The sequence below is a fragment of the Pseudooceanicola atlanticus genome (assembly GCF_000768315.1).
GTDB classification, from domain to species: Bacteria; Pseudomonadota; Alphaproteobacteria; order Rhodobacterales; family Rhodobacteraceae; genus Pseudooceanicola; species Pseudooceanicola atlanticus.
The window spans coordinates 1-56685 of record NZ_AQQX01000015.1; the positions used below are offsets into that span (position 1 = coordinate 1).

The window sequence follows — 56685 nt, forward strand, 5'->3', positions numbered from 1 at the left end:
TCCGGAATAACAGTCGGGCTGTGCCCGCCGGTTTTTCCGGCAGAGATTTGGCGCGCCAAATCTGGCCGCCCTTGACCCTGTCCGTCAGCCCCGTTGGCGGAGGTCCTGCGCCGCCCCTCGCTTCCGTCCGAACACATGCGTGTTCGGCCAGAGCCTCGGGCGCGGGCATGACAAGAGGCGGCCGGTGTGCCGATTCAGGGGGGCGGTTTTCCTGGGCCCTTCGGGCCGGGTCTCGCACCTTCGGTGCTCGGGCCGAGACACGGAATTCAAGGTCGCCTGGGGGCAATCTACAATAATATTGTATTGACCGCAACATATAGTTTCGTATGATGAGGGCGACCTTGAATGAAGGTGGCAGGAAATAGGGGGGCTTTCTTCGTATGAGCCGGACCAGGAGACTGACACAGACGGAGCGGGCGGAGATTATCCGTGAGGCCGGAGAAGGTGTGGGGACGTCTGAGCTCGCGGAGCGGTTCGGGGTCACGCCGCGGGCCATCCAGTACACGTTGAAGGCGGACGAAGATCGCCAGAAGGATGCGGCCGTGGCCACGGCCGCCGTGACCGTGAAACTGACCCCCGAAGAGCTTAGTGCGCTGGATGAGGTCCTGGCCGCGGCGGGGATCGAGACCCGCACGGAGGGGGTCCGGCGGCTGATCCAGGCGGCGGGGGGAACCTTCGTTCCGGACGCGCAGCTGGCGGCTGAGATGGCACGTTACCGGGCCTCCCTGCACGAGGTCGGTAACGGCGTCGTACAGGTCGCCAAGCAGATGATGAAAGCCAGCCGGGCGGGGCAGGGGGAAGGCTCCGCACCGAACGCAGAGTTGTCCGAATTGCGCCTCGCGCAGATGCGTGGTCTGGCGCGGTTCATCCTTGATTCCGCTGACGAGATCGATCTGCTGCTGCGCCGTCGTCGGGATGCCATGCAGCTCGCCGCCACTGCCGCTCTGAGGGAGTTTGCCCATGCGGCTGAATGATGCCGTCCATGACGTCACCGGTGAAATCTTCCGGGACGGTTGGAGCCGCATTCGGGGCTCGATGCAGGGGCTGCAGGCGTCCCGGCAGAGGCAGCTCGTGCGGGCCGCCGCCGGTCACCGTGCAGCGGTCTTCAAGGCGATCCGGGGCGGGGGCACGCATACCAAATCGCAGCTGATGAACCAGCTCGATTACCTGACGACGAAGTCCTCGCATCTCGTGGACAGCAGCGGCTTCCTGGACGGGAAGACGAAGCTCGAGGCATCCGAGATCAAGGACCTGACGGAGCGGTTCGCCAAGCGCTGGAGCGCGGGGTTCAAGCCCAAGCTCGGGCAGACGACGCATATGCTCATGTCCTACCCGATCGGCACCCGGGGCGAGGACGTGCGCGACATCACCGCCAATGTCGCGGAGCGGTTCTTTCAGTCCGACGAGGGGCATTTCGACTACATCATCGCAGTGCATGAGGATCGCGATCATCCCCACGCGCATATAGTATTGAACCGCCGGTCCCAGGAGGGCGAGTTCTTCTTCCTGGGTCGCGATCACAGGTTCAACTATGACGACTTCCGCCTCGCCATGGTCGAGGAGGCCGAGAAATTCGGCGTGCGTCTGGAGGCCACGCGGCGGCTCGACCGAGGTGTCGTGCACTACCCGCCGCGCACCCGCGAGGTCTATGCGGCCAAGGTTGAGGGGCGGGCCGCGGAACCACGGCCACGGGTCGGGGCAGACTTGGATCGCGCTCTCGAAGAGATCGCCAATACACGGATCATCTATCACTCGCTCGCAGCCGAGGCCTCCGCGGACAACCGCGAAGATATCGCCGATGCCCTGTTCCGGTCCGGAGAACTGCTGGCGAAGGGCGGCAAACTCACATCGGAAGGAGGGGTCTACATGGCTGAGGAGCAATCGTTCGACGACCTGAGGACCCGCTATGCCGATCAGGTCGCGCGCGTGCAGGGCATGATTGATGCGAAGCCGGAGGCCGAACGGCCGAGGCTCGAGCGCAGCCTCAACGAGATCCAGTCGCGGCTCGCGCATATGCAGCCCTTGGGTCTGCGCTCCGTGACACTGACCGAGAAGCCGTCCGACGGCGGGATCTATTCCGAGACCAATATCGATGCGGCCCGGCTCGACCGGTTGCGCGACCCCGAGGTGCGGGCGCATGTCGACACCGCGCTGCGCGGAACCGGGATCAGTTCGTCCGTGGTGGTCGCGCGGATGGAGACGGGCGCGCAGAACGCGGCGCTCGAGCGGCAATGGATCGCTGACGATCTGGCGCGGGTGGCCGAGAGGGACGGTCTCAACCTCGAGCGCCGCGCGGATCTGGAGACGGCGCGCGAGACCCTCAACCGGGCCCATGTCCAGCTCGGCGTCGCGCTGGAGCGGGCAGGGGTCTTGCGTGAGGACGGTGTCGTGGAAGATCGCACCGTGACGGAGAGGGTCCATTATCATCGGGACGCCACTGAGGACATGGAGCGCGCCATCCGCCAGGACATGCGTTCGGAAGGTCTGACCGAAGACCAGATCGAGGCGCGGGAGTCGGAGATCGTCTCCCGCGCGGAGCGGCGTATCGAAGAAGAGCAACGCAGCTACCTCGATGCGCATCCGGAACTCCTCGCGCGCCCCGGTGACGTGATCGACCGGTCCGTACCCTACCGGGAGCACATCACCGACGAGGATCGGGCCCGCGAGATCACCCGCGAAGTCGACCGGATCATGGAGGGTCGCGACGCGCGGACCCCCGTTGCGGAGGCCGTCACGGACGCGTTCCGCGCGCGCTATCCCGACATGCCGTCGCATCTTGCCCGCGGGCTTGGCGCGACCTATGCGGCCGTCACCGAACTGCGTGACACCGAGGCCATCGCCCAGGTTCGCCGCGAAAACGAATTGCAGGAGGTGGCGCTCGACCTGCGCGACGGGCGGCTTTCGGACGTGCGCGAGGGGGACGCTGTCGAGGGCGCGCCGATTGCCGATCCGGACATCCGGCGGGTCGTCGACCATGAACGGGCCGGCAATCTGCATGGGCCGTTCCAGGATGACGGTCAGCGACTGGCCTATCGCGCCGCGGTCGAGCGCGAGCTGGACGCGGCGCAGATCGACCGGCTGCGGGACGGTGATGTCGACGTGCTGAAGACCCAGATCGAAGACCGTCTCGACCGGCTCTACGCCGCCAAGACCTACCTGCAGACGGATCCGGCCACCGCCAACAGCGAGGCGACCCGCGCCGTGGTCGAGGAGATCGCCGACCGCGAGTTCGAAATCCACCGCGCCGATCTTGTCGATGGTGAGACCGAGCGCGGGGAGACCCACTGATGGGAGGGATGGGGAAAGGCCGCCTCGCCCTCGGCGTGGTGCTGGTCACACTCGTCGCCATCGCGATCGGCTACGTCATCGCCTCGGCTGTCGTGACGTTCCGGGACCTGGGTTTCCAGGCCGAGATCGATTTCTTCTACATCGCGCAGAACTACCGGGCGATCGGTGCCGCCCGCCCCGATGATTTTCGCCTGATCAACCTGATCATGGGCGGGGCCGGGCTGGCGGGCCTCATGATGAGCCTGGCGATGTCGGGCTCGGCCCTCACCCGCTTCGGCTACACCCATTGGCAGACCCGCCGCGAGATGAAGCGGAACGGCTTCTTCGGCGCGCCCGGCACAGGTTTCGTGATCGGCAAGTTGGGCAAGCCCGGTTCCCGCGCGCCCTTTCTCTGCTCCCGGACCTTCCCACACGCGCTCATCGTGGCACCGACCGGGCGCGGCAAGACCACCGGCTTCGTCATCCCGAACCTGCTGACCTGGCAGGGATCGGCGGTCGTGCTGGACGTGAAGGGCGAATGCTTCGAGGCCTCGGCCCGCCACCGGGCGGCACAGGGCGACGAGGTGTTCCGGTTCGCGCCCACGGATTGGGAGGACCGGCGCACCCATCGCTACAATCCGCTCCTGCGCATCTACGAGTTCAAAGACCCGGCCCGCCAGCAGATGGAGCTGCAGCTCCTGGCCACGCTCTTCCTTCAGAACGACAACGACCGCGTGCAGGGCCTCCTGAAGGGCGGGATCGATCTCTTCGTCGCGGCCGGGCTACTCGCGTTCCAACGCCGCAGGCCGACGCTCGGGGAGATCTACCGCATCGCCGCCTCGGGCGGGCAGAAGCAGAAGGAGTATCTCGCGCGCGCCCATGAGGTCCAGAACGCCGCGGCGCGGCTGATATTCACGCGGCTGGCCTCGACCAACAACGACACGCTGACCTCCTATGTCTCGCTCCTGATGACCTCGGGCCTCGATCAGTGGCAGAACCCGGCGATCGACGATGCGACGGCGGTATCGGATTTTGACTTCCGGACGATCCGCAAGACACCCTTCAGCGTCTATCTCGTCGTGCAGCCCCTCATGGTGAAACCGCTGGCGCCGTTGATCCGACTGTTCTTCTCTGATCTTCTCTCCGCCCTGCAGGACAAGGAACCGGGCGCCGACGAGCCCTGGCCGGTCATGATCATGCTCGACGAGTTCAACCGGCTCGGAAAGATGCCGATCGTGGCCGAGAGCATCGAAGTGCTGCGCGCCTATCGCGGGCATCTCGCGGTGGTCACCCAGACCATCCCGGCCATCGACGAGATCTACGGCGAGAACACGCGGCGGGCGCTGCAGGGCAATGCAGGCATCAAGCTCTACCTCACGCCCTCGGACGAAAAGACCGTCGAGGAGCTGAGCAAGGCCGTGGGCAAGACCACCAAAACCGTGGTCACACGTTCCCGCGCGGTCGGCAAGAACCCGTTCGAGGGCCGCAGCCAGTCCGAGCGGACGGAGGAGGTCGCGCTCCTGCCGGAAGATGAGGCGCGACGTCTGCCGCTTGATGAGATCGTGGTGGTCGTGGACGCGCAGATGCCGGTCCGGGCGAAGCGGGTCGTTTACTACGAGGATCCGTTTTTCAAAGGCATCCACGCGGCGCAGGAGGGGGATCTGCCGTTTCCGAAGGGGCCGGTCCCTCCGATGGGAGAATTGCCCCTGAGTGTCCGGGCGATGCCTTCGGCTCCGCGTGGGTCAGGTCTCTCGGAACGCGATTTCGAGGCCAGGATGGGGCTTACGGAAACCGGAGGGAATGCACCCATTGAGCCCGGTCCGGCTCAAGCGCCTCGGCGCGGTCGTGCCGCAGTCCTTGCGGACGATCAGCGGCAGTTGGAGATGGAGTTCGGGAGGCAGGCAGATCTGGAGGTGGAGGCTGCGACAGAAGACGATGTCGTCCGGGTACAGGACGCCGTAAGTGATCTCGAGCGGTTGGAGGCGGAGATGTCCGGTTCGGAAGCAAAAGTCAGCGAGGCGGGCGAGAAATTCGGGCTTGGCTAAGCCGCCATGCGGGCGACACGAAAGCATGCCGCGATGGCGCCTTGTGCCCGCGCCCCGGAATCGACCATTGTCACGGGTGAAGAAAACCAGGATCGTCGCGCTCTGGTCGAGGGGCTCGCTCAATCGTCGCAGGGTCGATCTCACGCATCGTCAACTGGGCGTTCACCCTGCGGGCCGCGGGGCCCGCACGAAACCACTTCGCGGCGGAAGCCAGGTTAAAGCGCGGACGACGCTGCCCCTTCGCCGGCTTTGAGGCCTCCATCAGAACCTCGATCATTTCATCGATGCGGTAGAGGCCACCGGCAACGGGGAGGGGCATCTTGCGCTGCTGGAGCGCCTGTCGCTTCACCTCGAGCTTCTCGGCGACATCCGCGAGAGACACCAGGTCGGGACGGACCTCGCGCAGGACAGTGCCCTGCGGCAACGCCTTGATCAGCGCCCGCGCCGCTTCAAGGATCGCGCTCTCGGCCTCATCCCCTTCAAGTTCCAGTTCTACACCCAGGAGACCGGTGTGACCGGTGCCCACGAGCGCATCTTCAAAACCCGCCTCGAAGACCGCGTCAGAGAGCGCAAACGCATCGTGCTCTCCGTCGGGGAGCGCAAAGACCAGTTCGAATTCGAATTCTTCAGCCATCGGCATTACCTTCGTCGTTCTTCTGAAGCTTCACGCAGGCCAGAGCCTTCTGTCGGATCCTTTTCGCGAACTGCTGTGGATTCTTCGGGGTCGACCAGACAGACATCTGACAAAACTCGCCACAGCGGCAATCCTTATCGTTGGCCGGGCATCGGAGGATCCTCCACGCGTGCCCCTTGCCCTCAATAAGGTCCCATCCCAGCTCTTCGAGCTCCTGGATGACGGCCTCGATTTCCTTTGATGTGTGCTTCTTCCTTGGCACCTTAGATACTCCACTCTCTTAAATTGTCAAGTGACAAGTTAAAAATTCAACGAGAACATCGCGGCAATTTACTGCCCGCTACCGGCAATTTCCCAAAGGAAGCTTGCCGTCGAATGCTTTGATGTAAGAAGGGGATACAGGATAGACGTCCCAGACAGCAACACCGGCGCCGATGCCGTTCCACTTCACCCGGACATGGCATGATGGTGCCAAGGTAAATCCGTTCAGGCAGTTTGCCGCGAGCTCTGCTGAAGGCAAAGGTATAGGCTCGCAAAGAACATGTTCCCGCTGGTGAAGCCTTTGACGGTCAATGCTACCTTCGGCCCAGCCTGCTTAGGCGGGCCAACTGTGCCAGCATTCGCGCGCCTGAACTGCCCGAACCAGTGTCAGGGTTCGTCGGAACGGTTTGGCTAACACCCGGCCTCTGCGGCATTGTCTGCACCCCGAAGAACTGCCGCGCACGCAGCGCAGCATATTCAGCGCCAGTCGCTCCTCCAATGAGATACCGATTATAAGCCTGCTGACTGCCGCCAAGCGCCCGACCGAACCCGTATGTACCGCCAAGGCCTGCTGATAGTGCTGGCATCATGATGTTCCCCGAGATCGCGCGGACAATGAACGGCGTCGCGATGATGAACCCCTTGGCCATGAGCACCATCATGAAAAATGGGATGAGGGCCCCGATGTTGGACGCGCCCTCAGGGTCGCCGAGCTCGCCGATCAATGCCGAACTGACGCCGGTGATTGTCGCGAAAACGCCTGCAACGACGATCGGATAGAGCGCGAAGGAGATCAGCGCCGAGAGCCAGCGCGCGAAATAGTCCTTGGTCACCTCGAAGAGGGTGAGGAAGATCATCACCGGCGCGATGCCTATCAGGAGTGCGATCATCAGCCGGGATGCCACGAGAATGAATGCGGCGAGCCCGCCCAGGATCGAGAGCAGGAGTACGCCAAGAACGTCAAGCAACGCCCCGGCCATCCAGTTCAGTTCAGAACCGGCCGCATTCAGGTATTCACCCAGTTCGGCGATCAGCCGGTCGAATTCCTCGGCGAAGGTCCCCGACGGTCCGGGCGTGCCGCCGCCGACCGAGGCGACAAGCGATCCGGCGATGCTGTCGATGCCGTTTAGGACAGCGGAGGAGAAGGCGTTAAATTGCACCCAATTTGTCGCGAAGACCCCTATGAGGCCGACTTTCACCGCGAGCCAGAACGCAGTGCGTCCATCCATGGAGCGGTACTGGTAGATCATGTTGACGCAGACCAGAATGACCACAAGCGTCGTTCCGAGAACCAGCATCGTGCCGACTGTCGCCGCCACCGCGCCGAACTGCGTCTCTGCGGCAGAATCCAGGTAGCCCTGGGAGGTCTCGACGAAGTAGGTGACGACGCTCATAATCTGCTACCAGTTGCCCTCGGCTTCGCAGATTGCCATCGCGTCAGGTCTCAACGCGTTGGCGCGCCGGTTGTAAGTGTCCGAGGCCTCCAGCATTTCCCATCGTTCGGCTGTGTTGAAACGCTCCCGAAACTCCGTTTCCGCCGCTTCCCAGGACGGGAAGCGTGTGTCGCAGGTGCAGGATCCGGTTTCGACGATACGTTCAAGGTTCTGAGCACGGTAAATGTCTTGCACCAGGACACGTCTGTAAGCCTCTCGCACGGTGATGTTCTGCATCCACTCAGGCTCAGCGGGCCGATCGATGCAGACATCCGACGTGCTGTCGAGAGAGGGGACGAAGTCGCGTTCGGCGGCAGCCGGAAACCCCACAACGGTGATCGAGATGCAAAGCAAGGCGTTTCTCATTTCGCGCCAGCTCCTTCGGCAATCTCGCGCTTCAGAAACGCGGTGTGGCCAAGATGCGCGAACTCTGACGAGCTGACCGATACGACTTCCCAGCCTTCTTTCCCACGTGCGTTCAGATCGTCCTGCATCGCGATCAGGCTGGTTTTCTTGTCCATCGGATAGGTGATGATCTGGTATTCAAACCGCTTCATGGGTCATGCCTCCGCTGAGATCGGTTCCGGGGAGATAGAATTCGGTGATGCCGCGTTGGCCGTCCTCGCGGCCCGCCTGGATGATCACGTCGATCGAGCTTTCGATGTATTGGACCATGTCCTGGTAGGTCATCGGGATCTCGGTCTTGAGCGCGGCGATGGCGAGACGCTGGACGGCGAGCTGCGGGGTTTCGGCATGGAGGGTTGTCATCGAACCGCCATGGCCGGTATTGATCGCCTCGAGGAAGGTCATGGCCTCCTTGCCGCGCACCTCTCCGAGGATGATCCGGTCGGGCCTCATGCGCAGCGTCGCGGTTAGAAGCACGTCGGCGGATTGGAACTCCGCATCGCGGTTGGCGATCAGGGTCACCGCGTTCGGCTGAGCGGGGAGAAGCTCTGCGGCTTCCTCGATGGTGACGATCCGTTCCTCATCGGGAACGTAGGAGAGGATTTTTCGAGCCGCGACTGTCTTACCGGTCGAGGTGCCGCCGGAGACGATCATGTTGAGCTTGTTCTCGACGCAGAAGCGGATGGCCGCGTAGATGTCACCGGCGGCAACGACCTCGCGCAGCGCGCGGTTTTTCTCCTGGCGCAGTTCCTCGAGCTTGCGCTCTTCGCCATAGAGGAAACGAAGCTCGATATGGTCCAGCGGTAGGCTCGAGAAGAACCGGAGCGAGATCGACATGCCCGAGAGCACCGCGGGCGGGGTTACGACTTGGGCACGGATGGGGCGGCCCCGATAGGTGATCGAGACCGAGACGATGGGCTTGTCCTTGCTCATAGTCGTGTTGGCTGAGGAGGCGATCTGGTTGCCGAGATCGCGCACCTCCGTGACCGTCAGACGCTGATCCAGTGCCCGCATGAAGTGATCCCCCTGGAACTCACCCCAGCAAGAGCCATCCGGGTTGATGCATATCTCGATCACGTCATCGCGGGCGGCGTCCTTCAGCTTATCGAGCGAGGTCTGGAGGTAGGAGAGCGTCATCTCAGAAAATCTCCAGATCCCGGTCGACCATGACGGTGACGCGTGCGCCCTGGTCGACGTAGATGACGGGACCGATGGAGAGATATTCACCGATCACACTGTCGGTGGCGTTGGCCAGGTCGTCGCCCACATCTTCAAGTACGTCCGCGGTGGTCTCATCCTCGACCTGGGCGGCGGCCACACTCGGGGCGGCGGAGATAATCGAAATCAGTGCGGCAGAGCCGAAACGCTCGTCGAAGCGCGTGTCCACGAAACCGGTGACGCCCGAGCGCCCGAGTTCGTCGCCGCCGAAGGAACTGATCTGAACGGTCTGGTTGTTGGGCAGGATGATCCGGTCCCAGGCGATGGTGACCCGGCGCTGCGCGATCTCGATGCCGGAACGAAAGCGTCCGATGAGGCGCGAGCCGCGCGGGATCAGGAGCCGTGAGCCGTCATAGCTGAAGACGTCTTCTGAGATGATGGCACGGGTCTGCCCAGGGAGCGAGCTGTCGAGTGCGGTCTCCATCACGGCCTGGATCATCGTGCCCTGGATGACGGTGTTCGAGGGATTTGCGATGACTTCGGCTTGTGTGATGGCGCTCGGCAACGCGCCGTTCAGCACGAAGTCTGTCACCTCGCCGAAGGTGCGCTCGGTAAGTTCTGTCTCGCCCGCATTGGCGCCGCCCGTTCCGCCGAAGGCGATGACGGGGGAGGAAATCCGCCGTTCCTGGAAGGCACGCTCCTCCTCGGCCCGGCGTTGCAGTTCGGCCAGCCGTCGCGCCTCTTCCTCGCGCCGCAGCCGCTCTTCTTCGCGGGCGCGCAACTCTTCGTCGGTGGGTCCGAGCGGGGCGGGCGTCGGCTTGTTGGCCTCCAACCGCGCGAGGTCCAGGTCCATACGCAGCTGTTGCAGCTCTCGATCTCGTGCGGCGAGTTCGGCCTGGAATTGTTCCTGAGCATTCTCGGAGGCGTCCTGTAGGTCGGCGATCCGTGCGGTCAGCGCATCGATCGCCTCGGCGGCCGCGCTGTCCGCCCCGGCGTCGGAGTCCGGCGCATCGCGCAGTTCTTCGATCTGGGCCTGGAGCGCGGCGATCTGCGCCAGAAGTTCGGCGTTGGGTTCTGGTTCGACGAGAACGATCTCGGGTTCCGGGGCGGGCGGTGGCACGAAGAGTTCGATCTCTCCGAACCCGTCACCCTCGGTTTGGAACTCGTCCGGGGTGGCCGTCGGCAGGGCGACCTCTTCCCCAGGGCCCGAGAATAGCAAGAGGACCAAGCCGCCCGCAAGGATGAGCCCTGCGAGGAGGAGGGCGAGGAGCGGCGAGCGGCGTTTCGGAGCGGGTCCGAGGCGCGGGTTGCCCCGTTCAAGCGCAGCGAGGCGCTGTTCGAGATCCGGGTTGTTGTCACTCATGAGGCGGCCTCCGCGGGCGGCGTCGCCTCGATACAGACCACGTCCTCGCCCAGACGCAGCACCCATTGGCGCCCCACGCCCGAGACACGGATCACACCGTCTTCGACCGGGCCTGTGTTCACCGTGCGCTCGCGCCCGTTCGTGTACCGGAAGATCGCCGGGACGGGTGCGTTCCGCGGGAAGGCGAAATAGGTGAAGGTGCCGTCGTCCCAGACCCGGGTCGGCGTGAACTCCGTCCGTGCGCTGGCCGCGTAATTGGTGTTCGGTGCGGCGCGCGCGATGGCGTTGGAAGGGCGGCGATTGTCCTCGGGGTAGCGAAACTGCACGACATAGAAGGTCGGGCTCGAGACCTCGTTCACATTAAAATAATAGCTCCGTCTGTTGGTGTAGACGGTCACGTTGGTATGGACGCCGCGGGCAACGGGTTTAATAGCAAAGGCCCGCCCGCCGGGCACACCGTCGATCTCGAAGCCTTCCGTGTCGCCGGCGATGATTGAGCGGATGCTCTCGCCTGTCCCGAACTCGATGGTCGTGACATGGGTCAGGGAAACGTTCAGCCTGTAGACCTGGCCTTCCTGGTAGGATGCGACCCGGACGCGGTGGTCGTTGGGTCCCCCGCGCGGGATCGCCTCGGCTGACGCGTAGGACGCAAACAGTGAGACCATCAAAAAGGTCGCGAGGAACGCCTTGGCGTGTCCGGCGTGTTTCGCATTGCAAAAAGCCTGGCGCCTCTCGCGCTTTTGGGACGCTGGCAAGGCGTTCCCTGATTTCTTGTTCCGGAAGCGCACTTACTGGTTCTCCAATCTGTCCGAGCGGATCGCGTATTCGACGACCGTGAAGCCAAACGGGTTGGTCCAGACCTGGTCGATGGAGCGGCTCTCTTCGGGGCGGAACTCGAAGAGGAGCGTCGCGGTGAAGAGGCCCGCTTGGACCCCCTGGATCGAGGTCAGGCGCTTGCGAAGCCGCACCGTGGCCCGGTTGTTGCCGATCAGGTTGATGCTGAGAATCTCGACATCGAGCCGTGCATTTGGCCCGTAGACTGACGGCGGATACTCTGCATTGGCCGAGTTCCAGATCTGGCGCAGTGAGGCCCCTGCTGCACGGTCCGAACGGCGCAACACGCTGCGGATGCGCACGTCATTGTCGAGCTGGTTGTAGACCTCGCGGTCCGTCACGTAGCGGAAGACCTCCGCCTCGATAATGGCGCGGTTCTCGGTGACGGTGGTGGCCCCGACGGTGGCTTCGGGGAGGGCGAAGCCGGTGGCGGGATCGTAAGGCACAACAACTGGGGGCGGATCGACATCGAGGATGGCCACGGCGGCCGCGCTGAGGCAGCCCAGGATGCCAAAGCCGAGGCCGATGAGCCCCAGGCGCTGCCAGAGCCGTTCCCGTCTCAGTGCGCCGTAGACCAGTTCCTCCTCGATGATGGCGGTTTCTTCGTCCAACAATCAGTCCTCAATCCGCGCTCAGTTCCGGAAGCGTGAACTCCATGAAGCGTTGTTCTTCGGCGATGGTGGCGGCATCGATCACGCCGCCGGTGCCATCTCCTACGGTCTGGATCGCTTCGAGCTGCCACATGGCGACGAGCGCGATGGCGAGCTCTGCCGTCACCCGCGTGTTGAGATCGACGCTCTCCTTGAGCTCATCCATGTCGTCGATGAGCCCGACGAGCCGGTCGACACGTTCGAGCGACTGCCCGGCATCCTCATAGCTGTTCTGGGCCGCGGCCGAGACCAGCGCGCCGGTCGTGGCCTGTGTCGCCACGCGCACGGCCCCGGGATTGCCGCTGCGGGCCATTTCCGAGAGCGTGTCCTCGTCGAAGCCGAGATCGGCCAGCACCCGGTCCATCTGGGTTTCGATCCCGACGGCGCCGGATCCGGTGAGCCCGGAAAAATCCCCCGTCTTGATGGCTTGAATCGTGGCGATGATGTCGCCGAACTCCTGGTCCAGGAGACCGTTTAGTTCGTCTTCCATCTGTGTCCGGATGATCTCGGGCAACTCTGCGAGACGCGTTAACGCCTCATACGTTCGTTGTAGCTCGGCGAGCTGCTCCGTGAGCGTGGCAAGCTGTTCGCGGAGCTGCACGAGTTGCTCGTTTTGCAGGATCTCGTCCTCGATCATCTGCCGGAGCTGCTGGATGTTTTGGGCGATGTTCTGGGTGTCCACGACCGGCACGCCCTGGGCCAGGGCGGGGGCACTGGTCACGAAAGGCGAGCAAAGCGCCAAGACGCTGGCCAGGGTCAACGCGCGAAATGGTGCTGAAATGAACATTCTGCGGGCCATCAATCCAGATCCTCCAATGTGAACTCCATGAATTCGTTCTCGACCATGCGGGCCGCGGCCTGGGCCAATTGGGCCGCACTGAGCGGTTGGGTCCGTGCGGCTTTCAGGCGAATGCGCGCGGCCATCAGCCGGACCAGTTCGGCGCGGGCATAGGTGTTGAGCGCCATGCTCTCCTGGATGTCCTGGGTCGCGCCGATCATGGTGACGATGTCCTGGACGCGCAGGGCGGCCTGCCGGATGGCGGCGGGGGAATTGCTGCCGTAGAAGGCGGCGCCGAACCCGCTGAACGAGAGATTGGCGTTGGTGAGAAGCGCGGGGTCGATCGTGCCGAGCGCTTCGATGCCGCCGATCCGCGCGAGGTAGAGATTGTAGCGTTCGGGGATGACCCTGATGTAGTGCTGGGTCTCCTTGAAGGGCGGTACACCGCCATATTCGAACACACGGCCAGGCCCGGCGTTATAGGCCGCGAGCGCGTTGACGACGTTGCCGTCGAAGGTGGTGAGCTGGGCCGCGAGGTAGCGCGCGCCGCCCTCGACCTGCAGGTAGGGGCTGTCATAATATTCCGGGTTGATCCCGAGATCGCTTGCGGTGCCCGGCATGATTTGGGTGAGGCCGAAAGCGCCCACGGGCGAGCGTGCGCCGATGGAGAAGCGGCTCTCCTGCCAGATGAGCGCCTGCAGGAGGGCGCGCCATTGCACGACGGAAAGACCGGCCCGCCCGACCCCGGGCCGCCCGTGGGTCTCCTGGGCGACCCGGATGATCAGCTGCTCGATGTTTTCTGCCGCATCCCCGAACATACCCGCGCCGCCGGGGTTGGGATCGACATCGCCGGAGCCGTAGACCGCCGCTGCGGATCGGTCCGGATCGCCGCCGCCGCCCTCGAGGTCTGCGACCATACCCGGCAGCCCCTGGCCGCCGAAGCTCGTCTGCGCGTCGAGGATGGCGCGCAGCGTGGCGAGCTGTTCCCGTTCGATCTCGGTCAGCAACTCTTCGACGGTGAGTTTCTCACGCTGGACGGCGAGGTCAGCGTCCCGGTCGCCCGTCTCGACGATATCGCGGGCCGTCAGCCCGGAATCGTTGGTGGGAACGCCCTGGCCGAGCGCGGCTGCCGGCAGGAGAGCCGCAAGGAGGATATGTGCGACCCTAGGCCTCAACGCTGTCGTCCGGGTTTCCGATGGGTGTGAAAATGCAATCCGGCTCGGCGCGGTCGAGCGAGGCGCGGAAAGCGAAACAGTTGGCCTTGGGTTCGCGATATTCGGCGCAGGAAGAGAGAACGCCGAGCGCGGCGAGGAGGATAAGGGGTCGGATCATGATAGCCTCCAGAAATCAGGACGGTCGCGGTAGTCGGGGCCGACGAGGGCCTCGCCCTTTTCCATGCCGCCGAGGATGGTGAGGAGGGGGCCGAGGGCGGAGAGGTCGGCATCGACCACCACCGAGCCACCGTCGTCACGGATGAGCGCGAGGCGGCTGTCGCTGCCGGTGTTCAGGAGCACGTCGAGTTCCTTCTCGAAGAGGTTCAGCATCGCGTAATCCGAGGCGTGCGCCCGGATGTTGGGGAGCAGGATCTGGGTTGGCACCGCCTCGACGATGGTCTTGCCGGTCCGCGTGCGTTCGAGCTGGCTCGCATATTGCGTCATCATCACCGCGACCGTGTTCTGTTTCCGGGCGGTCACCAGCCAGTTCGAGAGCCGTTCGGCAAAGTATGGGTTGTCGAGCGCCTTCCATGCCTCGTCGATCACGATGATGGTGGGACGCCGGTCCTCGATCTCTCGCTCAATCCGGCGGAAAAGATAGGAGAGCACCGCCATGCGCTCCTTCTCGCTTTCGCTGTCGAGAATGCCGGTCAGGTCGAACCCCACGACGTCGCCATCAAGCGAGAAAGTGTCCTCCAGGCTTTGGCCGAAAATCCAGCCGTATCGCCCATCCTCGGTCCATTCGAGAAGCCGCTGGTGAAGATCGCCATTGTCGTCGGTCGAGACAAAGAGCGAGGCGAAGTCCTTCCAGTTCCGCAAGGCCGGGTTGGTGGCTGTGGAGTTCTGGCGGACCACCTCCTTGATGCGGTTCGTTTGCGCCGGGGTCAGGGGCTTGTCGGAGCGGTAGAGCAAGGAGGCGAGCCAATCCGAAAGCCAGGCCGTGCCGCGCTCATCGATCTCGGTCCAGAGCGGGTTGAGGCCGGTCGCCTGTCCCGCCTTGATCGAGGCGTAGCGCCCGCCATTGGCGCGGACGGCCATTTCCATCCCGAGCCGGTAGTCGAAAACGAAGATGCGCGCGCCGACCCGCCGGGCTTGCGTCATGAGGAAGGCCGAGAGGACGGACTTGCCGGAACCGGGGCGGCCTAGAATGAGGGTGTGGCCGCTGGTGGGCTCCGTCTCGGGGCTGCCCTGCTCGTGGTAGGAGAACCGGTAGGCGCTCTGCTCCGGGGTCGGGAAGAGTGTAATCTCCTGGCCCCAGGGAAGCTGGTGTTTTTCCTTGCCGAGTTGCGTCCGGTGAAGTGCTGCGAAGTCCGCAAAGTTGCGGTTGGTGACGGCACTGGCGCGGACCCGTTTTGGCTGGTTGCCCGGATGCTGGCTGAAGTAGTGAGATTTCGCGGCCATCCGCTCGCCGATCATCTTCACGCCCTCGGCGGCCGCGGCGTTCACGATCTCGGCTCCGAGGGACTGCAACTCGTCAAGACTGTCACTGAAGACCGTCACGACCATGTGGTGCTCACCGAAGCTTTGGCGTTTGGCCTCAAGATCGTCGTGCGCGATGTCGAGCGCCTCGAGGAGCGAAAGAGCGGCATCCTGAGAGGCCTGCATTTGACGCTTCTGGCGTTTGATCCGGCCCGCCATCAGGTTTGAATTGATCGGCGTGAAGGAATGCGTGACGATCATGTCGACCGGCAGGTTCAGCATGTCGAACATCGTGCAGGTCGTTCCTTCGGCATATTCGCCGATGGTGAAGCTCTTGCCGAAGCGATGGCCGACAACGCCATTGGAAAGCTCGAAGTGATCTTCGAGAAACGTCACGCGAGTGTTGGCAATGTTGTAAGCCAGAAACCCGTAGCGGTTGGCGGGGTAAAGCGGCAACTCGCGGCCCGTGTTGAGCGCGCCGAGGAATCCAACCAACTCGCCAGAAGCTGCTGAAAGGATGCGGGGCTTGAGTTCCGCCAGGCCGGAGGTGAAGACCCCGACCGCCTCGTTGAGGCGCCTGATCCGTTTCGCGGTCTCCGCCTTAAAGCGTTCCGGTGCGGAACGGTTCACGAAACCAAGAAAACTACTGGGCGTCGGGCGGTGGATGATTGTGAGTGTGAGGGTCTTGTCCCGGAGACCTGCCGAGGCCAGCTTTGCGCGCCAGGCATCATCCACGGCGTGAGCGAAGCCGTCCCCCTTGACCGGGAGCAGGTCCGGCGTGATCGACTTCGAGACCTTGTGCACGTAGTAGCTGAACTCGGGGCCCAGCTGCGCGATGATCCGGGCAAAGAGCGCCGTCACCTTGTCGAGATAGGCGTCGTCCGTGGTGTAGCTGTTCACCCCGCTCAGGCGGATGCATTGGAAGAGTTCGTTGACCCGGGTGCGGACTGTCTGATCATCGACGAGGCTGACATAGGGCAGCATGTGCGCGAGGCGTTTCTCGCGGGCATACCAGGCCGGCATGAGGGTGCGTTCATCGACGGTCTCGTCCAGGGCTTCACTATGGCGCATAGCTATCGCCCCCGTGGATGGACCGGTTCCGCGTCGGCGGCGTCTCCTGCACCGCCGTCATCATCACGTCGATGAAACGCGGATCCCAGTCAGCCGCTTTCCAGAGAACCGGATAGAGCACCGCCGTGATGCCCAGGACAACCAGGTGCTGCACCCAGACGAAGAGCAGCACAGAGCCGAAGAGCCAGACCATGGCATACATGATCGGCAGGCCGAGGAGCTTGGGCGGGCGTACGAGGCCCAGAAAGAGCGGCGATCGTTCGGCCACGTTCGCCTCCTCTCACGACCCGAAGACGGCGGCAACGATGGTCGGCGCGGCCGCAACACCCGCGATGCCCACCAGCACCCAGAGGGCTTGGCGCAGATCGATGATGTTGAAGAACCAGCTGAGGAACACGCCGAGGACCGCGAGGGTGGCGATGACGACTCCAAGCGGTCCGGTCAGCGCGTCCACGATGCCCTGAAGCAAGCTCTGAATCGGTGAGAGGTCGATGCTCTGGGCCAGGGCCGGTTCTGCCGCAACGATGAGGAGAGCGGCAAGGGTGATCAGGGATTTCGTCAATGGCTTCATGGGGACGCTCCTTCCAGCCGGTTGAAGACGGCCAGCACCCGCTGGACGTGGTTTTGGGTTTCTCGAAACGGTGGAATGCCGGAATGCTCGCGCACGGCGTCGGGTCCGGCATTGTAGGCGGCGAGCGCGAGTCGCGCGTCGCCAAACTCGGCCAACATCAGGGCGAGGTAACGCGCGGAGCCGTCGAGGTTCTGTTTCCAATCATGGGGGTCGACGGCAAGAGCGCGGGCTGTATCGGGCATCAACTGCCCGAGCCCGACCGCCCCGACATGGGAGACGGCGTGCGGATTGTACGCACTCTCGATCTCGATATTGGCGCGATAGAGGTGGAGCCAGTCCGTGACGGTGATATCGGCTGCACGGAGCCCAGGGTGGCTCGCATAGCGCAGTCCGGTCTCCTCGATCGCGGCGAGGATATCCGGGCGTGGTGTGAGCGCGCGAGGGATCATCGCCGCGACGCGCACCCCTTCACGTCGCTCAGTGCGGCGCTCCTCGCCCAAGATGCGCAAACCGTCCGAAGCCGAGCCAACGCCAACCCCGTCATTGTAGTTGCGCGCGAACCGCTCCTGGGCGCGCGACGGCGAAAGAGAACCGTCCCCCGCCATCACCAGGACCATGTCTGCCGATGCCGGGAGGCCCAGGTAGGAAAGGAAAAGGGCGCTAAGCCCGGCTGGCAGCCATCTCTTCGCTGGAGAGTTTGTGAACCGTCCGCTTGCCCTCTTCCAGAGGCACGTCGGCGTGCGAGAAACCGATCCCTTGCAGGAAGGAGATGACCCCGGTGACGGTCTTGATCTCGCGGATCTTGATGTCGTTGCGCGAGGTTCGGGTCCGGGCCGTGACCAGAAGTTTCTCGATCCCATCGTCGCTGACAGCGCGCATGATCCAGACCCCATGCCAGTTGGGGCCTTTCTTGAAGGCGTCTTCCTTGCAGACAACTTCGACGCGATAGCCGCTGGCGACCAGATCGCGGAATCTGGGTTCGGTGACCACATTCGGGGCTTCTTTTTCTAGGTCCATCACCCGGATCACGTTCTCCAATAGGGCGAATGACCAGGCTTCAGGTGTTGAAGTCCAGGCATACGATGATATAGTATTGGCTCACAAGATAAACTTTTGATGCGACAAGCGGATTGTTGCTCAATTGACGAATAGACGGTTCCCATGCATTTGATCAAGAAAATAAGGGGCTTGGACGCCTTCAGGTTGTGCGTGTCGATCATGGCACAAGCTATACTTCTGGTCGCGTGCCTGGCAGGCGAAGTCTCCGCCGCGTCCTGTTTGCCGCCGCCCAGGCCGTTCGTGCCAAGCGATTCTCAAGCCGCGCGGGACTATGTCGATCTCATCCGCAGCGACTTTGAGATCTACATGCGGGACATCCAGAGCTACTTTCGGTGCCTTGAGGTTGAGCGCGCGCGGGCGTTCGAAGAGGCGCGCGAGGTGAGCCAGGACTACGGACGCTTCCTGGAATTGATGGACGAGTGAATTGGCCGCGACCTTTTCGAAGGGCCGCCGTCTTGTGAAATCTGGCCGTATCGGCGGCGTGCAGTTCGGAGTCTCTATCATCATGTAAACGCCCACTATCCACTTTTTAGATAATCTATAAAGTAGATTAGCCCTGTCACAAGAGGTTTGTGACACGTGGCGAAAACGATCAGGAGTTCGGGACATGAGGCACTTCGCGACGCTTTGATTGCGGCGCGGAAGGCGGCTGGCTTAACGCAGGCCGAACTCGCTTTACGTCTCAGATGCCACCAGTCCTTCGTCGCTCGTCTGGAGAGCGGAGAGCGTAGGGTCGACGTAGTTGAGTTGATCGTACTCGCGCGTGCTCTGCAGATCGATGCGGTTACGCTACTGGCAGCGGCCGAGGCGGCGACGGAACTCGATCACCGGATTTAAGACGAGGCGAAGGGCTGTCGCCTCGGATGGTATGACGAAATCAAGCCTCGGTGGGACCGAAGGGCAATGATAACAGCGGATTGTTATGGGACGCTGCGATCCACGGTCTCTAATGCAGGTTTGGTGCAGAGGACAACGTCTTAGTAGTTCACCTGCTCGAACCCGTAATTGCCCTCATAGTCTCGCCAGTCGACGAACACCGAGCGGTGATAGATGGAGGGGCAATGATCGCCCCAACGTTCCAAGCCGACATGCGCCTCGGGCAACGCGGCGACGGACGAACGAGACCAGTAAAAATCGCCCTGGATTCCATAGGAACCGAGAAGGACTGTTTCGAAACGGCTGCAATCGCTGTCGCGGGATTCGTGTTGGCGCGCATACCGAACATCGAAGACACGGATCGAGCGGATGAAGTTGAACTCCGGTCCACTGATGTCGATGTCGGCTCGGTCCTGGATCAGATGTAACGCAAACCCGTCAGGGTGAGGTAGTGGCTCGACGCCTTTCGACCGCACGACGGCAGGCAAGAGGGCGCCAGCTTTTTCGGGGTCAGATTCCGCGAGGTTCTGGGGCAGGGTAGAAGCGTTGGAGAAGAGGATGTCAATGACACGCCGAGTGCGACCGGGGTCGTCTACAGGTTCGAAGGAGGCCCCCATGGGGCAACGCCAGATCTGGAGGGGAGGCTCGACAGGCCATGGCGTGATCCGTCGTATGAACTCTGCACGTGCCCGCGAACAGGGCTCTGATGCCGGCCAGCCGCCGGAGAGGCAGAGCAGGATGGCGCAATCGATCGGGTAGGTCTGCGCCGACGCGCTGTTTCCACCTCCGCTCAGCGAGGCCGTTCCCGCGACGACAGCGAGAAAAAAATAACGAAGGAAATTGCGCATATCCAAGAGCTCGATTGACTGTGATGCAGAATCTGAGGATTACGATAATATACTATCGTCGAGCGGTCAAATTCGAATTTTTGTAACTGTCTTGGAGCGCCTTGATGCTAAAGCAGATCGGCTGAGCCCCTGAGCGACAGCTCCTCCAAAAGGTCAGTAACCTCATCGGTGGTGACAGTCTTTGCATTCGCAATCGTGTTCCGGCTTAACGGGGGATCGATATGGTGTGCCGTACGTTTGGGATCGAGCCAGAGGATGGACAGTTCTGACGTATTCCAGCGATAGACCCAACCAACGGTTCGATCACTGCGACCGTCAACAAGCCGCGCGACCGGAACCGCTTCTTCCTTTTCGATGCTCACCGGTTCGTGTCCGCCTTTTCTGCTTCGGTTCTTCAGTCCTATTCGGCTGGGACGTTCCCGTGATCTGATCTCGGTTGAACTTATTCCTGGCTCGTTAAAAAGGGGCGACACCGACCGCGTCGGTGCCGCCAGAGGTTCGCCCACAGGGAGGTGGTAGAGGGCGAAACCTATTGAAAATAGGGGAATTTCATGTTGCGCATAATCCTTCTTATGTTAATTTCCAGACTCCGCCATCTTGTACCACCCGCGACTCAGACAACAGCTTCTCCAGATGCGCCGCAACGTTTCGTCCTGCGGCCATTGCGATATGTGGGTCGGTTTTCTGGTAGACGGAAGCGGCGATATTCTGGACCGAATCCGGGGTGTTTGAGAGGTGGGCGAGGATCTCCGCCTCGCGACGCATGCGGTTGGAAAGCAACCGTTTGACGTAAGGTTGCGGATCCCGGAGTATAGGTCCGTGCCCCGGAAAGTAGATCCTATCGTCGCGCTCAATCAGCCGCTGTAGCTGCGCGCAGTAGTCGTGCATGTTTCCGTCAGGGGGGCTGACGATCGAACTGTTCCAACTCATAACGTGGTCGCCCGTGAAGAGCACTCCGTCAGGTCTCGCGAAACAAAGGTGGTCGCTCGCGTGACCAGGTGTGTGCAGGACGGTAAGACCGGCAATGACCTGTCCGTCCTCCAGAAACCGGTCAGGTCGAAATGCATCGTCAGGGAATGCCCGTGAGGCATAAACAGGTGCGTCTGTCCGTGCTCGCAGGGCTGGGACGACTCCAAAATGATCAGAATGGTGGTGTGTGAGCAGAATCCCGGATGGTTTGGCCCCCAAATTTTCGATGATTGCCCCGAAATGTGTACTGTCTTCTGCTGGGCCGGGGTCGATTATGAACCGACCATCAGGCGTATCAATGATGTAGCTATTTGTCCCGTGGTAGGTCATCTTTCCGGGATTGTTCGCGACGATCCTCAGAATTCCAGGGGCCAATTCGACTCCCTTCGCGCGGCAAGGCTCCGGCTCTGAGAAAAATATGCTGCTTCTTTTCATTGTGTGCGACCAGGTATTGATTGCGAACAATTTGGTTCGCAAAGTTTTGCGCATTGCTCTCGCATGGCGCCGGAAACCTCAGGCTGGCGTCCGGTGCCTGTCAAATCCGGCATCGGACTATTTCAACTTACATTGGACCAGGCCCGTATGAGACTGAAACAGTCTGATACAGTCTTGGGCTGGCAGTCACACAGCGCGGCGATTATGGTAAGCAGTATACAGAACTACAGCAATTGTCGCCTTCGTCAGATCCCCGAGAAGGAACGGGTAAAGACCGGCGTTCAGCAACTTTTCGCCATAGCCGACAAAGCCACCCAACCAGAGCAGCCCTGCGCAATACATGACTATCGAACCCAAAAAGACCGCGACAGATGCTCTGAACGCAGGCCGAAGTCCTTGCAGTGCTTGAACAATCCACCCGGCGGCGGCCGCCGCAAGTGCGAAGCCTACCAAGTATCCGCCTGTGGGACCCGCAATATACGCCGGTCCGGCCAGAGCCGGAGGCGTGCCTGCGAAGACCGGCAGGCCAAGCAGACCTTCAAAAAGGTATGTCACAACAACAAGACTACTGCGCACCGGCCCCAGGAAAAGGCCCAGACCCAAGACAACCAGGGTTTGTGTAGACATGGGAACCGGGTAGAACGGCACCACGATTTTGGCGGATAGTGTCAGAAGAATTGTGCCGACGAGAATTATCGAGATCTCTTGGGTAAGTTTTGCGAGTGTTTGGCTTTGAGTGGTTTCCAGATTCATCTTTTTCGTCCTTGTTTCTGTAGATTGTTAATTTTTTGGATAGTAAGCTCACATGCGCTTGGCGACTTCTTCCAACATGACTTCGCTCGCCCCGCCGCCGATGGCCTGCACACGGGCATCGCGTGACATGCGTTCCACCGGTGTTTCGCGCATATAACCCATACCGCCGTGAAACTGGACGCAGTCATAAAGCACGCTGTTCACCAGTTCGCCGCAATAGGCTTTGACCATCGAGACCTCTTTCACGCAGTCACCGCCCGCGGCATCCAGACCGGCGGCGTGATAGACCAGCTGACGTCCTGCAGCGATCCGCGTCTGACAGTCGGCCAGCCGTTGGCGCACGGCCTGCTTGTCCCACAGAACGCCGCCAAAGGCCCTGCGCTGCTTGACATAATCCACGGTCATGTCCAGCGCGGTTTGCGCTTCGGCACAGGCCATCGCACCCAGCACAATGCGTTCGTTCTGGAAGTTCTTCATTACCGAATAGAAACCGCGGTTGACCTCGCCCAAGACGTTTTCGGCCGGGATACGGACATCTTCGAAGATCAGTTCGGCAGTGTCCGAGCACAGCCAGCCGGTCTTGTTCAACGCCCGTCCGACCGAAAAGCCCGGCGTGCCTTTTTCGACCGCAAATATGGTGATCCCGCGCGACCCCTTGGCATCCGGATCGGTCTTGGCACCGACAAAGTAGAGATCGCCATGCACGCCGTTGGTGATGAACATCTTGGTGCCGTTCAGCACCCAATCCGACCCGTCCCGCACCGCGCGGGAGCGCATGCCCGCCACGTCCGAGCCCGCGCCCGGTTCGGTCACAGCAACGGCGGTGATCATTTCGCCCGAGACGATCGACGGCATCCAGCGCGCCTTCTGTTCGGGCGTGCCGGCGTTTTCCAGATGCGGCGAGGCCATGTCGGTGTGGACCAGAACCGTGGCCGAGAACCCGCCGAAAGTGGATCGCCCGACCTCTTCGGCCAAAACCACGCTGGACATCACGTCCAGCCCCGCGCCGCCATACTGTTCGTCATAGCGCATCCCCAGCACGCCGAGATCACCCATCCGGCGCAGCACGTCGCGGGGTACCTTGCCCTGCTCCTCCCAAGGCTCGGCCTTGGCGGTCACCTCGGCTTCAATGAACCGGCGCAACTGGTTGCGGATCATCTCGAGGTCTTCGTTGAACGGGCCGGTGACCTGAGTAATGCTGTCTTGTCTGGTCATGTGTTTTCCTCTGGATCGAGTTTGATAAGTGGGGCGTGCCCGGCGACCGTATCGCCGGGTGCACAATAGATTTCAGTCACCACGCCCGCGACCGGCGCGGGCAGGCTTTGCAACAGCTTCATGGCCTCAAGCACCACCAGCGTGTCTCCGGCTTTGACGCGATCGCCGAGTGCGACGCGCACCTCGGCCACGGCGCCGGGCATGGGTGCGGACAACAGGTCAGCGACGCCAGACCCGCCGGTGGCACGTTGCAGATGCTGGTCTTCCAGCGTACGCAGGTCTGTCGCGGTCATTCCAGCAGGGGTTTGCAGGTGCACTCGCCAGTGACTCGGCGCGCGCACGACGTAAGCGATGCGCGAAAACGGAACCCCGTCGATGCGTCCGCTCAGACGGCATCCTGTTAAAGCGGCACTCTCGACCGTGATGGTCTGGCCGTCCGGTTGAATGGCAGTCAACCCCGACCCGGAGCCGTACATGCGGATCGGTTCGTCTTTGGTTGTGTCCCAATAGAAGGCCGCGCCGGACTGTCGCGCAGGGGCTGTGAGTCGCCATGACCCTAGGCTTTCCCAGGGCGACGCGCCCGCCGGCACGAGACGCAGATGCAGCGCCATCGCGGCAAAGGCCATGTCCCGGTGATCAGCGGACGATTCAGTCCAGCCGCCTGGAAACATCTCGGGCAGGTACGAGGTATGGTGACGGAACGCCGCAAAATCCGGGTGTGCCAGTAACGCGCGTTGATAGGCCAGGTTCAGGCCGACGCCGCCGACGGCAAAAGCATCGATCGCGGTGATCGCCCGGCGGATCGCCCCGGTCCGATCCGGCGCGTGGACGATCAGCTTGGCAATCATGGAATCGTAGTGGTGGCCGACGACCGAACCGCACTCTACCCCAGTGTCCAGCCGCACATCCGCAGGCGGCGCCCAAAGGGTGATCTCGCCCGTTTCGGGGTGAAAATTCTCGGCCGGGTTTTCGGCGGCGATGCGGATTTCAATGGCGTGCCCGTCAAACTGCACATCGCCTTGCGTCAGCGCCAGCGGCTCGCCCCGCGCGATGCGCAACTGCCATTCGACCAGATCGATGCCGGTGATCGCCTCGGTCACGGGGTGTTCCACCTGCAACCGGGTATTCATTTCCAGAAAGTAGTATTCACCGCGCCCGGGGTCATAGAGGTATTCCACCGTCCCGGCGGAGCGATAGCCGATCGCCTGCGCCAACCGCACCGCTGCCGCACGCATTCGGTCGCGCACAGCCTCGGGAAGATCGGCGGCGGGGGCTTCTTCGATCAGCTTTTGGTGGTTGCGTTGCAGCGAACAATCGCGGTCGCCCAGATGCAGCACGGTGCCGTGAGTGTCGCCCAGAACCTGCACTTCGACGTGGCGGGCACGGGGCGCATAGCGTTCGAGGAACACCGCCGGATCGCCGAAGGCGCTCTGCGCTTCGGCCCGGGCAGATGCAATCGCTTCGGGTGCGTCGCCCAGATCGGAGACAAGCCGCATCCCGCGTCCGCCGCCGCCGGCGCTGGCCTTGACCAGAAAGGGGGTGCCAAGCGCCTCGGCCTCTTGCAGCAGGCGCGCGTCGGACTGATCCTCGCCGCGATAGCCGGGCAGGACGGGCACGCCTGCGGCTTCGGCGGCAGCCTTGGCCTCGATCTTGGAGCCCATCCGCGCGATAGCGTCGGGTTCCGGCCCGATGAACACAAGGCCCGCCGCCTCGACCGCCGCCGCGAAACCGGCATTCTCAGACAGAAAACCATATCCCGGGTGCACCGCACCCGCGCCCGTCGCCCGCGCGGCCTCAAGGATGGCCTCGACGTTCAAATAACTGTCTGACGGGGCGGCCCCACCGATGCAGACGGCATGATCGGCCTCGGCCACGAAGGGCGCGTCGCGGTCCGCGTCCGAAAACACCGCTACGCTTTCCAGCCCCAGTTTGCGGCACCCGCGCTGGATGCGCCGGGCAATCTCGCCCCGGTTGGCGATCAGAACGCGGGTGAAGCTCATTTCACCCGCCATGACGGAACGCCCTTGTTGATGAAGCTGTTGATGCCTTCGATACCTTCCTCCGTCTCCCACGCATCGGCCAGCCGGTCGGCGGTGTAGATCATGTTGGTCTCCAGATCGTGGGACGCGACATAGGCGATCAGCGCCTTGGTATCGGCCACGGCACCCGGCGCGGCCTGAAGGTGATCATGCACCACCCGGTTCACCGTGGCGTCCAAGTCGCCCGGCGCGACAACTTCGGTCAACAGACCGATCCGCTCGGCGCGGGCGGTGTCGAACAACGCCCCCGACAGCATGGTCTCACGCGAATGCACCTTGCCGATGCGGGCCACCACGTAAGGCGATATATTCGCGGGCAGAAGGCCCAGCTTGACCTCGGTCAGACCGAAGCGCGCGCCTTCGGCGCCGATGGTGTAGTCGCAGACGGAAATCATGCCGACACCGCCACCGTAAGCCGGGCCGTTGATCCTCCCGATCAAGGGTTTGGGCAGCGTGTCAAGACGGCGCAACAGCCGCGCCAGCGTGGCGCTTTGTGCGACCCTTTCACTACGGGTTTTCTCGACATTAGAGGCGAACCAGTTGAAGTCGCCGCCCGCGCAGAAGCTCTTGCCCGCGCCGGTCAGGACCACAATACGCACATCGTCATCTGCAGCCAGCTTTTCGGCGGCATCGTATAGCTCTGCGATCAATTCGCCATTCAGCGCATTGTGTTTGTCGGGGCGGTTGAGCGTCAGCGTGGCGACGCCACGCGCATCGGTTTCGATAAGGATCGTGTTGTAGGTATTGGTCAACTTGAAGCCTCACATTCTGAATACAGGCGTATGGCGACCGGCTTCGGGCACCGATGTCACGATGGCCAGACACAGGCCAAGGATATCGCGGGTTTGCGCGGGTTCGATCAGCCCGTCATCCCAAAGCCGCGAGGTGGCATAATAGGGATCGGACTGTTCACCGTACTGGGCCCGAACCTGCTCCTCGATCAGCTTCATGTCGGCCTCCATCTTGCCCGGGTCGCCCCCTTTCTGGCGGCGCAGTTCCAGCATCACATTTGTGGCGATGTCGGCAGACATGGTGGCCAGTTCCGCCGTGGGCCAGGCAAAGAGAAAATTCGGGGCGAAACCACGTCCGCACATGCCGTAGTTGCCTGCCCCGTATGAGCCGCCCAAGAGGACCGACAGGCGCGGCACCTTGGCAACCGACATGGCATAGACCAGCTTGGCGCTGTCTTTGGCAATGCCGCCGCGCTCGGCTTCGGTGCCGACCATGAAGCCCGAGATGTTGTGGAGGAACAAAAGCGGGATGTTGCGTTGATCGCACATCGACACGAATTGCGCGCCCTTGAGCGAACTGTCGGACACAAGCGCCCCATTATTTGCGAGAATGCCCACTCGATAGCCGTGAATCCGCGCGGTGCCGCAGACCAGCGTCTCACCCCATCCGGGCTTGAATTCGCGGAATTCGCCGGCGTCGATCATGCGCAGCAGAACCTCGCGCATGTCATAGGGCTGTTTGCGATCGGCGCTGATGACGCCAAGCAGTTCCTCTGGGTTGCGCGCCGGCGGCGCGCAGGTTGCATCGGGACCCATCGGGCGCGACAGGCCCAGTTCGGATACGATGTCGCGCATCAGAGCAAGCGCATGATACTCGTCCTCGGCCAGATGGTCAGACACACCGGAGACGCGCGAATGCATCTCGGCCCCCCCCAATGTTTCTCCATCAACCTCTTCGTTGATCGCCACCTTGACGATCGAGGGGCCGCCCAGATGGATGCGTGCGTTGCCGCGTACCATGATGACTTCGTCCGACAGGGCCGGGATATAGGCCCCACCGGCCGTGCAGCCTCCAAAGACCGCCGAGATCTGCGGCAGGCCGCTCGCGGACATGTTGGTTTGACGATAAAAGGAATTGCCGAAATGGCGGGCATCGGGGAAAACCCGGTCCTGCTCTGGCAGATAGGCACCGCCGCAATCCACCAGATAGAGGCAGGGCAGCCGGTTCTCGGCTGCGATTTCCTGGGCGCGGATGTGTTTCTGCACGGTTTCGTGATAGAAGGACCCACCCTTCACTGTCGCATCGTTGGCGATCACAACGCAGGGCAGCCCGTGGACGATCCCGATACCGGTCACGATCCCCGCACCGGGCACCTCGCCCCCGTATTGACCGTAGGCGGCAAGCGACGACAGCTCAAGAAACGCAGTGCCCGGATCCACCAGCAGGTCGATCCGTTCGCGGACCAACAGCTTGCCGCGCTTGCGATGCCGCGCGACCATATCGGGGCGGCCGCCAGCCGTTGCTTCGGCGATCCGCGCACGCAGCGTTTCGACGCGCTCGCTTTGTGCGGCGTGGTTGCGGGTGTAGGTCTCTGATGCGGTCAGCACCGCTGTTTCAAGACGTGCCATGAAGTCAGGTATCCTGTCTTTGGAGTATCCCGTTGAGGAACACATCGGCATAGGTGCGTGACAACGCATCGGCGCTACCGCGGTCCGGGTCGAACCAATCGAGCGTGGCGTTCAATGTACCGATCAGCATCAGGCGCAGGCGACGGATATCGACGTCTTGCTTCAGCGTGCCATCTTTCTTAAGCTGGGACAGAAGACTGTCCCACTCTGCCTCATAGGCCCTGCGCGTGGGCAAGTTGGCATCCCGGACGGATTGCGGCACCTGCCCGAAAATACGCACATTCGCCGATGTATAATCGCTCACATCAATAAGCGCGCGCAGATGCGCCCGGATCGCGGCGCGCAGTACCGTTTCGCCGTCGGCATCGGCCCGCAGGTCGGTGACGGCGTCTCTCATGCTCTCGTGAACGACTCGAATCCCTGCATCAAGAACGGCCGCGACGATCTCGTCCTTGGAACCGAAATGATAATATATGCTACCCGCCTTGATCCCGGCAGCCTCGGCAATTTTTCGGAGCGAAACGGACCCGTAGCGTTGTTCGCGGAAAAGCCGCGCGGCAATGTCCAGCACCCCATCCCGTCCAACCGCGCTGCGCGATGTCTCGTTGACTTTGATTGCCGTGTTTTGTGCCATATACTTTCGTATCGCCCCAACACCTAACTAACGCCTGTTAGGTTAATAACGCAAATGAGTAAATCGTCGTGATCGTGCCAGACTAGAGTTTGCGGAAAATTCCGCATTGGCGACCGCCAAGAGGCCGCCCAGACATTAATGTGCTTGCCCGGACCCCGTCATCGGGTCCGGGCAAATGCCTTAGATCACGAAACCGCCACCGCAGATGACGTGCTGGCCTGAAATGAAGTTCGATTCCGGCGCACAGAACAGATAGACGGCACCGGCAGCTTCTTCCGGAGTGCCGACCCGGCCCAGCGGGATCATGCGCTCCATCTGGGACAGGAGATCGGGATTCACGCCGACCTTGATCTCTTTTTCCTCGACCTTGATCGTGCTGTCGCCATCCGCGCTGCCTTCGGTCAAGCGGGTGCGAATCGGGCCGAAGGCGACGGCGTTGACGTTGACCTTATAGCGGCCCCATTCCTTGGCCATCGTCCGGGTGACCCCTAGGATACCGGCCTTTGCGGCGGAATAGTTGATCTGGCCAGCATTGCCGCCGGTCCCTGCGATGGACGAGATGTTGACCACCTTGCGGAACACCTCTTGCCCGGCGGCGGCCTCTTCCTTGGCCTTGGCGCTGATCACCGGCTGGGCAGCGCGCAGGATCTTGAAAGGTGCCGTCAGGTGGACGTCGATGATCGCCTGCCACTGTTCGTCGGACATCTTCTGAACGACGCTATCCCAAGTGTAGCCTGCGTTGTTCACGATGATGTCTAACCCGCCAAAGCTGTCCACGCCGGTCTTGATGAACCGTTCGGCAAAACCGTCTTCGGTGACGCTGCCGGCACAGACCACGGCCTCAGCTCCCATTGCGCGCACCGCCTCGGCGGTTTCATTGGCCGGATCCGCATCCAGATCGTTGATCACCAGCCGGGCCCCTTCCGAGGCCAGTTTGAGAGCGATTTCGCGGCCAATGCCCCGGCCCGAGCCCGAGACCAGCGCCACGCGCCCGTCGAGTTTTCCAGTCATATTGATTCCTCCCGAAAGGCGCTATCAGGCTTTTTCATAAAGCGTGGTGACGCAGGCCCCGCCGAGGCCCAGATTGTGCTGAAGCGCCAGACGTGCGCCATCAACCTGGCGCGCATCTGCCTGGCCGCGAAGCTGCTGAACGAGCTCGGTACATTGCGCTAGGCCGGTCGCCCCAAGCGGATGGCCTTTGGACAAAAGACCGCCCGACGGGTTGGTCACGTATTTTCCGCCGTAGGTGTTGTCGCCATCATCAACGAATTTCGCCGCTTCGCCGCGACCGCAAAGGCCAAGCGCCTCATAGGTGATAAGCTCGTTGTGGGCGAAACAGTCGTGCAGTTCGACCACATCCACGTCCTCGGGCCCGATGCCCGCGTCCTCGTAAACCTGATCGGCGGCGCGCTTGGCCATCGAAAAGCCGACCACTTCGCGCATGTCATGGGCTTCGAAAGTTTCCGGGCCGTCCGTCGTCATGGCCTGCGCCGCGATCCGAACCGAAATGTCCAGTCCGTGCTTGTCGGCGAATTTCTTGGAACAAATGATCGCGGCGGCCGCGCCACAGGTTGGCGGACAGGCCATGAGCTTGGTCATGACGCCGGGCCAGACGACCTGGGCGGCCATGACGTCTTCCGCCGTCACCTCCTGCCGGAACAGGGCAACCGGATTCTTCGCAGCATGTCGGCTGGCCTTGGCGCGGATTTTTGCGAAGGTTTCCAGGGGGGTGCCGAACTCGTCCATATGCGCCTTGCCCGCACCGCCGAAGTACCGCAGCGCCAGCGGGATCTCGGCACTGCCAACCAGTTCGTCGGTTTCACTGTCGAATGCCGCAAACGGGCTGACCCGGTCATGGAACATCGCACCGATTGCGCCGGGCTGCATCTGTTCGAACCCAAGTGCCAGAGCACATTCGACCGCGCCGCTTTCAACTGCCTGCCTGGCCAGGAACAGGGCGGACGATCCGGTCGAGCAGTTGTTGTTCACATTCAGAACCGGGATGCCTGTCATTCCGACATGGTACAGGGCGCGCTGACCGCAGGTGCTGTCGCCATAGACATAGCCAACATAGGCCTGTTGGACTTTATCATAATCCAACCCCGCGTCTGCCAGAGCGGACCGGGTCGCAGCGGTCGCCATCACATCGTAGCTTTCGGATTTTCCCGGCTTCTGGAACGGGACCATCCCAACGCCTGCAACATAGGCTTTGTCTGTCATTTCTCTCTCTCCCAAGTTCGGTCAGGCCACCCTAATCGGTCCGCCAGCCTATTTTCTACCATTTGTTAGATTTTAAATCCCAACCTTGGGAAGTGTCAATATCGCCAAGCTGTGACGTAGGGAGCTTGCGCTATTTTCTAACTTGTGTTTGTTTTCGGGCCACACGCCCTGATCGGCGGCACAATTGAGGGATTCTGGTCCCGGCGCAACCGCTGACAAGCGTTTAGCACTCAGCTTACGAAAGGTGGTCGGAATGGCATACTGTTATGAGTTCAAGGGTTTTATACCCGTCGTGCCCGAGGATACATATGTCCACCCCCAGGCCGTTCTGATCGGAAATGTCATCTTGGGTCATGGATGCTACATCGGCCCCGGAGCAAGCTTGCGGGGCGATTTCGGCAGGATCGTGATCGGGGATGGAGCCAATGTTCAGGACAATTGCATCATCCATTCCTTTCCCGGCCGCGACGCCGTGGTGGAAAGCGACGGCCACATCGGCCATGGCGCGATCCTGCACGGTTGCACAGTGGGCCGGAACGCTCTGGTCGGAATGAATTCCGTCATTATGGATGGTGTAGAGCTTGGGGCGGAATCGATTGTCGGCGCGCAGGCGTTTGTGCGTGGCGAAACCGTGATTCCGCCGCGTTCGATGGTGGTGGGATCGCCGGCAAAGGTGATCCGCGAGGTCAGCGAGAAAGAAATCGCGTGGAAAACGCGCGGCACCGCGGAATACCAGCAACTTGCGCGCGACTGTCTGGCCGGATTGACGCCGGTCGAGCCGCTGAAGGCGGTCGAGGCAAACCGGCCCGGCATGGCGGCCTCTGACGTCGTCTCCATTCAGGAGGCGCGGCGGACATCGTCCTGACCTGTCCGGGAACCGGACCGGTCAGGACTACTTCAGATTCCGAAAGCGCCAGATGGAAGCGCCTTGACGCGGAACGGCACTCCCCGACCCGGTGTGCCGTCCCTCAAGCCTTTACAGACGGAAGATCCCGTAGTGCGGATCGTCGATCGGTGCATTGAGCGAGGCAGAAATCGACATGCCAAGCGCGTTGCGTGTGTCCGCCGGATCGAGGATGCCGTCGTCCCACAATTCCGAGGTCGAGGTATAAGCCTCGACATCGCGCTTGTATTTTTCCAGCACCGGTTCGCGGATCGCGGCGATTTCTTCTTCGGTCAGCTCTTTGCCTTCGCGCTGAAGCTGCCGAATCTTGACGTCCGCCATGGTATTTGCGGCCTGATCCGCCCCCATCACGCCGATCTCGGCCTGGGGCCACATGAACAGCGTGCGCGCGTCCCAGGCCCGTCCGCACATCCCGTAGTTGCCGGCCCCGTAAGACGCATTGGCGATCACGGTAAACTTCGGCACGACCGAGCCGCCCTGCGCCATCAGCATCTTGGCGCCATCCTTGGCGATGCCTCGTTCTTCGTATTCGCGGCCCACCATATAGCCGGTGATGTTCTGGAAAAAGACCAGAGGCGTGCGGTTCTGGTTGCACAACTGCATGAAATGCGCTGCCTTGAGCGAACTGTCGTTGAACAGCACCCCGTTGTTGGCAAGGATGCCGACCTTGTAACCCCAGATATGGGCAAAGCCGCAAACCATCGTGGTGCCATAGTCGGGCTGGTATTCGTGAAAGCGCGAGCCATCGACGATCCGCGCCAGGACCTCGCGCATATCAAACTGGGTTTTCCGGTCCTTGGGGATGATCCCATAAAGCTCCTTGGGGTCGTAGTATGGCTCTTCAAAAGCGGCGGTTTCGATGATCGTTTTCGGGGTGCGCATCCATTGGCTGACAATCTCGCGCGCCAGTGAAAAGGCGTGTTGTTCGGTCGCGGCGCGATAGTCGCCGGTGCCCGATACCGAGGTGTGCATGACCGCGCCGCCAAGCTCCTGAACACCGACCTCTTCGCCGGTAGCCGCCTTGACCAGCGGGGGACCGCCAAGGAAAATCGCGCCTGTGCCTTCGATGATGATGTTGTAGTCGCTCAGCGTCGGCACATAGGCACCGCCAGCCGTGCAGTGTCCGCCGACCACGGCAATCTGCGGGATATTGGCCTGGCTCAGCTTGACCTGGTTGCGGAACACCCGCCCGCCCAGATACCGGTCGGGAAACACCCCGTGCTGCAGCGGCAGGAAACCGCCCGCGCTGTCGCAGATATGGATGACCGGCAGACGGTTTTCCAGCGCGACATCCAGAAGACGCACGACCTTTTTCACGGTATGCGGATACCAGGCACCGCCCTTGACGCTGGCATCATTGGCATGAATGGCGACCTCGCGGCCTTGCACGATGCCGATCCCCGTAACCACGCCTGCGCCGGGCACCACCCCGTCATATTCACGACAGGCCGCCAGGGTTGAAAATTCCAAAAACGGAGTGCCGGGGTCCAGCAGCAGTTTCAACCGCTCGCGCACGCCCAGTTTGTTCTGGCGGGCGAGGCGGTCGATATCGCGTTGCGGACGTTCGAAACGCGCCGCGTGCTGGCGAGCGTGGAATTCCTTCAGCCGTTCAGACATGGCGGCGAAATTTGCCTTGTAGTCGGCGGCATTGGTGTCGATCTGACTTTCAATTCTGCGCATGGTCACTCCTCCTCCGGAGCCAATTGGGCCAGGATGTCTTTCAGACCAAAACTGTCGCCTTCGGCGAATGGCATTTCGGCAACGACCCCGTCGCGCGGCGCCGTCAGTGTGGTTTCCAACTTCATGCTTTCGATCACCAGAAGTGGCTGGCCTTCTTCAACCGCATCGCCGGGTTTAACCGCAACTGACACCACGACACCCGGCATGGGCGCCACCAATCGGTCGTCGCTCGCGCCACCGTCGCTTCCGGCCAGGCGTTCGGCGGGATCAACCCGCCCGACTTCATAGGTTCGCCCGTCCGTGTGTACAAAAGTTGCTTCCGGCCCCACGGCCAGTCGCAATTCGCGCACAACACCCTTGGCCCGCAGCTTGTACCCGCCCGGCAGACCCGTCGGGTCCAATTGGCAGGCAACAGCGCCAGTGGGGGTGTTGAGCACGAACCGGCTGCCATCATGACCCAGCCAGCAATCAGTCTCTTCTCCGTCGATCTGAAAAATCCGTTGCATCAGTTTCTCCACCCACCCATCTTGCGGTACATTTCCGGTATCTGCATTACGTCACTCACCAGGCGCTCGTCCGATAGGGCCGCCGCCGCCATCAGCAAGTCAGAGACGTCTTCGCCCGGCGCGGTTAGCGTTTCGGATTGTTCAGCCAGGAAGCCAGTTGAAACGTCACCAGAGGCGAAATCCGGATGTGCAAGGATTGCATCCAGGTAACCGGTGTTGGTCGTTACCCCGAGAATCACATAGCTTTGCACCGCGCTCCGGGCACGGGCGATGGCCTGCGCGCGATCCGGGCCATGCACGATCAGCTTGGACAACATCGGGTCGAAGTCGGTCGTTACCTTGCCGCCATCCAGAATGCCGCTGTCTACGCGGATCCCCTCGCCCTGGGGTTCGTCCAGCAGCAGGATATTGCCGATCGCGGGGCGAAAATCGGCGGTCGCATCCTCGGCACAGATGCGCAGTTCGATCGAGTGTCCGGTTTGGGGAATATCCGCCTGCACGGCGCTCAGCCCGTCGCCCGCCGCGACACGCAGCTGCTCGGCAACCAGATCAAAGCCGGTTACCATCTCGGTCACCGGATGTTCGACCTGAAGGCGGGTGTTCATTTCCAGGAAATAAAAGGCCCCATCCTGTGCATAGATGAATTCGACAGTCCCTGCCCCGCGGTATTTGACGGCGCGGGCAATTCCGGCAGCGGTCTCGCAGATCTCATCCCGTTGCTCGGGGGTCAGCGCCGGTGACGGCGTTTCCTCGATAATCTTCTGGAACCGGCGCTGGATCGAACATTCACGTTCCCAGAAATGGACCACGTTGCCCTGTCCGTCGCCCATCACCTGCACCTCGATATGGCGCGGGCGTTCGATATAGCGTTCGACGAAAAGCCGCCCGTCGCCGAAATATCGTTCGCCTTCGCGGCGCGCGGTTTCGATTTCGGTCTCCAGCGTGCTGTCCTCGCGTACGACGCGCATGCCCTTGCCGCCACCGCCGGCCGAGGGCTTGATGAGCAGCGGATAGCCAACGGCGCGGGCGCGTTCGACAAAGCTCGCCGGATCATCATCCTCGATGGCCGAGGGGGCGACGGGAAACCCGCGTTCCTCGACGAAGGCGCGGGCGCGGACCTTGTCCCCCATCAGGTCGATGACCTCGGACGTCGGGCCGACAAAGGTCACTCCGGCTTTTTCCAGCGCCGCGACAAAACCGGCATTCTCTGACAGAAAGCCATAGCCGGGATGAACCGCGTCCGCGCCGATCCCTTTGGCGGCTTCGACGATCTGAGGAATATCGAGATAGGCGGCCACGGGCGTCGGGCCGTCGATCATCACGACCTCATCTGCGATCAGATGCGCCGGCCCCTCTTGCTCGGCGACATGACGCAACACGGCAGTCGCAAGCCCGCGGGCCTTAGCGGTGCGCAACACGCGCGCCGCGATCTCGCCCCGATTGGCGACCAGGAGTTTCGAAATGGTCATGGTGTCGTCCTCTTAGTTCCGGGCCGCGGCATTCAGTCCGTCACGTGCGGCCAGATCGGCTGGCACGGGAATTTCGATATCAAGCAGCATCTGCGCGAACCCTTTGCCCTGCGGGTCTATGCGGACCGAAGCGATGCCCCCCCCGCCCAGCGAGTCATGCAGCAGGAAATTCAGCGAATGGCTTCCGGGCAGGTCGAACCGTTCTACCCTGCCGTCGCAGACATGGGCGAAATAGTCCTTCACCACCTCTTCGCTGAGAGCCGAGCGGATATATGGCAGGTAGTCCGGCTTGCGCGCGAGGATGCCGATATTGGCGATGTCCCCCTTGTCGCCCGAGCGGCCCCAGGCCAGATCGACGAGGCGGACCTTGACAACGTCCGGACCGGGCTCGCGGCTATCTGCGGGCGGTGCGGCAGGCGGATCAAGGTGGACTGGCGTGGCGGCCACGCTCACGGGCACATCCTTGCCGTCGACCTCGACCGCGACGGGGGTCTCGGCCTTGCTCTGAAGGAAGGAAAATAGACGGACCACCGGCTGCACCTTTGGCCGTCCGGCGAAGAACCCGGTCAGACCCTGCGCGGTCGAAATCGCCATCGGTGCGATTTCGCCGGCAAAGATGTTCAGCGCGGCGCGATCGTCATGGACCGCGCCGATCTTGAGCACCACCTCGCGGGTCCGGGCGCGCGCATTTGCGCCATAGGCCGCCTCGGCCCCCAGCACCTCGACGCTGACCTGCCGGAAATCTCCCATGTTGCGGTCGCGGAAAATCCGGCGACAGCGGGTCAGGATCGCCTCGGCCACACGTTCGGCCTTGGCGGGTGCGTCAATCGCGGCCAGTGTCAGGGTAGAGACCGCGCGCCAGCCATCGGCATGGGTCGCCGACACCTTGTAGCTGTCGGTGCGCCCAAGCCCCCGGCCGCCCTTGACCAGCACCCGGTCGGGTCCGACCTGTTCCAGGGTGACCCCGGACCAGTCGCAGATCACGTCGGGCAACAGGTAGGCGCGCGGGTCCCCGATTTCATAGAGCATCTGCTCTCCGACTGACCCGGGCACGACCAGCCCGCCGGTGTCAGGCGTCTTGGTCATGATGAAACTGCCGTCTTCGGACACCTCGACGATGGGCATGCCCATATTGTCCCAACCCGGCACGTCCTGCCAGTCGGTGAAGTTGCCGCCGGTTCCCTGGGGGCCGCATTCGATCAGGTGGCCGGCCAGCGATCCCTGGCTGAGCTTGTCCCAGTCATCGTCGCCCCAACCGTATTCATGCATCAGGGGACCAAGCGCGACCGCGCTGTCGGCGCAGCGTCCGGTGATCACGATGTCGGCCCCGGCATCCAGCGCGGCAGCGATGGGGCGGGCACCCAGATAGGCATTCATGCTCCAGATATCATCTGGAAATGCGACACCCGAGAACATTTCCGTCTGACCGTTTTTGCGAATTTCATCGGCCCTGGGCAACAGGTCATCGCCTAGCACGACTCCGATGGACAGATCGATCCCGGCCTGGGCGGCGGCTTTGGCAAGCGCATCGCTGCAGCCACGCGGGTTCACGCCCCCTGCATTGGCAACGACCTTGATCCCTTTTGCCTTGATATCCGACAACCAGGGTGCCAGCGCCTTGACGAAGTCCGGCGCATAGCCCGACTCGGGCGCTTTGGCGCGGGCCCGCGCCATCAGCGACATTGTCACCTCTGCCAGATAGTCAAACACCAGATAGTCGATCTCGCCCTTTGAGACCAGTTGACCGATCGCTTCCGGCGTATCGCCCCAGAAGCCCGACGCGCATCCGATGCGCAGCTTTCGTTCCGACATATTCCTCTCCTCCCCGTTTGATCAGCGGCCCGTCCATTCGGGTTTGCGCTTCTCAATAAAGGCATCAAAGCCTTCGCGCGCGTCTTCGGTCTGCGCCACACGCGGTAACAGTGTTTCTGCAAACCGCATCTGCTGCGGATAGGTCATGTCCTCCATCGCGTGACAGGCGTATTTTCCCAGCCGGATCGCGCTCGGCGACTGCGCGGCGATCTGGGCAACCAGTTCTGCAACCTTGTCGTCCAGCCCCGCGGCATCGGTCACATAGTTGACCAGATTGAACTGCAGGGCTTCCTCGGCCGTCAGAGGAACGCCGGTGATGAACATCTCCATCAGCCTCCGCCGGGGCAGCACGCGCATCATGGGTGGCACGATCGTCATAGGAAACAGACCCACCTTCACTTCCGGCGTTCCGATGCGGGCATGATCCGCCATCACAGCCAGATCGCAGGCACAGATGATGCCCGCTCCTGCCCCCATCGCGACACCATTGATGCGCGCGATCGTTGGCTTTCGGCACGCCTGTATCGTCTCGAACAACCTTCCGGCAAAATGATCCGGGTCCGCCGGATCCTGAACAAACGGGCCGCCATCCGCCCCCGCCTTGATGTCGCCCCCGGCACAGAAGGCGCGCTCGCCCTCGCCGGTCAGAACGATCACGCGGCAATCGCTGTCCCTCTCGGCAGCACATATGGCGGCCATGATCCCGTCTGCGACCTCACGGTTGAGGGCATTTCGATTGTCAGGACGTCGAATCGTGATACGCACTTCTTTGCCGAGCGCCTGCGATTGAACAACGCTCTCAGTCATTTCCGAAGCTCCCCCCCTGTATTCAGGACACCGCGCTTTCTTACGTCAGGTCGTCAAAAGCTTGGCTTGATCTATTTTCTAACATATGTTTGATTTTGGTCAACACGGCGGACGACATTTTTCGGGAGGATGATATGACCACTCAAAGTGAGGCCATCTCGGCTGATCTGGAAGCCATCAGGGCGAACTATTCTTTGACTGATGAGCAACGCCAGATCGTCGATCACGTGGATCGGGTGTCGCGCGAGGTGCTACACCCACTACAAGCGCGTATGGATGACGAGGAATGGTGGCCCGATGATCTGTTCAAGCAGATGGGCGAGCTGGGCCTGCTGGGGATTACCGCACCCGAAGAGCATGGCGGATCGGGACAGAACGAGTTCACCCAGGCGCTGGTGTCCGAGGTGATTTCGAAGTGGAATCCGGCTGTGGGCCTCTCACACGGGGCGCATGACAACCTGTGCCTGAATAACCTGCTGCGCAATGGATCCGAAGAGCATGTGAAGAAATACGTGCCGGGCCTTTGCTCGGGCGAGCTGGTTGGTGCTTTGGGCCTGACCGAACCGGGTGCGGGATCCGATGCGCTCGGATCCATGGCCACAACTGCCCGCCGCGACGGTGATGATTATGTCATCAACGGCTCGAAGATTTACATCACCAACGGCCCCATTGCCGATGTGATCCTGCTTTATGCCAAAACCGACAAGTCGAAGGGCGCCAAGGGCATTTCTGCTTTCATCATCGAGACGGACAATCCCGGTTTCAAGGTGGCGCAAAAGCTTGACAAGATGGGCTTTCGCGGCTCGCCAACCGGAGAACTGGTGTTTGAGGATTGCCGCGTACCCGCATCCGCCATGGTTGGACCGGAAAACACCGGCGTTTCGGTGGTAATGAGCGGGTTGGATCTGGAGCGTGCTATGGTTGCCTCAGTCTGCGTTGGCATGGCCGAACGCGCCCTGGAACTAGGGCTGGAATACGCCAAGATTCGCGAACAATTCGGCAAACCGATTGCAAGTTTCCAGATGATGCAGTCGAAACTGGCCGAGATCTACACCGAGGTCGAAACCGCGCGCGCATTCGGTTATCGGGCACTGGCCGCCTGTACGGGCCTACCAAAAGGGGCCGGGGGCCGTGGCGAAATCCACAAACTGACCGCGGCGGCCTGTCTTTACGCAGGCGAGGCATTCAACAAGGCGGTGACCGAAGCCTGTCATATTCATGGTGGCTCTGGCTACATGCAGGACACCGAGATCAACCGGCTGTTCCGCGCCAACAAATTGTTGGAGATCGGCGCGGGAACAAGCGAAGTCCGCAAGATCATCATTGCCGAAGAACTTTTGCGCGCCTGAGGGGGACGAGACAATGAACAAGCAACTGCGCAACGACACCGCTCTGCCAACACATTTCATGACGGACGAACAGCAGGCCCTGGCCGATCAGGCCGGCAAGTTCTTCATGTCCGAATTCCACCATCTGAATGCGGAAATGGACGATACTGATGACCTGCCGTCTTCGGTTTTCCCCAAGCTGGGCGAAATGGGCTACCTGGGACTGAACGTGCCGCCGGAATTCGGTGGCGCTGGTTTGGATTTCACCTCGGCCTGCATCATCACCGAACAGCTGTCGCGGGCCTCTGCCGCGATTGGGCTGACTCATGTGGCGCATGACAATTTGTGCGTCAACAACATCTATCGCAACGCCAATGACGATCTGCGCCGAAAATACCTGCCGGGGCTTTGCAACGGCACGCTGATCGGCGCCCTGGGTCTGACCGAACCCGGCGCGGGATCCGATGCGCTTGGCTCGATGCGGACCACGGCCAAAAAGGATGGCGACGACTACATCCTGAACGGCGCCAAGATCTATATCACCAATGGGCCGATTGCCGATCTGGTGCTGGTCTATGCCAAAACATCGCCCGAAAAAGGGGCCAAGGGCATTTCCGCCTTTATCGTGGAAACCGACACGCCCGGTTTCAAGGTGGCGCAGAAGCTCAACAAGATGGGTTTCCGTGGCTCGCCCACCGGCGAACTGGTGTTCGAGGACTGCCGGGTGCCCGCAAAAAACATGGTCGGCAAACTTGATGGCGGCGTTGCCGTGACGATGTCCGGGCTTGATCTGGAACGGGCCATCGTCTGTTTCAACGCCTTGGGTATTGCTCAGCGGGCATTGGATATTTCCATCGACTACGCCAAGACACGCCAGCAATTCGGCAAACCGATCGCCAGTTTTCAGATGGTTCAGGCGATGCTGGCCGACATGTATACGCAGATCGAGGCCGCGCGCAGCCTGTCCTTGCGCACCGCAGCCATGTGTGAGGGCCTCGAAGAGGGCGCAGGCGGGCGCGGCGAAATCCACAAGCTCACCGCTGCGGCGATCTACAAGGCCGCTGAGGCGACATCCTTCGTGCTGGACAAAGCTGTCCAGATTCACGGCGGCTCAGGCTACATGCGTGATACCGAAGTGAACCGGCTGTACCGAACCGGTCGCGTGCTTGAGGTCGGCGCGGGCACCCAGGAGGTTCGCAAACTCATCATCTCCGGCGAATTGCTGAAGAACTAAGGGGGCGGAACATGAGCGAAGCGAAATCAAGGCGTTACGCGTCGGATCTCATGGCGGGCCAGGTTGCCCTGGTCACGGGGTCTGGATCTGGAATGGGCCGGGCGACGGCGATCGAAATGGCCTCTTGCGGGGCCAGGCTTGCGCTGTTCGCGCGCCGGGAAGAGCCGCTGGAGGAGACCGCCGAGATGATCCGGTCGGCGGGGGGCGAGGCCTTTGTCGTGCCCGGAGATACCCGCGACGAGGACAGTATCGAAACCGCGATGGGACGCATCAAGGACCACTACGGGCAGTTGGATGTCTTGGTGAACAATGCCGGCGGCCAGTATATCGCGGCCGCCCGCGATATCACCAACAAGGGCTTCGAAGCCGTGATCCGCAACAACCTGATCGGATCTTGGCAGATGACCCGGGCAGCGGCGGATCACTTCATGTACGACAATGGTGGATCGGTTGTGTTTGTCACCGCCATCTCGGCGCGCACCGCGCTTACCGGCTTTACACACACCGTCGCCGCCCGCGCCGGTGTGACGGGCATGATGAAAACGCTGGCCGCCGAATGGGGCGAGTACGGCATCCGGCTGAACTGTGTCGCGCCGGGCACGATCAAGACCGATGCGCTTGGCCGCTATCCGATTCCGCCGGAACAGTGGAAAAAGCTGAACCGCTCGGTGCTAAACCGGATGGGGGCGGCCGAGGACATCGCAGGCACGATCATTTTCCTGGCCTCGAAACTTGGCGGTTTCATCACCGGAGAAGACATTTATGTAGACGGCGGTGAGACCTTGCATATGGGTCATGACGCGCGGGACATGATCAACCCCGCGATGTTCGAGAAACGCGAACGGGGAGATGGCAAGAATGAATAAACAGCCCGTCCTTCTGGAGATTTCCGACAGGATCGCTACGGTTACGCTGAACGACCCCGAGCGGCGCAACCCGGTCACCGGCAACGACATGATCGCTGCCCTTCTGGAGACCTTCGCCAAGGTGCAGGCCGATCCTCAGGTCAGCGCGATGATCCTGACCGGGGCCGACCCGGCCTTTTGTGCAGGCGGGGACATCAAGGAGATGAACGATCCCGACAGCGTGTTCCGCAAGGAGCCGCTGGCGGCGGCGCAGAGCTATGTTGATGGGGTGCAGCGGCTGCCGCTTGCGCTCTACAACATGGATATTCCGACGATCGCCGCAGTCAACGGCCCGGCGGTGGGCGCGGGGTGCGACCTGACCATGATGTGCGACATGCGCATCGCGTCAGAAAAAGCAAGGTTCGGCGAGGTGTTTCTGAATCTCGGAATCATTCCGGGCGATGCGGGCAGCTGGTTCCTGTTGCGTCGTCTGGGCCACCAGAAGGCCGCCGATCTGACCTTCTCGGGGCGCATGGTCGAGGCCAAGGAAGCGCTGGAGCTTGGTATGGTGCTTGAACTTGTGCCTCATGAAAAATTGATGGAACGGGCCCGTGAACGGGCCGCTGTCATCGCCGCGAAACCGCCGCGCGCGGTGCGGGTCGCCAAGCGTCTGATGCGCAATGCCGAACGGATGGACCTGCCGGATTTCCTGAATTCCGCAGCGGCCTATCAGGCGCTCATGCATCAGACCGAAGACCACCACGAGGCGGTTGCTGCGTTCGTCGAAAAACGAAAACCCAATTTCACGGGGCGTTAAAGGAAAGATCGCATGTCAGACATCACCCAAAAGAAGATGGAGCAAATCGCGCAGATGTGGAATGCGCGCGGCAAGGGTCTGATAACGCATATGGCGCTTGAGATCGAAGAGGTCTCGACGGAAGGTGTTCGGGTTCGGATGCCGTTCAATCCGGACTTTTGCGTCGATGCGGAACAATCGCTGCTCCACGGTGGTATCCTGACGGCACTTCTGGACAGTGTCTTTGGACTGGCGAACTTTGTTGCCATCGAAGGCGTCAGTACCATGGCCACTCTTGACCTCAGAGTTGATTACCTGCGCCCGGCCCGTTCGCGCGCGGATGTCATCGTTCAAGCGCATTGTTTTCGCAAGACCCGCCACATCGCCTTCAATTCCGGTAGCGTCTGGTTCGCGGGCCATGAGGATGCTGAAATAGCCAGGGGAACCGCCTCGTTTGCATTGACGCGCGGCGAAACCAGCCTGTTTGACGCAATGACAAAAGGAAAAACCTCGTGATGGACGTGCAAACTGTCAATGCCAATGTATCCCGGGTGCCGTTCTTCCGATTTCTCAACTTTGAGGTCAGAAGTCTAGACAGTCTCCATGCTGAGGCGGAAATGACCTTTGATGACCGCCATATCGGTAACCCGATCATGGAGTACTACCATGGCGGCATAATCGCGAGTTTTATGGAGGCCACTGCCGCCATCGCGGTACAGCCCGATTTCGCCGACGTTCCGGCCAAGCCGATCAACCTGACCGTCGATTACCTCAGACCCGGTGTGAAGGGACCGCTTTTTGCGCGCGCTAACGTCACGCGCAAAGGCAAGCGGATGGCAAGCGTCAGCGTGCTCAGCTGGCAGACGGATCGGGAAAAGGCGGTTGCCGAAGGGCTGTATCACTTCCTTCTGGTCTGACCGGGGCAACCGCTTTCAGGGCTACCTTGTCCTGTGGACGGGGTCGCTTCCCGGTTACAAATGCCTTCCAATAGCAGATTGATGAGCATGCTGGAGAATTCAGGCAGTGATAGATATCCTTCCACTCCTGCCTTGTTCGGGTCGAACCATTCCACCGTCCAGTTTAAGGCACCCAACATCACTTGGCGCAAGGGGACGATCTTGATATCCGACCGTATGGCACCGTCGTCCTGAGCGTCACGGAGTATCCGATCCCAGAGTTTTCCATACTCATGGCGAATACCCCTGTGCCTCTCCCTGAAATGATTGGGGAGCATTCCATAGCTTCTGATATTCGCCGAGGTGAATTCGCTTGCCTTGAAGAGGAAATCCAGGTGCGCCCAGATTGCAGTCGCTATCCTGGCGTGATGATCGTACGGGGCATCGAATTTCCGAACGGCGGCTTCGACACCTGCTAGCAAGTCCCTCAGTCCGGCGTTTAGAACTTCGTCAACGATCGCTTCCTTGGAGTTGAAATGGTAATAGACGCTTCCCGCTTTCATGTCCGCTTCTTCCGCGATCTTTCTCAGCGTGGTCGCCTTGTAGCCATTGTCCCTCAGAACGCGCGCTGCGGCCTTTAGAATTTCTGCACGGGTCTTAGCCGCCTTGCCGTCGGGATCCGGGGTTTTGGCGGGAGTGGCGGGGCACAGCTTCAAGCCTCCGGTACCCGCCTTGCGATGTGGACACATTCCGTCAAGTATCAGCTTACTCATTCGTTCCGCGAGGATGCGCACCGGATACTTGTCGACATCGTACCATTCTACGGTCCAGTTCATGGCACTCAGGATGAACTGGCGGATCACAGCAGTGGATATGTCGCTTCGAAGGTGGCCGGCGCGTTTGGCGTCATTCAGGAATTTGCCCCAAGCCCCTGCATATGATGCACGCAATTCGCGATGCGGGGCGCGTGTTTCGTCCGACAACATCGGATAGTTCCGAATATTGGCTGACGTGAAGTCGCTGTCGGTCAATAGGTAGGTAAGGTGTGTTTCAATCAGCAGTCTGAAAGTCTTGCGAAAATCCTCCGAACTTATCGGTGCCGACCGAACGATTTCACTGACCGCCTGATATAGTTGACGGACGCCAAGATCGAGAACATCGCTCAGAATCTGGTCCTTGGATTGAAAATGATAATAAATGCTGCCGGCCTCAATGCCAGCTTCCTGCGCGATGTCGCGCATAGTCGTTGCGTGATAGCCTTCATACCGAAAAAGTCGCGCAGCCGCCGAAAGGATACCCTCACGTGTCCTCTCAGACTTGCTCAAGTCTTCGCTCAGTGTCCTGGGTGGGTCAGTCTTGTGTACCATTCCATTTCGATACTTGCGGGACACGAGACTGTCCATTGCATTAAATCTAACAAATGTTAGAATAATGGAAGGAACGTTCCGAATCAAGTTCTTTGCCAAGATGATAGCGGAAGAGGAGGACCTCCATATGCGAGGGTTGAGTGGAAAACGCGTGATCGTGACCGGCGGCGGCAGCGGCATCGGGCGCGCGGTGTGCGAACGGTTCGGCGAAGAAGGTGCCGAGATTGCGATCTTTGACATGAGCGAAGACGGGGCGAAGGAAACGGTTCGCCTGATCACCGAGGCCGGCGGCAAGGCGCAGGCCTTCAAGGTGGACATCACCGACCGTGCCCAGGTCGACAAGGCTGTAGCCGAGTTCGAGGCCGGGGGTCCGGTCGATGTGCTGGTGAACAATGCCGGCTGGGACGTGATCAAACCGTTCCTCGACACCGATCCCGACCTTTGGAAAAAGGTCATCGACATAAATCTTTACGGTCCGCTGAATATGCATCACGCGGTGCTTCCGGGCATGGTCAAGAACGGCGGCGGCCGTGTGGTCAACATCGCGTCCGACGCCGGACGCGTCGGATCATCCGGCGAAGCCGTGTATTCGGCCTGCAAGGGTGGCATCATCTCGTTCACCAAAACCGTAGCGCGCGAACTGGCGCGTAAAGGTATTCAATTGAATGCGGTCGCCCCCGGCCCGACCGATACGCCGCTGTTCGCTCAGGTTGCCGAGGGCGAGGCCGGTCAAAAGATCGCCGAAGGTCTCAAGCGGGCGATTCCGATGAAGCGTCTTGCGCAGCCGACGGATTACCCTGGCATCATCTGCTTCCTGTCGTCGGACGACGCAGGGTTCATTACCGGCCAGGTGATTTCGGTTTCGGGCGGCCTGTCCATGCACGGTTAAAACGCTGGCAGCAGCGCCGGACTCAAGGCGCTGCTGCCATACCGTGCCAAGAGTTACCTCCCCGACTGGCCGCGCCTTATGTGCGGCCCTTTTTCATTCTAGAAAGGTTGCGAATGTTTCAGCCAGGCTCTGACATCCAGCGGACAAGCACGCTGACCGCATTTCTGAGGGGCTGCGGCATTGACAGTTACGAGGAACTCGTCCGCCGTTCGAATGAAGACCCAGACTGGTTCTGGGGCCAGATCATTGACCATGCCGGGATACGGTTCGCGCGGCCCTACAGCCGGTTGCGAGATATCTCCGAAGGGCCCGAATCGATCCGGTGGGCCGTCGGGAGTACTTTGAATCTGACGGAAACCTGTCTTGACGCCCGAATTGCCGATGGCTTGGGCGACAAGGTCGCAATCGACTGGGTCGGCGAAGACGGAAGCCGCCGCCGCTGGACCTATTCCGACCTTACCGCCGAAGCCTCCCGCGTCGCCTCGGCCCTTGCCACGCGCGGTGTAAGGCCCGGTCAGGCGGTGGGCATCTATATGCCGATGATCCCCGAAATCGAGGCCGCGCTTCTGGGTATTGCCCGGCTGGGCGCGGTTGCGGTGCCGCTGTTTTCCGGTTTTGCGCCCCATGCCATCGTATCGCGCCTGAACGACGCGGATGCCGTGGCGGTGTTGACGGCGGATGCCACACCCCGGCGAGGCAAGCCGGTCTGGATGGAAGCGACCCTTGCCCAGGCTTTGACCGACGTACCATCGGTTCATACCGTGATCAGCCTGCGACGGTTCGGCGATGCGGTGGCCGATCCGGCCCGCGATCTGGACTGGACCGAAACAGTGGGCCGCGCCAGTCCGGAGTTTGCCGCCGTTCCCGTCAGTGCCGATGACACCTTTCTCATCGCCTATACATCGGGCACCACCGGGCGGCCCAAGGGTGTCGTGCATACCCATTTGGGCGTGCAGGCCAAGGCCACGGCCGATTTCCTGCTTTGCCTCGACATGAAACGGGATGACCGGCACCTCTGGATGACCGACATGGGGTGGGTCATGGGACCGCTCACCCTTTTATCGGTGCTCTTGTCCGGTTCGACTCTGGTGCTGGCCGAGGGCGCACCATCAATGCCCGGCGATCCCTTCAGGCTGCTGCGTCTTGCGTCCGAGATGGAGGTCACGCATCTCGGCGTGGCCCCGACCCTGGTACGGCAGTTCATGACGCAGGATACTGAATCTTTGTCGGGCTACGACTTGTCGTCCCTGCGCATCGTCGCCTCGACCGGCGAGCCCTGGACCGAGGATGCCTGGCTCTGGCAGCTCGATCATATCTGTCGCCGCCGCGCCGTGCCGCTGAACATCTCGGGCGGGACCGAGCTTTTTGGCGCGATCCTGACCTCGACCGTGCTGCACGAGCTCAAGCCCGGCGGATTTTCGGCCCAGGCCCTGGGTGTCGGGGCCAAGGTTCTGCGCCAGGACGGCAGCGAAGCCGCACCGGGCGAGGTCGGCGAACTGGTCGTGACCCAGCCGCCTCTGGGTCTGACCCCGGCCATCAGGGGGGACCGCGATCGCTACCTTGACACCTACTGGTCCACCTTCCCCGGCCTCTGGCGGCACGGCGACTGGGTGCGCTGCGATCCGGACGGGACATGGTATATCCTGGGCCGGTCGGACGACACGCTGAACATCGCCGGCAAACGCATCGGCCCGCCCGAGATCGAGGCGGCCCTGACCGAAACCGGAGAGGTGGTGGACGCCGCGGCCATCGCGGCACCTGATGACATCAAGGGCGTGGCTGTCGTCTGCGTCTGCGTGGCGGCACCAAATGTGTCGCCGGGCGCGGAGCTCGTGAACCGGCTCAAGGATCGTGTCGGGGAGATCGTCTCGAAACCCTTCCGCCCGCGCGAGATCCACTTTGTCGAAGCGCTGCCCAAGACCCGCAGCATGAAAACCATGCGCCGTGTCGTGCGCGCCGCCTTTCTCGGTGAAGATCCAGGCGATCTGTCGTCGATCAGCAACCCGGAAACCATTCAGCCCATCGCAGACCTGCAAAAGGAAAAGTCATGATCACTGTTTTCGGAGCCACGGGCACGACTGGTGCGCCCCTCGTCGACACGCTTCTGGCAAAAGGCGCGACCGTGCGCGCTGTCACCAGCGACCTCTCAAAGTTAGACGCGCTAAAGGCCAAAGGATGCGAGGCGGTCGTCGCGGATTTCACCGACCCTGCCGCGCTGGCGCGGGCCTGTGACGGGGCAGAAAAGATATACCTGGTCACGCCTGCCCATCTGAACATGCGCCAGTGGAAGGCGAACGTGATCGAGGCGGCCAAGTCCGCGGGCGTGCGCCATATCGTTTTGGCCACGGGGCTTGGCGCGTCGCCCAAGGCGGGGCTGACCTTTGGCAAATGGCATTCGGAAACCCAGGAACTGCTGAAGCAAAGCGGCCTTGACTGGACCTTTGTCCAGCCGACCTATTTCATGCAGAACCTGCTGTGGCAGGCCGGCAACATTGCAAAGGACGCCGTGTACTATGACGATCTGGGCGGCCCCGTGGCCTGGATCGACGCCCGCGACATCGCGGATGTCGCCGCCGAGGCGCTGACCGCTCCGGGGTACGAAGGCAAGGTTCTTGGCCTGACCGGGCCCGAAGCTCTTGCAGGGGATGACATCGCGGCCCTTCTGTCCGGGGTGACGGGACGAACAGTGTCGTGCGTGTCCCTGTCGGCCGAGGATGCCAGGGCGGGCATGGTGGCCGGCGGAATGCAGGACGAGGTCGCCGGGGCCATGGTCGAACTGGCCTCTATCGCGCCCAGGGGCTACCTAGCCGGCATCGAGACCACGGTCAGCGAGGTGGTGGAGCGCCCGGCCCGCCGGTTTGCCGATTTCATCGCCGAAAACCGGAATGCTTTCGTCAAGTAACCTGATGGCGCCGCCGCTTTATCTCGAACTGGCGCCGCCTGAGGAAGCGGCTAAACAGATCGACCATTTGTTCGTGTTCCGCGATACCGGTGTGCTGAGCGGTGGTGGACGCGGGCGGTTCGCAACCGACCTCTTTACCCTTTCGGTAACGCGCGACGACAGCGGCGGCGGGCGCGTATCGCTGGCAGAACCGCGCCCCTATTGTTCGCCCCGCCCAAGGCCATTCCTGGGTGTCGTGGCCGGGCTGCGACTGTCGTCACGACCGCAGCGATTTCCCGACTCCAAAGGGCTGGACATGCTGGCCTCTGAACTGGCCAGGGTTCAGACCGGGGACGATGACCTGCCTGCGCTCATCGCGGTGCTTGACGGCCTTGCGAGAGACCTGCGCTTTGCCGCACCACCCGGAGCTTACAGCCACCGGACCAAACGTCGAAAGGTGCGGGCGGAAACCGGCGTGTCGCGGCTAGCGACCTTGCGACGCTTTCGCCGGGCTCTCGGGCAGCTTGCGTCAAGACCCTGCCGCTGAGCGATCTAGCGCTGGACGCCGGATATTACGATCAATCTCACTTGTCCGCCGCTTGCCGGATCTTCGCCGGCAAACCGCCCGGCGCGTTGCGCGCTCTGTCTATACCGCGTCGTTTTGACCTTTTGCTACAAGATACGCGCCCCAAAGACCGCCTAAGATTGGTCATTGACGAATGAAATCGAAGAGGAAGACCCGCCATGACACAATTCAAACCGAAAAACCCCGACTATGACGCACGCGTGCGCAACAGTTTCGATCGCCAGGAGGTGATGAACACGTTGGGGATCAGCATTGCCGAGCTATCGCCCGGTCGCATTGTTCTGGAGATGGCACATGAGGATGCCCTGACCCAGCAGCATGGGTTTTTGCATGCCGGAATCGTGTCGACAGCGCTGGACAGCGCCTGCGGATACGCGGCCTTTTCGCTGATGTCAGCGGACGCGGCAGTGTTGACGGCCGAATTCAAGATCAACCTGCTCAACCCGGCGGACGGCGAACGGTTTCGCTTCGTCGCTGACGTGGTGAAACCAGGCAGGACGCTGACCATATGCGAGGCGCGTGCCTATGCCGTGAAGGGCCAGGATGAAAAGCTCGTCGCAACGATGACCGGAACGCTCATGGCGCTGATCGGGCGGGCGGGGGTCGCGGACTGAGCGCAACCCGGCCGCTGCACATCCGATCCGGGCGGCCGGACCGATTATTCAGACAGCTGGATCAGCTGTTCCAGCGGCTCGCGACCTCGGCCAACCGTTTCCCGTAGGCGCGCGCGGTATCCAGATCGCCGCCAGCAGGTTCAGACCTGCCAAGCGGTAATGTTAGCCTTTAGCAGTGCGGTCGCCGATTGTCCGTCGTCAGGGTTTTTCGGAGAGCTGAGACTGTATCGTAACGGAGGATCTGGTTCGGTTTCTGTTCAAGTTTATGCGGCAGCGGCCTGATGCTGCAACCGTAATTGGAACGGATGGACGCCCACGGTGCCGATGGGCTGCCGTCACACCGGAGTTTCCAGTCAGGGCTGAGCTGGCGCACCATTCTGGCCAAGCGCGAGAACTTTCGTGCTGCCTTCGCCGGGTTCGACTTTCGGGGAGTTGCGAACTTTGACGACAACGACATTGAGCGCCTACTTGCCGATGAAGGAATTGTTCGCTATCGAGGCAAGATCGAAGCCGTGATCAACAACGCTCGCCGTACTTTCGAGGTCGTCCAAGAGGAAGGCTCCTTCGCCGCATTCATCTGGCTATATGAACCTGCCAAGGACGACGCACTGCCACAAATGCGGTCCAAATCAACAGCGTCCGAGACCCTTTCCAAAGACCTACGAAAGCTTGGCTTCAAATTCGTGGGACCGACCACCGTATATGCATTCATGCCGGCCATGGGATGTATCAACGATCACGCAGAAGTCTGTTGGATGCGAAAGGACGTCGAAACAGCCCGAAATACCCTTCGCACACCGACATAGGCAACTGTCGGCCAATTAACGTGAAAAAAATCAAGGCCACTTAGCGTGGAAAGTCACAGACAGGTTTCGCGTCAGTCGACCGAGACTTCAGAGCCTTGAGAGTAGCGTGGCCAATTGAGCGGCGTCTTTGGGTTTCAGCTTTGCGCCGATCCTTTCCGACAGAACCCGTTCATAGATCGGCCACATCGCCCTCCTGACAGATTTACCCTTTTCAGAGATAGAAATGTTTTGACCTCGCCCATCTTCCGAGCAGTCCCGTCGGTCCACCAGCCCTGCTTTCACCATGCGGTCCAGCAACCGCGATGTACCGTATTGGGGTAACAATATCCGGTCTTTGAGTTCGAATGGACGGAGTCCGTCCGGGCCTGCCTTCTCGAGTTCGAGAAGCGCGTCATACCATGCAAGTGGCGGGTATCCTGCCGATTTCAGAGACGATTCGACAGCCTCAAGCAAAACGCGGCTTTTAGTCATGAGGGCTGTCCAGGCGGCCTCAGTAGCATGGTCAATCTCGTTCATATCCAGCACCTATCATGTGCATGCAAGTGCATCAACCTTGACGTCGCATGTAACGCGCTATATATAGATGCAAATGCATCGACATATGGGATCATATCATGTCAAAATCGCACCTCACAGAATTTGGGATATTCCTGCTCCGTATAGCACTCGGTATCATGTTCCTGGCGCACAGCCTGTTTCTCAAGCTCTTCATTTTCACACTTCCCGGAACGGCGCAGTTCTTCATTTCGATCGGGCTGCCCGGCTGGTTTTATGGTCTTTGCAGTCGAGGCGATTGCCGGTGCCTTTTTGGTCCTCGGCATACAGGCGCGGTGGGTCGCGTCGGCGACCGTGCCCATCCTGGCCGGAGCGACCTGGGCTCACTCCGGAAACGGCTGGATGTTCGGATACGAGAACGGCGGGTGGGAATACCCGGCCTATCTGACGCTGCTTGCCATCGTGCAAGGGCTTCTGGGCGACGGCCGTTTCGCCCTCAGCCCTTCCTTCGCGCCCGGTAACGTGCAGATGGAGGGAGAGACAACATGAGCCTCCACCTCATTAGCCATGCGCTCTGCCCATATGTGCAGCGCGCGGCGATCTCGCTCACTGAGAAAGGTGTCACGTTCGAGAGAACTGACATCGATCTTTCGAACAAGCCCGACTGGTTTCTTGCCATATCTCCGCTGGGCAAGACGCCTGTCCTGGTTGTGGACGGGACGCCGATTTTCGAATCTGCGGTTATCCTCGAATATCTTGAGGATACACAACCCCACGCGCTTCATCCGCACGACGCTCTTGATCGCGCCCGCCACCGTGCCTGGATTGAATTTGGATCTGCTGTCTTGAACGACATTGCGGGGTTCTACTCGGCGCCGAACGAGAAAGCGTTGGAAGAAAAAGTGGCGGCGCTCCGCGCAAAGTTCCTTCGGCTGGACGCGGAGCTTGGGGAGGGACCATGGTTCGATGGCCACCGGTTCAGCCTCGTCGATGTCGTATTCGGCCCGGTCTTCCGCTATTTCGACGTTTTTGACACCATCGGAGAGTTTGGCGTCTTCACAGGGCTTGCCCGTGTAAGGGCCTGGCGACATGAACTGGAGCGTCGGGTTTCTGTGAAGAATGCCGTCAGTGAAGATTACCCGACCCTTCTGCGTGACTTCATCAGACGGCGCAATTCTTACCTGTCCCAGATCATGCAGACAGGAGGGCCGAAGAAGACAGTTACACAGGTGCGATCGGCTGACCGCTGATCACTTGATATCGTTTTGTCGGGCCGCAGTACAGAACCGGACGTTTGAGGTCGCTTGGCGAATGTCCGCTTTGTCCCGCACATCGGATAGTCGCCGACTTTCCCTTGAAGGCCCGCAGCAGCCCCAACCGGCAATTGCCGGCAGTCCATGCCCGTCCGTGCGATGCGCAGGGTTACTGCTGCCCCCACAGCGAAACCGGGAACAAACCACCGATCGCATTGATGAATGGCTCAGGGATCTACGAATCCTCCTGAGCTCAAACACCCGGAAAACCCTAGGGTCAGGACCCATTGATTTCCGTGTGGCTGCGTGGTTCACCGCGCGGAAAACGAGCGGTGAACATGTCTGATCTCTTCTGGCTGACGGACGCGCAGATGGCGCGACTTGAACCCTACTTTCCCAAGTCCCACGGCAAACCTCGCGTTGATGATCGGCGCGTACTGAGCGGAATTATCTTCATCAACCGCAATGGCTTGCGCTGGCGTGACGCGCCCATGGAGTACGGTCCACACAAGACCCTGTACAATCGCTGGAAACGATGGAGCGACAAGGGCATCTTCGCTCAGATGATGCTCGGATTGGCCGCTGAACACGGCGAAGAGAAGACCGTGATGATCGACGCGACTTATCTGAAGGCGCACCGAACAGCGACCAGTATGGGCGTGAAAAAGGGGGGCGTGGACGCCTGATCGGGCGAACCAAGGGCGGGATGAACACCAAGCTTCATGCCGTGACCGACAGTCAGGGTCGCCCCATCAACTTCTTCGTCACAGCCGGACAAGTCAGCGATTATGTCGGCGCAAGAGTGCTTGTGGACAAACTTCCGAATGTGAAGTGGCTGCTCGGGGGCCGTGGCTATGACGCAGATTGGTTCAGAGAAGCGTTGCAAGACAAAGGGATACGCGCATGCATTCCTGGCCGCAAAGCACGAAAGAAACCCGTCAAATACGACAAGCGACGCTACCGCCGCCGAAACCGGATCGAGATCATGTTCGGCAGGCTCAAGGACTGGCGACGGGTCGCAACCCGCTACGACAGGTGTCCGAAGGTCTTCCTTTCAGCCATCGCACTCGCGGCAACCGTCATTTTCTGGCTATGAGTCCTGACCCTAGCCGTGTAGTCCGACAGAGGGCTGCGCATCAATCGCGGGTCAATCTATCCCAGATGGTGGATCACTTTCAGGGGGTTACTCCAAAGGGCGGGGATAAGAAGCTCGTGGCAACGAGGATAAGAACGCTTTTATCGCTATTGGGGCGAACTGGCGTGGCTGGCTGACGATCGGGTCAGAGCGAAAATTAATCTGCGAGCCGGGCTTCGAGGATATGCCGCTGGATCTTGCCGCTGGTCGATCTGGGAAAATCCTCGAACGCGATGAAGTGAATTTCGCGTGGTCGCTTATAGCCAGCGAGGCTTTCGCGGCACAAGTTCAGCAGCGCCTCGGCATCCGGCCCGTCATCGTCACAGGCGACAAAGGCCACCGGGCTTTCCCCCCATTTCGCGTCGAAGGCCCTTACCACGGCGGCATCGATCACATCGGGATGAGAAAGAAGCACACGTTCGATTTCCGCCGGATAGACGTTTTCACCTCCGGTCTTGATCAGGTATTTCGCCCGATCCACAAAGTCGACGGTGCCGTCCGCATTGCGCCGGAACAGATCGCCCATGTGGAAAAAGCCGTTGCGAAAGTCACGGGCATTGGTGTCGTCGGCGTTCCAGTACCCGGAAAACAGCGTCGGACCCCGAAGCGCCATTTCGCCCGGCGTTCCATCGGGGACTTCGCGGTCGTCGGGATCGACCAGCCGCACCTCGCAAAAGGCGCTGATGCGCTTGGACAGCCGGTCCGGGGTCACACCCGGCGCGATCAGATCGGCGGTTCCCGGCGGCAGGCCGGTTTCGGTCGCCCCGAAGGAATTCAGATAGGGCGTGTCCAGAAGACCGGTCAGTTCCGCGATCTGATGCGGCGGCACCAGATCAGCCATTGCGCCGCAAACCTTGATCCCCTTCAGCGGCAAAGGGTTGGCGTGCCGTTCGTTAATAAAAGCCTCCAGTGCCCCGGGCATCATCACGAACCAGCCGATCCTGTGGCGTGACAGCGCCTCGTTGATGACGGCGGGCTGCAGCCCGTCCACCATCACCACGGTCCCACCCCGCAGGATCGTTGCCAGCGCATGATCGGTGGAGGCCATGTGGAACATCGGCGCCCAGGCGATGAACCCGTCACCGGGATCCAGCGCCAGCTGGGCCGCAAAGACCATGGATCGGGCGATATGCGCGCGGTGGCTGATATGCGCCCCCTTGGGCAGGCCCGTGGTCCCCGAGGTATAGAGGATCGTCAGACCGGCCTCGGGGTCGTCAACCATGGTTCCGGTGCGCGGGTCCGGCTCGACCCCGGCAATGGCCGTTTCCAGGTCTGGCCCGACGGTTAGACAGGGTGTCGACGCGACGGCGCGGTAAGCTTCTGAAAGTTCCGGTTCGACAACCGCGAGAACCGGCTCGACCAGATCGATGCAGTGCCGCAGTTCATCGGGGGCAAGCCGCCAGTTCAGACAGGCGACGATCGCGCCGATTCCCGCTGCTGCAAGTTCGACCTCCAGGTATTCTGAGCGGTTATGCGACAGGATCGCGATCCTGTCTCCGGGCGCCACGCCTCGTGCCAGAAAGACAGCCGCCAGACGATCGACCCGCTCCAGCAGTTCTGCATAGGTCAGTTTCCTGCTGCCGTCCTCGATGGCGAGGGCGCGGGCGCAGTCATGTGCGCGGGTTCGAAAGATCGAATACAGATCAGCGCGCCCCGCGCGGATGACGCCGGTCAGCATAGTTTCCCCCTTGCCCGAGCCTCGGTTCAGAGATCCTGCGCCAGGCGCACGCCCTCATCAATGGCGCGCAGCGCATCCAGTTCGGCGGCCTCCTTTGCCCCGCCGATCATCGTAACCAGGACGCCGCGCGCTACAACCTCTTTGGCCAGGGCCCGTTCCGGTTCCTGACCGGTGCACAGCACAATTGTATCGGCTGCGATGACCGTCGGGTTTCCGTCCGCGACGATGTGCAGCCCCGCATCGTCGATATGTTCATAGGTCACCCCGCCCATTGCCTCGACCCCATGTTTGCGCAGCGCGTTGCGCAGGATCCACCCTGTCGAAACACCAAGCCCCGCGCCCGGTTTAGCGGTCTTGCGCTGCAGCATGACGACCTTGCGGCGCGACGGCTTCGGTGCCAGAGGGTCACCCGCCAGGGCACCCGAGGAGACAAATTCGGGGTCCACTCCCCAGGTTTCGCAAAAGACGTCGGAATTCGCGGTCTCGGCGGGTTTGGTCACTAGGAACTCGGCCACATCATGACCGATGCCCCCCGCCCCCATCACCACGACACGGTCGCCCGCCTCGCGGTCACCGGACAGAATTTCGGCGTAGGTCGCGACGCTGGGATGGTCGATACCCGGCAGGTCGGGAATGCGCGGCGTGACCCCGGTGGCGATGACCACATGGTCAAATCCCTCAAGATCGCTCGCCTCTGCCCGCTGTCCCAGACGCTGCGTGACCCCGTGTTTCTGCATCTGACCGGCATAATACCGCAGGGTTTCGTCGAATTCGTCCTTGCCTGGTGCGGCGCGGGCCAGATTCAGCTGACCGCCCAATTTGTCCTGCGCTTCGAACAGGGTGACATCGTGGCCCAGCCGTGCCGCCTCGGCGGCTGTGGCCATGCCCGCGGCACCACCGCCAACGACGGCCACTTTCTTTGGCGTGTCGGTTGGCGTATCCCGGAATTCCGTTTCACGCCCGGCCCTTGGATTGACCAGACATCCGACCGGCCGGTCCGAAAAAATGAAATCCAGGCAGGCCTGGTTGCAGGCAATGCAGGTGTTGATCTCGTCTGCGCGGCCCTCGCGCGTCTTTTTCACGAAATGCGGATCGGCCAGAAACGGGCGCGCCATCGAGATCATGTCCGCATCGCCAGAGGCAAGTATGTCTTCTGCAAGCTGGGGTGTGTTGATCCGGTTCGAGGCGACTACCGGGATCGACACCGCCGCTTTGACGTTGGCTGCCGCCTTGCGCCAGGCACCGCGCGGCACCGGGTAGGCGATCGTCGGCACGCGGGCCTCATGCCAGCCGATGCCGGTGTTCAGGATATCCGCACCCGCAGCCTCGATCTTGCGGGCCAGTGCGGCAATTTCATCGGCGGGCGCGCCGCCCTCGACCAGATCGGCCGCCGAAATCCGGTAGATGACCAGAAAGTCGGGGCCGCAACGTTCGCGCACCGCGCGCACGATCTCGACCGGGAATCGGTGGCGGTTCGCGGCGCTGCCGCCCCAGTCGTCTTGGCGCTTGTTGGTGTGGGTGACGGTGAATTCGTTGATCAGGTATCCCTCGGACCCCATGATCTCGACGCCATCAAAGCCTGCGGCCAGCGCATTGGCGGCCGCTACGGCAAAATCCTCGATGGTACGGAGAATGTCGGCTTCGGTCATTTCACGCGGGATGAAACGGTTGATCGGGGCGCGGATCGGCGACGGGGCCACACACCTTTCGATCTTGGCATAGCGCCCGGCGTGGAGGAGTTGCGCGCAGATCAGGCTGCCTTCGGCCTGCACCGCCTCGCAGATCGGGCGCAGGTCAAGCGCTTCTTCCGGGTCATCGATTCTCGGACCTTCTGGATCGAATATGCCCTCGGCATTGGGCGAAAACCCGCCGGTGACCAGAATCGCCGCCTCCCCCCGCGCACGCTCGGCGTAAAACGCGATCTGTTTGGCTATGCCGTCAGGCTCGGTTTCCAACCGCGTGTGCATCGACCCCATGATGACACGATTTCGCAATGTATGCTGGCCTGCGCGGATGGGCGAGAGCATGGTTTCAAAGCTTCCATCTGGTCTATTTTTCACTTTGGTTCTCCTCCTCAAAACTGCACTTGATCTACATTCTAACATTTGTTAGATTTTTGGAAAGAAGATTTTCGCTCATGGGGAGGAGCACCGATGCAATTCCAGCCTACAGACGATCAGAAGGCGTTTCGCG

At 61.4% G+C, this 56685-nt stretch carries 57 protein-coding genes and 1 pseudogene (1 of these 58 only partly in view); 22 read left to right on the forward strand and 36 right to left on the reverse strand.

Annotated features, from left to right (window positions below; all coding sequences use genetic code 11):
* Positions 1-380 precede the first annotated feature (380 nt).
* From ATO9_RS19905 to ATO9_RS19915, 3 genes are read left to right on the forward strand one after another with little or no spacing between them, the layout of a single operon-like run.
* Positions 381-974 carry a hypothetical protein gene (locus ATO9_RS19905; protein ID WP_043753561.1) on the forward strand — a complete coding sequence of 198 codons (594 nt, stop codon included), beginning with the start codon at positions 381-383 and terminating at the stop codon, positions 972-974.
* Positions 961-3288: a relaxase/mobilization nuclease domain-containing protein gene (locus ATO9_RS19910; RefSeq protein ID WP_043753564.1), complete on the forward strand. Its 2328-nt coding sequence runs from the start codon at positions 961-963 to the stop codon at positions 3286-3288. The genes ATO9_RS19905 and ATO9_RS19910 overlap by 14 nt, the downstream gene beginning before the upstream one ends.
* Before the next feature lie 8 nt (positions 3289-3296).
* The gene (locus ATO9_RS19915; protein WP_043753566.1) at positions 3297-5312 is read left to right on the forward strand and encodes a type IV secretory system conjugative DNA transfer family protein; all 2016 of its coding nucleotides are present in this window, start codon (positions 3297-3299) and stop codon (positions 5310-5312) included.
* A 70-nt stretch (positions 5313-5382) separates the two neighbouring features.
* On the opposite strand, the gene ATO9_RS23670 is transcribed toward ATO9_RS19915, so the two are convergent.
* From ATO9_RS23670 to ATO9_RS19995, 16 genes are all read right to left on the reverse strand, one after another.
* Positions 5383-5946 (reverse strand): hypothetical protein, encoded by a 564-nt coding sequence (locus ATO9_RS23670; RefSeq protein WP_052418489.1) that lies wholly within the window; start codon positions 5944-5946, stop codon positions 5383-5385.
* A gap of 575 nt (positions 5947-6521) precedes the next feature.
* The gene (locus tag ATO9_RS19930; protein WP_028093950.1) at positions 6522-7601 is read right to left on the reverse strand and encodes a TrbL/VirB6 family protein; all 1080 of its coding nucleotides are present in this window, start codon (positions 7599-7601) and stop codon (positions 6522-6524) included.
* Between the two features lie 6 nt (positions 7602-7607).
* Positions 7608-8006 carry a hypothetical protein gene (locus tag ATO9_RS19935; protein ID WP_028093949.1) on the reverse strand — a complete coding sequence of 133 codons (399 nt, stop codon included), beginning with the start codon at positions 8004-8006 and terminating at the stop codon, positions 7608-7610.
* The gene (locus ATO9_RS19940) at positions 8003-8197 is read right to left on the reverse strand and encodes a DUF4177 domain-containing protein (protein WP_028093948.1); all 195 of its coding nucleotides are present in this window, start codon (positions 8195-8197) and stop codon (positions 8003-8005) included. The genes ATO9_RS19935 and ATO9_RS19940 overlap by 4 nt, the downstream gene beginning before the upstream one ends.
* Complete coding sequence (locus ATO9_RS19945; RefSeq protein WP_028093947.1) at positions 8184-9182, reverse strand: ATPase, T2SS/T4P/T4SS family; 999 nt, start codon at positions 9180-9182, stop codon at positions 8184-8186. Before ATO9_RS19945 ends, ATO9_RS19940 begins: the two co-directional genes overlap by 14 nt.
* Before the next feature lies 1 nt (position 9183).
* A complete protein-coding gene (locus tag ATO9_RS19950) occupies positions 9184-10566 on the reverse strand; it encodes a TrbI/VirB10 family protein (RefSeq protein ID WP_028093946.1) in 1383 nt (460 codons plus the stop codon).
* On the reverse strand, positions 10563-11231 hold the full coding sequence (locus ATO9_RS19955; protein ID WP_035366665.1) for a TrbG/VirB9 family P-type conjugative transfer protein: 669 nt from the start codon (positions 11229-11231) through the stop codon (positions 10563-10565). Before ATO9_RS19955 ends, ATO9_RS19950 begins: the two co-directional genes overlap by 4 nt.
* Before the next feature lie 123 nt (positions 11232-11354).
* On the reverse strand, positions 11355-12011 hold the full coding sequence (locus ATO9_RS19960) for a VirB8 family type IV secretion system protein (protein WP_121066915.1): 657 nt from the start codon (positions 12009-12011) through the stop codon (positions 11355-11357).
* Positions 12012-12021: 10 nt separating this feature from the next.
* Positions 12022-12849 (reverse strand): type IV secretion system protein, encoded by an 828-nt coding sequence (locus ATO9_RS19965; protein ID WP_229737738.1) that lies wholly within the window; start codon positions 12847-12849, stop codon positions 12022-12024.
* Positions 12849-13982 carry a lytic transglycosylase domain-containing protein gene (locus tag ATO9_RS19970; protein WP_373284075.1) on the reverse strand — a complete coding sequence of 378 codons (1134 nt, stop codon included), beginning with the start codon at positions 13980-13982 and terminating at the stop codon, positions 12849-12851. The genes ATO9_RS19965 and ATO9_RS19970 overlap by 1 nt, the downstream gene beginning before the upstream one ends.
* Positions 13983-13992: 10 nt before the next feature.
* Positions 13993-14160, reverse strand: a complete 168-nt coding sequence (locus ATO9_RS24630; protein ID WP_185959040.1) for a hypothetical protein — start codon at positions 14158-14160, stop codon at positions 13993-13995.
* The gene (locus ATO9_RS19975; RefSeq protein WP_043753576.1) at positions 14157-16532 is read right to left on the reverse strand and encodes a VirB4 family type IV secretion/conjugal transfer ATPase; all 2376 of its coding nucleotides are present in this window, start codon (positions 16530-16532) and stop codon (positions 14157-14159) included. Before ATO9_RS19975 ends, ATO9_RS24630 begins: the two co-directional genes overlap by 4 nt.
* A complete protein-coding gene (locus ATO9_RS19980; protein ID WP_043753579.1) occupies positions 16522-16800 on the reverse strand; it encodes a VirB3 family type IV secretion system protein in 279 nt (92 codons plus the stop codon). Before ATO9_RS19980 ends, ATO9_RS19975 begins: the two co-directional genes overlap by 11 nt.
* 12 nt (positions 16801-16812) lie before the next feature.
* Positions 16813-17103: a TrbC/VirB2 family type IV secretion system protein gene (locus ATO9_RS19985; RefSeq protein ID WP_009803468.1), complete on the reverse strand. Its 291-nt coding sequence runs from the start codon at positions 17101-17103 to the stop codon at positions 16813-16815.
* The gene (locus ATO9_RS19990) at positions 17100-17720 is read right to left on the reverse strand and encodes a lytic transglycosylase domain-containing protein (RefSeq protein WP_028093939.1); all 621 of its coding nucleotides are present in this window, start codon (positions 17718-17720) and stop codon (positions 17100-17102) included. The genes ATO9_RS19985 and ATO9_RS19990 overlap by 4 nt, the downstream gene beginning before the upstream one ends.
* Positions 17721-17763: 43 nt before the next feature.
* Positions 17764-18120, reverse strand: coding sequence for a hypothetical protein (locus ATO9_RS19995; protein WP_028093938.1), 357 nt, complete (start codon positions 18118-18120; stop codon positions 17764-17766).
* A gap of 201 nt (positions 18121-18321) precedes the next feature.
* On the opposite strand from ATO9_RS19995, the gene ATO9_RS20000 reads away from it, so the two are divergent.
* Entirely contained in the window at positions 18322-18585 is a 264-nt protein-coding gene (locus tag ATO9_RS20000) for a hypothetical protein (RefSeq protein ID WP_202076281.1), read from the forward strand.
* Positions 18586-18741: 156 nt separating this feature from the next.
* Entirely contained in the window at positions 18742-18999 is a 258-nt protein-coding gene (locus ATO9_RS20005) for a helix-turn-helix domain-containing protein (RefSeq protein ID WP_043753586.1), read from the forward strand.
* A 140-nt stretch (positions 19000-19139) separates the two neighbouring features.
* On the opposite strand, the gene ATO9_RS20010 is transcribed toward ATO9_RS20005, so the two are convergent.
* The 11 genes from ATO9_RS20010 to ATO9_RS20055 form a co-directional block, all read right to left on the reverse strand.
* On the reverse strand, positions 19140-19886 hold the full coding sequence (locus ATO9_RS20010) for a hypothetical protein (RefSeq protein ID WP_043753590.1): 747 nt from the start codon (positions 19884-19886) through the stop codon (positions 19140-19142).
* 107 nt (positions 19887-19993) lie between these two features.
* Positions 19994-20248: a hypothetical protein gene (locus ATO9_RS24410; RefSeq protein ID WP_141102078.1), complete on the reverse strand. Its 255-nt coding sequence runs from the start codon at positions 20246-20248 to the stop codon at positions 19994-19996.
* Between the two features lie 208 nt (positions 20249-20456).
* Positions 20457-21344, reverse strand: a complete 888-nt coding sequence (locus ATO9_RS20015) for an MBL fold metallo-hydrolase (RefSeq protein WP_238318824.1) — start codon at positions 21342-21344, stop codon at positions 20457-20459.
* Positions 21345-21476: 132 nt separating this feature from the next.
* On the reverse strand, positions 21477-22043 hold the full coding sequence (locus ATO9_RS20020) for a biotin transporter BioY (RefSeq protein WP_043753595.1): 567 nt from the start codon (positions 22041-22043) through the stop codon (positions 21477-21479).
* A 48-nt stretch (positions 22044-22091) separates the two neighbouring features.
* The gene (locus ATO9_RS20025; RefSeq protein ID WP_043753598.1) at positions 22092-23258 is read right to left on the reverse strand and encodes an acyl-CoA dehydrogenase family protein; all 1167 of its coding nucleotides are present in this window, start codon (positions 23256-23258) and stop codon (positions 22092-22094) included.
* The gene (locus tag ATO9_RS20030; RefSeq protein WP_043753601.1) at positions 23255-25270 is read right to left on the reverse strand and encodes an acetyl/propionyl/methylcrotonyl-CoA carboxylase subunit alpha; all 2016 of its coding nucleotides are present in this window, start codon (positions 25268-25270) and stop codon (positions 23255-23257) included. The genes ATO9_RS20025 and ATO9_RS20030 overlap by 4 nt, the downstream gene beginning before the upstream one ends.
* Positions 25255-26049 carry a crotonase/enoyl-CoA hydratase family protein gene (locus ATO9_RS20035; RefSeq protein WP_028288551.1) on the reverse strand — a complete coding sequence of 265 codons (795 nt, stop codon included), beginning with the start codon at positions 26047-26049 and terminating at the stop codon, positions 25255-25257. The genes ATO9_RS20030 and ATO9_RS20035 overlap by 16 nt, the downstream gene beginning before the upstream one ends.
* A 9-nt stretch (positions 26050-26058) precedes the next feature.
* Positions 26059-27657: an acyl-CoA carboxylase subunit beta gene (locus ATO9_RS20040; RefSeq protein WP_043753606.1), complete on the reverse strand. Its 1599-nt coding sequence runs from the start codon at positions 27655-27657 to the stop codon at positions 26059-26061.
* Positions 27658-27661: 4 nt separating this feature from the next.
* Positions 27662-28291, reverse strand: a complete 630-nt coding sequence (locus ATO9_RS20045) for a TetR/AcrR family transcriptional regulator (RefSeq protein WP_043753609.1) — start codon at positions 28289-28291, stop codon at positions 27662-27664.
* 180 nt (positions 28292-28471) lie between these two features.
* Positions 28472-29302 (reverse strand): SDR family NAD(P)-dependent oxidoreductase, encoded by an 831-nt coding sequence (locus ATO9_RS20050; protein WP_027264429.1) that lies wholly within the window; start codon positions 29300-29302, stop codon positions 28472-28474.
* Positions 29303-29326: 24 nt separating this feature from the next.
* The gene (locus ATO9_RS20055; protein WP_043753613.1) at positions 29327-30511 is read right to left on the reverse strand and encodes a lipid-transfer protein; all 1185 of its coding nucleotides are present in this window, start codon (positions 30509-30511) and stop codon (positions 29327-29329) included.
* A gap of 253 nt (positions 30512-30764) precedes the next feature.
* Between ATO9_RS20055 and ATO9_RS20060 the strand changes: the two genes are divergently transcribed.
* Positions 30765-31376, forward strand: coding sequence for an acyltransferase (locus ATO9_RS20060; protein WP_043753615.1), 612 nt, complete (start codon positions 30765-30767; stop codon positions 31374-31376).
* 111 nt (positions 31377-31487) lie between these two features.
* Here ATO9_RS20060 and ATO9_RS20065 read toward each other — a convergent pair whose 3' ends face one another.
* The 5 genes from ATO9_RS20065 to ATO9_RS20085 are packed head-to-tail and all read right to left on the reverse strand — an operon-like array spanning position 31488 to position 37689.
* Positions 31488-33095, reverse strand: coding sequence for an acyl-CoA carboxylase subunit beta (locus ATO9_RS20065; protein WP_043753618.1), 1608 nt, complete (start codon positions 33093-33095; stop codon positions 31488-31490).
* 2 nt (positions 33096-33097) lie between these two features.
* Positions 33098-33613 (reverse strand): acyl-CoA carboxylase biotin carboxyl carrier protein subunit, encoded by a 516-nt coding sequence (locus tag ATO9_RS20070; protein ID WP_043753621.1) that lies wholly within the window; start codon positions 33611-33613, stop codon positions 33098-33100.
* Positions 33601-35070 (reverse strand): acetyl-CoA carboxylase biotin carboxylase subunit, encoded by a 1470-nt coding sequence (locus ATO9_RS20075; RefSeq protein ID WP_043753624.1) that lies wholly within the window; start codon positions 35068-35070, stop codon positions 33601-33603. The genes ATO9_RS20070 and ATO9_RS20075 overlap by 13 nt, the downstream gene beginning before the upstream one ends.
* A 12-nt stretch (positions 35071-35082) precedes the next feature.
* Positions 35083-36882: an acyclic terpene utilization AtuA family protein gene (locus ATO9_RS20080; protein WP_043753627.1), complete on the reverse strand. Its 1800-nt coding sequence runs from the start codon at positions 36880-36882 to the stop codon at positions 35083-35085.
* 21 nt (positions 36883-36903) lie between these two features.
* Positions 36904-37689, reverse strand: a complete 786-nt coding sequence (locus ATO9_RS20085) for an enoyl-CoA hydratase-related protein (protein WP_043753629.1) — start codon at positions 37687-37689, stop codon at positions 36904-36906.
* Between the two features lie 134 nt (positions 37690-37823).
* Here ATO9_RS20085 and ATO9_RS20090 point away from each other — a divergent pair, with 134 nt between their 5' ends.
* The 6 genes from ATO9_RS20090 to ATO9_RS20115 are packed head-to-tail and all read left to right on the forward strand — an operon-like array spanning position 37824 to position 42809.
* Entirely contained in the window at positions 37824-39038 is a 1215-nt protein-coding gene (locus ATO9_RS20090) for an acyl-CoA dehydrogenase family protein (protein ID WP_048534215.1), read from the forward strand.
* Between the two features lie 13 nt (positions 39039-39051).
* Positions 39052-40251: an acyl-CoA dehydrogenase family protein gene (locus ATO9_RS20095; protein ID WP_043753632.1), complete on the forward strand. Its 1200-nt coding sequence runs from the start codon at positions 39052-39054 to the stop codon at positions 40249-40251.
* A gap of 11 nt (positions 40252-40262) precedes the next feature.
* Complete coding sequence (locus ATO9_RS20100; protein WP_028288564.1) at positions 40263-41117, forward strand: SDR family NAD(P)-dependent oxidoreductase; 855 nt, start codon at positions 40263-40265, stop codon at positions 41115-41117.
* Positions 41110-41913 carry an enoyl-CoA hydratase-related protein gene (locus ATO9_RS20105; protein WP_043753635.1) on the forward strand — a complete coding sequence of 268 codons (804 nt, stop codon included), beginning with the start codon at positions 41110-41112 and terminating at the stop codon, positions 41911-41913. Before ATO9_RS20100 ends, ATO9_RS20105 begins: the two co-directional genes overlap by 8 nt.
* A gap of 12 nt (positions 41914-41925) precedes the next feature.
* The gene (locus ATO9_RS20110; protein WP_027264417.1) at positions 41926-42408 is read left to right on the forward strand and encodes a PaaI family thioesterase; all 483 of its coding nucleotides are present in this window, start codon (positions 41926-41928) and stop codon (positions 42406-42408) included.
* The gene (locus ATO9_RS20115) at positions 42408-42809 is read left to right on the forward strand and encodes a PaaI family thioesterase (protein WP_028093915.1); all 402 of its coding nucleotides are present in this window, start codon (positions 42408-42410) and stop codon (positions 42807-42809) included. Before ATO9_RS20110 ends, ATO9_RS20115 begins: the two co-directional genes overlap by 1 nt.
* Here ATO9_RS20115 and ATO9_RS20120 read toward each other — a convergent pair.
* Positions 42791-44191 carry a TetR/AcrR family transcriptional regulator gene (locus ATO9_RS20120; protein WP_269902658.1) on the reverse strand — a complete coding sequence of 467 codons (1401 nt, stop codon included), beginning with the start codon at positions 44189-44191 and terminating at the stop codon, positions 42791-42793. The genes ATO9_RS20115 and ATO9_RS20120 overlap by 19 nt on opposite strands.
* 91 nt (positions 44192-44282) lie before the next feature.
* Between ATO9_RS20120 and ATO9_RS20125 the strand changes: the two genes are divergently transcribed.
* From ATO9_RS20125 to ATO9_RS20145, 6 genes are all read left to right on the forward strand, one after another.
* Positions 44283-45044 (forward strand): glucose 1-dehydrogenase, encoded by a 762-nt coding sequence (locus ATO9_RS20125; RefSeq protein ID WP_027264415.1) that lies wholly within the window; start codon positions 44283-44285, stop codon positions 45042-45044.
* A 113-nt stretch (positions 45045-45157) separates the two neighbouring features.
* Positions 45158-47095, forward strand: a complete 1938-nt coding sequence (locus ATO9_RS20130; protein ID WP_043753639.1) for an AMP-binding protein — start codon at positions 45158-45160, stop codon at positions 47093-47095.
* Entirely contained in the window at positions 47092-47946 is an 855-nt protein-coding gene (locus tag ATO9_RS20135) for an SDR family oxidoreductase (RefSeq protein ID WP_043753641.1), read from the forward strand. Before ATO9_RS20130 ends, ATO9_RS20135 begins: the two co-directional genes overlap by 4 nt.
* Positions 47930-48472 (forward strand): AraC family transcriptional regulator, encoded by a 543-nt coding sequence (locus ATO9_RS23985; protein WP_238318825.1) that lies wholly within the window; start codon positions 47930-47932, stop codon positions 48470-48472. Before ATO9_RS20135 ends, ATO9_RS23985 begins: the two co-directional genes overlap by 17 nt.
* Positions 48473-48711: 239 nt before the next feature.
* Positions 48712-49125 (forward strand): PaaI family thioesterase, encoded by a 414-nt coding sequence (locus ATO9_RS20140; RefSeq protein WP_238318826.1) that lies wholly within the window; start codon positions 48712-48714, stop codon positions 49123-49125.
* A 305-nt stretch (positions 49126-49430) separates the two neighbouring features.
* Complete coding sequence (locus tag ATO9_RS20145; RefSeq protein WP_081979686.1) at positions 49431-49931, forward strand: DNA-3-methyladenine glycosylase I; 501 nt, start codon at positions 49431-49433, stop codon at positions 49929-49931.
* A gap of 87 nt (positions 49932-50018) precedes the next feature.
* Here the strand turns inward: ATO9_RS20145 and ATO9_RS20150 are convergent, their stop codons facing one another.
* Positions 50019-50447: a MarR family winged helix-turn-helix transcriptional regulator gene (locus ATO9_RS20150; protein WP_043753647.1), complete on the reverse strand. Its 429-nt coding sequence runs from the start codon at positions 50445-50447 to the stop codon at positions 50019-50021.
* A 158-nt stretch (positions 50448-50605) separates the two neighbouring features.
* On the opposite strand from ATO9_RS20150, the pseudogene ATO9_RS20155 reads away from it, so the two are divergent.
* The 3 genes and pseudogenes from ATO9_RS20155 (at position 50606) to ATO9_RS23990 (ending at position 52775) form a co-directional block, all read left to right on the forward strand.
* Positions 50606-50975: pseudogene (locus ATO9_RS20155) on the forward strand (DoxX family protein).
* Positions 50972-51676: a glutathione S-transferase family protein gene (locus ATO9_RS20160; protein ID WP_043753650.1), complete on the forward strand. Its 705-nt coding sequence runs from the start codon at positions 50972-50974 to the stop codon at positions 51674-51676. The pseudogene ATO9_RS20155 and the gene ATO9_RS20160 overlap by 4 nt, the downstream one beginning before the upstream one ends.
* Positions 51677-52017: 341 nt before the next feature.
* Positions 52018-52775, forward strand: a protein-coding gene (locus tag ATO9_RS23990; protein ID WP_148562938.1) for an IS5 family transposase whose coding sequence is annotated in 2 segments (ribosomal slippage) — positions 52018-52339 and positions 52339-52775 — 759 coding nt in all. Because the reading frame shifts where the segments join, the coding sequence is not laid out codon by codon here.
* A 196-nt stretch (positions 52776-52971) separates the two neighbouring features.
* Here ATO9_RS23990 and ATO9_RS20175 read toward each other — a convergent pair.
* Both ATO9_RS20175 and ATO9_RS20180 read right to left on the reverse strand, forming a co-directional pair.
* Positions 52972-54492, reverse strand: coding sequence for a class I adenylate-forming enzyme family protein (locus ATO9_RS20175; RefSeq protein ID WP_043753659.1), 1521 nt, complete (start codon positions 54490-54492; stop codon positions 52972-52974).
* A gap of 26 nt (positions 54493-54518) precedes the next feature.
* Positions 54519-56519 (reverse strand): NADPH-dependent 2,4-dienoyl-CoA reductase, encoded by a 2001-nt coding sequence (locus ATO9_RS20180; protein ID WP_043753661.1) that lies wholly within the window; start codon positions 56517-56519, stop codon positions 54519-54521.
* Between the two features lie 126 nt (positions 56520-56645).
* Between ATO9_RS20180 and ATO9_RS20185 the strand changes: the two genes are divergently transcribed.
* Positions 56646-56685 carry the start of an acyl-CoA dehydrogenase family protein gene (locus ATO9_RS20185; RefSeq protein WP_043753664.1) on the forward strand. 1142 nt of this gene lie beyond the right edge of the window, so the window shows 40 of its 1182 coding nt (coding positions 1-40); the start codon lies at positions 56646-56648; its stop codon lies off the right edge, out of view.

Coding starts and splice junctions, on each gene's coding strand:
- ATO9_RS19905 (WP_043753561.1), top strand. CDS start 381: ATGAGCCGGACCAGGAGACTGACACAGACGGAGCGGGCGGAGATTATC.
- ATO9_RS19910 (WP_043753564.1), top strand. CDS start 961: ATGCGGCTGAATGATGCCGTCCATGACGTCACCGGTGAAATCTTCCGG.
- ATO9_RS19915 (WP_043753566.1), top strand. CDS start 3,297: ATGGGGAAAGGCCGCCTCGCCCTCGGCGTGGTGCTGGTCACACTCGTC.
- ATO9_RS23670 (WP_052418489.1), bottom strand. CDS start 5,946: ATGGCTGAAGAATTCGAATTCGAACTGGTCTTTGCGCTCCCCGACGGA.
- ATO9_RS19930 (WP_028093950.1), bottom strand. CDS start 7,601: ATGAGCGTCGTCACCTACTTCGTCGAGACCTCCCAGGGCTACCTGGAT.
- ATO9_RS19935 (WP_028093949.1), bottom strand. CDS start 8,006: ATGAGAAACGCCTTGCTTTGCATCTCGATCACCGTTGTGGGGTTTCCG.
- ATO9_RS19940 (WP_028093948.1), bottom strand. CDS start 8,197: ATGAAGCGGTTTGAATACCAGATCATCACCTATCCGATGGACAAGAAA.
- ATO9_RS19945 (WP_028093947.1), bottom strand. CDS start 9,182: ATGACGCTCTCCTACCTCCAGACCTCGCTCGATAAGCTGAAGGACGCC.
- ATO9_RS19950 (WP_028093946.1), bottom strand. CDS start 10,566: ATGAGTGACAACAACCCGGATCTCGAACAGCGCCTCGCTGCGCTTGAA.
- ATO9_RS19955 (WP_035366665.1), bottom strand. CDS start 11,231: ATGGTCTCACTGTTTGCGTCCTACGCGTCAGCCGAGGCGATCCCGCGC.
- ATO9_RS19965 (WP_229737738.1), bottom strand. CDS start 12,849: ATGGCCCGCAGAATGTTCATTTCAGCACCATTTCGCGCGTTGACCCTG.
- ATO9_RS24630 (WP_185959040.1), bottom strand. CDS start 14,160: ATGATCCGACCCCTTATCCTCCTCGCCGCGCTCGGCGTTCTCTCTTCC.
- ATO9_RS19975 (WP_043753576.1), bottom strand. CDS start 16,532: ATGCGCCATAGTGAAGCCCTGGACGAGACCGTCGATGAACGCACCCTC.
- ATO9_RS19985 (WP_009803468.1), bottom strand. CDS start 17,103: ATGAAGCCATTGACGAAATCCCTGATCACCCTTGCCGCTCTCCTCATC.
- ATO9_RS19990 (WP_028093939.1), bottom strand. CDS start 17,720: ATGGTCCTGGTGATGGCGGGGGACGGTTCTCTTTCGCCGTCGCGCGCC.
- ATO9_RS19995 (WP_028093938.1), bottom strand. CDS start 18,120: ATGGACCTAGAAAAAGAAGCCCCGAATGTGGTCACCGAACCCAGATTC.
- ATO9_RS20000 (WP_202076281.1), top strand. CDS start 18,322: ATGGCACAAGCTATACTTCTGGTCGCGTGCCTGGCAGGCGAAGTCTCC.
- ATO9_RS20010 (WP_043753590.1), bottom strand. CDS start 19,886: ATGCGCAATTTCCTTCGTTATTTTTTTCTCGCTGTCGTCGCGGGAACG.
- ATO9_RS20015 (WP_238318824.1), bottom strand. CDS start 21,344: ATGCGCAAAACTTTGCGAACCAAATTGTTCGCAATCAATACCTGGTCG.
- ATO9_RS20020 (WP_043753595.1), bottom strand. CDS start 22,043: ATGAATCTGGAAACCACTCAAAGCCAAACACTCGCAAAACTTACCCAA.
- ATO9_RS20025 (WP_043753598.1), bottom strand. CDS start 23,258: ATGACCAGACAAGACAGCATTACTCAGGTCACCGGCCCGTTCAACGAA.
- ATO9_RS20030 (WP_043753601.1), bottom strand. CDS start 25,270: ATGGCGGGTGAAATGAGCTTCACCCGCGTTCTGATCGCCAACCGGGGC.
- ATO9_RS20040 (WP_043753606.1), bottom strand. CDS start 27,657: ATGGCACGTCTTGAAACAGCGGTGCTGACCGCATCAGAGACCTACACC.
- ATO9_RS20045 (WP_043753609.1), bottom strand. CDS start 28,291: ATGGCACAAAACACGGCAATCAAAGTCAACGAGACATCGCGCAGCGCG.
- ATO9_RS20050 (WP_027264429.1), bottom strand. CDS start 29,302: ATGACTGGAAAACTCGACGGGCGCGTGGCGCTGGTCTCGGGCTCGGGC.
- ATO9_RS20055 (WP_043753613.1), bottom strand. CDS start 30,511: ATGACAGACAAAGCCTATGTTGCAGGCGTTGGGATGGTCCCGTTCCAG.
- ATO9_RS20060 (WP_043753615.1), top strand. CDS start 30,765: ATGGCATACTGTTATGAGTTCAAGGGTTTTATACCCGTCGTGCCCGAG.
- ATO9_RS20065 (WP_043753618.1), bottom strand. CDS start 33,095: ATGCGCAGAATTGAAAGTCAGATCGACACCAATGCCGCCGACTACAAG.
- ATO9_RS20075 (WP_043753624.1), bottom strand. CDS start 35,070: ATGACCATTTCGAAACTCCTGGTCGCCAATCGGGGCGAGATCGCGGCG.
- ATO9_RS20080 (WP_043753627.1), bottom strand. CDS start 36,882: ATGTCGGAACGAAAGCTGCGCATCGGATGCGCGTCGGGCTTCTGGGGC.
- ATO9_RS20085 (WP_043753629.1), bottom strand. CDS start 37,689: ATGACTGAGAGCGTTGTTCAATCGCAGGCGCTCGGCAAAGAAGTGCGT.
- ATO9_RS20090 (WP_048534215.1), top strand. CDS start 37,824: ATGACCACTCAAAGTGAGGCCATCTCGGCTGATCTGGAAGCCATCAGG.
- ATO9_RS20095 (WP_043753632.1), top strand. CDS start 39,052: ATGAACAAGCAACTGCGCAACGACACCGCTCTGCCAACACATTTCATG.
- ATO9_RS20100 (WP_028288564.1), top strand. CDS start 40,263: ATGAGCGAAGCGAAATCAAGGCGTTACGCGTCGGATCTCATGGCGGGC.
- ATO9_RS20105 (WP_043753635.1), top strand. CDS start 41,110: ATGAATAAACAGCCCGTCCTTCTGGAGATTTCCGACAGGATCGCTACG.
- ATO9_RS20110 (WP_027264417.1), top strand. CDS start 41,926: ATGTCAGACATCACCCAAAAGAAGATGGAGCAAATCGCGCAGATGTGG.
- ATO9_RS20115 (WP_028093915.1), top strand. CDS start 42,408: ATGGACGTGCAAACTGTCAATGCCAATGTATCCCGGGTGCCGTTCTTC.
- ATO9_RS20120 (WP_269902658.1), bottom strand. CDS start 44,191: ATGGACAGTCTCGTGTCCCGCAAGTATCGAAATGGAATGGTACACAAG.
- ATO9_RS20125 (WP_027264415.1), top strand. CDS start 44,283: ATGCGAGGGTTGAGTGGAAAACGCGTGATCGTGACCGGCGGCGGCAGC.
- ATO9_RS20130 (WP_043753639.1), top strand. CDS start 45,158: ATGTTTCAGCCAGGCTCTGACATCCAGCGGACAAGCACGCTGACCGCA.
- ATO9_RS20135 (WP_043753641.1), top strand. CDS start 47,092: ATGATCACTGTTTTCGGAGCCACGGGCACGACTGGTGCGCCCCTCGTC.
- ATO9_RS23985 (WP_238318825.1), top strand. CDS start 47,930: ATGCTTTCGTCAAGTAACCTGATGGCGCCGCCGCTTTATCTCGAACTG.
- ATO9_RS20145 (WP_081979686.1), top strand. CDS start 49,431: ATGGACGCCCACGGTGCCGATGGGCTGCCGTCACACCGGAGTTTCCAG.
- ATO9_RS20150 (WP_043753647.1), bottom strand. CDS start 50,447: ATGAACGAGATTGACCATGCTACTGAGGCCGCCTGGACAGCCCTCATG.
- ATO9_RS20160 (WP_043753650.1), top strand. CDS start 50,972: ATGAGCCTCCACCTCATTAGCCATGCGCTCTGCCCATATGTGCAGCGC.
- ATO9_RS20175 (WP_043753659.1), bottom strand. CDS start 54,492: ATGCTGACCGGCGTCATCCGCGCGGGGCGCGCTGATCTGTATTCGATC.
- ATO9_RS20180 (WP_043753661.1), bottom strand. CDS start 56,519: ATGCTCTCGCCCATCCGCGCAGGCCAGCATACATTGCGAAATCGTGTC.